A 54,286-nucleotide genomic window follows, 5' to 3' on the forward strand; every position below is an offset into this window, starting at 1 on the left:
CCAGGATGCGGCGTGCGCTTCGCCCAGGGGCATCATCTCCGCCACTGGGCGCAGGGTGGCCCGACAACGCTCTCCAACCTCGCGCTGTTGTGTCGCCGGCATCACCGCTCGGTCCATGAGGAAGGCTACCGGGTCGATCGACAGCCCGACGGGACGCTCCAGTTCCGACGGCCGGACGGCCGCCCGCTGCCGGAGGTGCCGCCGCCTGCTGCGGTGCCCGATGATCCCGTGCAGGCCCTACGAACGCGTCACGACTCGCAGGGCCTCCACCTCGACGCGCGAACGGCCTGCCCCGGGTGGCTCGGAGAGCGCCTTGATGTCGGTTGGGCAATCGACGTCCTGCATCCCCGCGCCCTGGGCGAATCGATCGCCGACGACGAGGATATCGCCGACCGCGACGTCGAATAAATTCTCAGCGATCGGGCTCACGCCGCTCCCCCCGATCATCCTCGGCTATCAGGTCTACAACCATCTCGCCGAGCGGGACCTCAAGACGATGCAGGTCGGGCCGGCCCTGGCCGCCTCCTGGAAACCCCTGGACGACACCACCTGGGAGGTCCGCCTGCGCCAGGGCGTGAAGTTCCACGACGGCACCCTCTTCACCGCGCGGGACGTCAAGGCCACTTTCGATCGCGTGCTCGACCCGACCAAGAAGCTCACCGCCCTGGTGATGCAGTCCGAGAAGGTGATCAAGGAGAAGGGGCACGACTGGATGCAGGAGCATCCGATCGGCACCGGCCCCTACAAGCTCCTCAAGTGGGTGCGCAAGCGGGAGCACCTCCTGGTCCGCAACGACGACTACTGGGGCCCCAAGCCGGCCTTCAAGTACGCGCGGATCCGCATCATTCCCGAGAAGGCAACGGAGATCGCCGAGCTCATCTCCGGCGGGGTCGACATCATCAAGGCGGTCCCGCCCGACCAGATGGACGTGATCAACAAGTCCGGGATCGCCCGGACATCCGCCGCACCCATCCTGAGGACGGCCATGCTCCAGCTCGACCAGGCGGGGCGGAGCGGCGACAGCCCGTTCAAGGATCGTCGGGTGCGCCAGGCCGCGAACCTGGCCATCGACGCCGACGCCATCATCAAGCACGTGCTCAACGGCCTCGGCGACCGGGTGGCCACCGCCGTGAACCCGATGGCCTTCGGCTACGACCCGAGCCTCCGGCCCTACACGCAGGACCTCGCCCGAGCCAAGAAGCTGCTCGCCGAGGCCGGTTACCCCAACGGCTTCGACTTCCGGTTCCGTACACAGGCCCCGATCGTGGAGCCCGGCATCGGCCAGACCAATGAGGCCATCATCGCCGACCTGGCCAAGGTGGGGTTGCGCGCCCAGCAGAGCTTCATCGGAGAGAGCGTCCCGTACAACAGCCAGGTCAAGGAGGGCAAGGCCGGCCCCATGTTCAACTGGTCCTGGGACTGCAACAAGCAACTCGACGACCTGATCCACGCCGCACGCTCCACGCTGGACCCGAAGAAGCGCACCGAGGTCTACGCCAAAGCCCAGAAGCTCCTCTTCGACGACGCCGCCTACGTCTTCAAGTGGGGACTGCGCGGCGTGTGGACGTCCGATGAGCCACGCCCCCATGAAACGCTACCGCTCCAGATCGCGCAGGTGATCATCCTCGAATCGTTTCTGTCGTTCCTCGGGCTGGGCATTCAACCACCGACCCCGGCCTTGGGCAACATGCTCGGCGAAGGACGTCTCGACATGCTGAACTCCTGGTGGATCGCCACCTTCCCCGGCCTCGCCATCTTCGTGACGACGCTCGTCATCAACCTGATGGGAAACGCCCTGCGCGACTGGCTGGACCCTCATATGAAGCTCTGAGGGTCTGCCCGAGTCGTCCTTCGCCGAACGACCTCCTCGACGACGGGCACTCGCTGATCGTCACGGGCGGGACCAGCGCGTCGTATCGTCCCCGGCCGCTCCTCCCCGGAGTGGCTGGGCGAGCCTCTGGATGGGCAGCCTCATGGCGATCGCAGTCACGCGGCGAAGAGTGTGCTTCACAGGGCAGGATTCTTCATCTCCGCCTCGGACTGCTCCAGCCAGAACCGCATGTCCATCTCGCGGTACATGGTGGTCGCGGTGGCTTCCGGGCGCCGGATTGTGTGCCGGTACAGCTTGCCGAGGCCGAGGTGACAGTGGGCCACGAGAGCCAGGACTTCGCCTCCCTATCCGACCACCAAGTGTCCGTAATCGTGAATATCTTGGCATGGCACGGCCGCTGCTGTCCGGCGCCCTCTATCGGGGCCGGAGCGGTGGCTTCAAGCGCTCTCAGCGTGTTCTTGCCCCGGACCGCTCGCGCCCGGACGCGTCAGCGGTTCGTCATGCGCGACGACCCGTTTTTCAGGGAGAACAGCCGGCGTCTCCAGGCCGCGTTGCAGGATATCGGCAGGCCCTACGGCATGCTGGACGCCAGGGACGAGCTGGGCGATGGCGGTGAGGCGGCGGCGATCGCCTTGATCGAGGCGGGCCGCTCAAGGACCCCGAGCTCTACGTACCGGTGCCCTCGCGAAGCCGCGAGCGGCCGGTCAAGTCGCGGATCGAGAGCGGGGGGCGGTGTCGCTCCCGACCAGCGCGGGGCCCTGGGAGGCGGCGGCTTGCCCGAGTAGTCGGGACAGGCCGCCGCGCGGACACTCCCGGGCGCGCGCCTATCCTCGCGGCGTGTGCATCGCCAAGAACTCTTTCACCCGCGCCTTCGCCGCCACCAGTGCCTCGCCCGTCTTCCACTCCTGGACGAACTCCGCGTTGGGCAGCAGCTTGGCCACCTCCTCGGAGATCGGGTACGGGTGCGCCTCGTCGTTGCCGGCCAGGACCAGGCACGGCGTCCGGCAGCTCGACACGAACGCGCGGTCCACGCTGTAGACGAAGCCAGGCGCGTACAGGTTCTGGTAGAAGGCGTCGAGCACCTGCTCGGTGGCCTCGGGATGGCTGTCCCCCAGGCTCTTGGCCCAGGCGTCGAACCGGGCGGCGCGGCCAGGCTTCATGGGACCCACGCGGCCGATGGGCTGGGCCAGCACGGCGGACTGGATGCGCTGTGGCTGGGCCTTCAGCAGGCTCATGATGAACGACCCGCCGATGCACTGGCCGTAGAGATGGCACTTGTCGATCTTCAAGTGATCCAGGACCGCGATGTGGTCGGCGGCGTAGGTGTGCCAGCCGTCCTGGGCGGTGATGGGGGCGTGCGACTTGCCGCCGGCGTTGCGCTGGTCCATCGCGATGACACGGAAGCTGCCGGCGAGCTCGGTGATGGGGTTGATGGGCGCGGACGGGCCGTGCCACACGTCGATGATGGACTGCAACCCGGCGGGCGCGAACGTGAGGACGGGGAAGCCCTGGCCGAACTCCTCGTAGTGGATCGTCGCTCCGTCGTGCTGGAAGGTCGGCATGGTCGTGTCCTTTCTACTGGTTCTTGAGCGGCTCGGCGTCGATCAGGACGAAGAGCATCCGGGCCACGCTGTCGCTCCGATTCGACCAGGCGTGATAGGTCCCACGCTGGATGAGCACGTCGCCCGACCGCATGAGGGTCTCATCCTCGTCCAGAACGGCCCAGATCTCGCCCTCGAGGCAGACCGCGTAGTCGACGGTGTCGGTCGCGTGGAACCCCGGGTGCCGCGCTGACCGCTCGGGAGTCGTCTTGCAGCCGCGCCGTTGCAGCTCGTCGGGCGTATAGGCGCGCCACGAGTCTGGCGGGATGTCGGTGATGCGGATGACGCTGCCGCCCCGGTGAGCGGGCGGCGTCCTGAGGATGACCCCGTCGGGAACGGGGTCGTGGGAGCCCTGGTTCGACGCAGGGGCCGACTCCGTCTTCCACAACCCGACCCGCACTGCCTCCCCGGGCCGGACTTCTCCCGCCGGCAACAGAGTGTCCGAGAGAATGAACGAGCGACCAGCGTCATTCACGCCGGTCACGATCCGGCGCACTTTTCCCGGCATCGTTTCCCCCGTCGCTACGCGGTCACGGCCGGAAGACGGCGAACACCTTGTCCGAGTTGGTGATCCACGACTCGAGGAACGTCGCCTCGTCGGGCCGGCGGTTGAGCTCGGCCATCGCCCCGGCCAGACAGAACCAGTTCAGCACCTCGTGATGGCCCCGATCCTCCGCTTCCTCGATCGTGGTGGTGCGCCACGTGGCCCAGTCGCCGGTCCTGAGCGCCTCGTAGTACCGCTTGTCCGACTCCACGTCCGGGAACATCAGCGAGTGCTTGGCGACCAGGAACGAATGGCTCCAGCTGGACGAGGCGATGACGGCCACTCGCCAGGGGCTGCGGCTCAGCACCCGGGCCACTGCCGCCCCCACCTGGAAGCAGCGCCACGGCTGCGGGCCCGGGGGGTCGAGTTCGCCCTGCGCGACGGTCTTCGCCGCCTGCGACGGGGTCTGCGGCTCGCCGTGAGCCCCGATCAGCCAGCGCCCGTAGGCGTTCACGGTGAACGGCACCACGGGGTACGGGAAGCCCTTACGGTCGATGTCCAGGTAGAGGATGGAGTTCACGAAGGCGTGTCCCAGGGGATGGTGGAGCGGCTTGTAGGCGTAGGCCACGTCGATCCCCTCGCCCAGCAGGCCGGTCACCAGGTGCTTGGCCGCCTTCCGGTGCCCCTTGACCGTGAACGTCTTGTCGGCGGGCTCGTCCCACCAGTTCTCCGCGCGCTGGTGGCCCTTCCACGGCTGGACGTCGACCGAGTCGTAGGCCAGCACCGAGAACGGGGGCACGCAATCCTCTTGATAGTTCTCGTACTGGTCATCGCCCCACAGCAGGACGAAGTCGGGCTCGAACGCATCGAGCTCGGCCCGCGTCCTGCGGAAGTGATGGATCAGATCGTTCCGATGCTTGTCGGAGTGGGCCTGGCCTTCGTCGGTGCCCCACTGCTCGCGCATCGTCGGATGCCAGTTGGCCGGCGACCGCAGCTGCTCGGGAAGCAAGGGGTCGGCCAGCAGGAGCTTGATCCGCCGGCTCATGTTGCCCTTGTAACAAAGCGGGGGGTAGTGGGTGATGCCGAGCCCGAGGATCTGTCCCATGGGATGCCCTCCTGGCCGGGATTATAGCTGTGGAGCCCGGCCCGCGGTATCCTGGCGTCCGTTCGATCGCCCTTCGCGAGGTGGGTCATGCTCTATGAGCTGCGTCGCTACGATGTCGCCGCCGGCAAGCTGCCCGCGCTCCTCGACCGCTTCGGCAACTTCACGGTGCACAAGTGGAAGGAGTACGGCTTCCGCCTGATCGGCTTCTGGACGCCCCTCATCGGCGAGAAGAGCAACCAGGTCGTGTACATGTGGGGCTGGGAAAGCTACGAGGAGCGCATCAGGAAGAGCAAACCATGGCGGGCCGATCCCGAGCGGGCCCGGGTGTGGGAGGAGACCCAGCGCGACGGGCCGCTGGTGAACCGGGTGTACAACCAGCTCATGGAGCCGACCACGTATTCCCAGCTCGACCGCGGGGAGCCGTATGGCCCCGACGCGGCGACTCGCAGCCCGTACCTCTTCGAGCTGCGCGAGTACCAGGCGATGCCGCAGAAGATCGTTAACATCGTGAACCGGTTCGGCAACTTCACCTGCGAGGCGTTCAAGAAGCACGGCTTTCGCCAGGTGGGGTACTGGCTGAATACCATGGGTGGCAACGATCATCAGCTCATCTACATGCTGGCCTGGGAGGGCGTGGACGAGCGTGTGGCCCGGTTCGACGCGTTCGCCAAGGATCCGGAGCGCGCGCGCGTGTTCGCCGAGAGCGAGAAGAACGGGCCCATCGTACAGCAGGTGACCAGCACGATCCTGCGGCCAACGGCGTTCTCGCCCATGAAGTAACTACGAGACTTCGGCCAGGGCGCCTTCGACGGCCTCGTACAGGGTCGTGATGTCCCCCACCCGTGATCGGACCGCTTGAATCGGCTCCGTCCGGCTCAGCCGCTCGAGCTCCGCGCAACGATTCGACAGGGCGAACGCTCCCACCATCGCACTGGAGGACTTCAGGGTGTGGGCCGCCCGCTCGATGGCGATCGTGTCACCCTGACCGGCCGCGTCCCGAAGCGTAGCGAGCAGCCCCGGAGCTCCGCGGAGGAACGTCTGGATGACCTCGCGTAGGGCCTCAGCGCCACCAAGCTCTGTGCCGAGCTGGTGGAGCACGCCTCGATCCACCACCTCGTCGCTTCGGTCCAGTGTCGCGGCGGGCCCCGCCGCGCGAGGGCAACACTCCGCCAGGGCCCGGCGCAGCTGGGCCAGGCTCACCGGTTTCACCACGTAATCGTCCATCCCAGCGGCCAGGCACGTCTGACGGTCTCCCTCCACGGCCTCGGCGGTCATCGCGATGATGCGAGGCCGCTCCGACACCGGCCACCTGGCGCAGATCGCCCGGCTGGCATCGAGGCCGTTCATCTCCGGCATCTGCACGTCCATGAGGACGACGTCGTAAGGAGCCTCGGCCAGCCGTTCCAGCACCTCTCGTCCGTTGGCCACCACATCCGCGCGATACCCGAGCCGCTCGAGCATGCGCAGGGCGACCCGCTGGTTGAGGAGGTGGTCCTCGGCGAGCAGGATCCGCAGCGGCACCGGCGCCGGCTCCGCCGACCGCTCGTCGCGGCCCGAGGGGATCCGAGGCTCGCCGAGCGCTTGGCGAAGCCGCTCGCGTAGCTGAGCGAGCTTCAGCGGCTTGGTGAGGACAGCCGCGAACTCGGGCTCGCGGTGGTCGGGCGCCAGCGGACGGCTCACCGACGACAGGAGAATGAGGGCCAGGCGCCGGGCCGCGGGCAGCTTCTGCAACTCCCGGGCCAGCGCGACGCCGTCCATGCCGGGCATCTGATAATCGAGCAGGGCGACGTCGTACGGATCGCCCCGACGGACCCAGGCCAGAGCCTCCGCCGGGGAGTCGGTCTCGCGGCTGAACATGCCCCACTTCCGAGTCTGGAGCCTGAGGAGCCGGCGATTGGTCGCGTTGTCGTCCACGATGAGCACGCGCCGGCCGGCCAGCTCGGTTGCCAGGTCCTCGCGCTCCGCCGAATCGAGCGCCTCGGCGGCATCGGCCACGATGGTGAAGTGGAATATCGAGCCCCGCCCCGGATCGCTCTCCACCCAGATCCGTCCCCCCATGCGCTCGCTCAGGCGCTTGCAGATGGCGAGCCCGAGCCCGGTTCCTCCGTAGCGCCGGCTGGTCGATGCGTCCACCTGGCTGAACGACTGGAACAGACGGTCCAGGCGCTCAGCGGGGATGCCGATGCCCGTGTCCCTCACCGCGAAATGCAGCTCGTGCCGGCCGTCGCCGAGCTCGCGCCCCACGACGGAGATGCTGATCTCGCCCACGTCGGTGAACTTGACGGCGTTGCTCAACAGGTTGACCAGGATCTGTCGCACGCGCCCGCCGTCGCCACGCAGCCTCGCGGCGGTCCCATCCTCCACGAGATAGGTGAGCTCCAGGTCCCTCTCCCGGGCCCGCGGGGCGACGAGCTGCAGGGCGTCCTCGACGCACGCCCGCACGTCGAACGGCCCATCCTCGAGATCCAGCCGGCCCGACTCGATCTTGGAGAAATCGAGGATGTCGTTGATGACGGTGAGCAGGTGCTCGCCACTGGTCCGGATCGTCTCGGCGAACTCCCGTTGCTGGTCGTCGAGCGGCGTGTCCGCCAGCAGGGCCGACATGCCGACGACGGCGTTCATCGGGGTCCGGATCTCGTGGCTCATGTTGGCGAGGAACTCGGACTTGGCCTGGGTGGCCGCCTCCGCCGCCACTTTGGCCCGCTCCAGCTCGGCCTGAACCATCTGGCGCTCGATGAACTGGCCGATCTGCCGCCCGACAGCCTCGAACATCCTCAGGAGATTGTCGTCGGGCTCGCGGAGCTCCGGGCTGAAAAACTCCATCACGCCGTGAAATCCCCCGGGGCCCGTGACGGGAAAGCCGAACGCGCCGTGCAGGCCGTCACGGACCGCGCTGGAGGCTCGCGGGAAGTTGGCATCCCGCTGCACGTCGACGATCCAGGCCGACCGACCCGTCGCCCAGATCCGTCCGGGCAGGCCCACCCCGGGGGAGAACGTCATGGCCCGGCTGTGCTCGGCCAGCGCCTGGCCCTGCCCGGACGGCGCCAGCCAGGTCTCCCCACACCGCAGCACGTTGCCCTCAGGATCGACGCTCCATCGGACGGCGAGGCTCCAGTGCAGGCTCTGGCCGATGGCCTCGAGAAGCCGGGGCAGCGCGTCGGCAAGTGTTGGAGCCTCCGCGAGGATGGAGGTCGTCAGGTACTGGGTCGCCAGCCGGCTCTCGCTCGCTCTGCGCACCAGATCCGCGCGGTTCAAGGATCGTGACGTGGCCCAGATGAGGGCAGCGAACAGGACGATGGTGAGCGCCACCACGATGGCCGCCCCCAGCTCCGCCGAGATGATCCCGCCCTGCTCGCTCGCGAGCTTGAGCCATCCCAGCAACACCGGGATGAGGATCGCCGCGGGCAAGAGCCGGCGGGCCAGGACGCCGCCCGGATGGTCGGCGGTCACCACCGCCACCAGGCCGCTGCGGGCGCGGGCCCACAGAGTTCCCACGGACAGGCCGAGGAATGCGATCGCCGTCGGCAGCGCCATGGGAATGAAGTTGGCAACGCTGTACAGGCTGCCGACGCCGTACACGTAGCCGACGACCGAGGTCAACGAGATGACGATCGGCGCCAGGAGCGTGAGCTGAGCGGGCCAGAAGCCGGCGCGTGGCTGCCAGTCCAGCACCAGCAGCGCCGCGCCGAGGAGAAGGAAATTGAGGCCGGTGTTCGGCGCCATGCGGTTGCCGACCAGGCGGTCGTGAAACAGCACCTGATCCAGCCCCGGGTTGCCGCCGATGAGGTATCCCGCCAGCGTGAGCGCGCCGACCAGCACCACCAGGCTCGCCAGCGCTCGCGCGACCCGGCGAACCGCCACACGCTCACCCGCCGAGCCGGTCCGAAGCCAGAGCGAGCCCGCCGCCAGCATGAACGTGAGCGCGGTCAGCGGGTTCATGGCCACGCTTCCGGCAAGCCACGCTCTGAGGGCCGGGGCGTCGAGCTGCCATCCCAGCAGCGCCACCCCGGCGACGAGGGTGGCTAAGATGCTGGCGGCGCGGGCCGTCACGTGTTCGTCCGGGCTCCGGCCCCGCCGCGCACGATCCAGGCGCGCACCCGGGCTCGCACGAACGGGGGCTTGAAGGGCTTGGTGAGGTAGTCCGTGACGCCGGCAGCGAACCCCGCCGCCGTGTTCTCCTGTCCCGTGGCGCCGGTGAACAGCACGATGGGCACGTCGCGCAGGGAGGGATCGGGGTCGGACCTCAGGATCCGGGTAACCTCCGGCCCCTCCAGGGCGGGCATGTGCCAGTCGAGCAGGATGAGCGCGGGCCGCTCCACGCGGGCCAGGCGCAGCGCCGTCTTGCCGTCGGCAGCCGTCAGCACCCGGAAGCCGTCCTGCCGCAAGATGGCGCTGAGGATCGCCACGATCGTCGGATCGTCGTCGGCCACCAGGATGGTGGGCGGCCCCGACTGCTCCTGCCCAACGCCCGACGCCGCCGGCTGTCCCGCCGGACACGCCGGCGCGGCCTCGCCCGCCGCCAGCTCCAGCGCCTGTCCCTCGGCGGCGGCGAACAGATCCAGGCGGGCGCCGGCGGCCGACACACGCTGGCGGCACATGTCTACCAGACGGTCGACAGCGTCGTCGTCCCGCAGGGGGTCGTGGTGGAACAGGGCCAGGCGCCTGGCCCCGGCGGCCAGCGCGTAGTCCACCGCCCACTCCGCCGGGCAGTGCCCCCAGCCGATCCGCTTGGGGTACTCGTCGGCCGTGTACTGGGCGTCGTGGATCACCAGGTCGGCGCCGGCCAGGAACTCGACGTGCCGTTGATCCTCACGGTGCACCGGGGACTCGCCGGCGTAGCCTCGCCCGTGGGGCTCGTGATCCACGGCATACACGACGGCCACGCCATCGGCTTCGAGGCGATAGCCGAGGGTCAACGCCGGATGGTTCAGGTACTGCGCGACGATGCGCGCGCTGCCGATCTGAAACTGGCTCTCGACGAGATCGTGAAAACGGATGGTGGCGTCGAGCTGGGCCAGCGTCACGGGAAAGTACGTATACTCCATCTGGCCGGCCAGCGTCGTCTCCAGCTGCCGGCCCCCGCTGCCCGGGGCGTAGAGATCCCACTCGTCGCCGGCGACGAACAGCGGCGCGAAGAAGGGAAAGCCCTGGATGTGATCCCAGTGCGTGTGGGTGATCAGCAGGTGGCCGCGGCGCGGACCGTCGGCCGAAGTCACCAGGGCCTGGCCGAGGCCGTGGGCGCCGGTGCCGCAATCCAGGACGATGAGCGTCCCGTCGGCGAGCCGGACCTCCACGCACGAGGTGTTCCCCCCGTAGCGCACCGTGGTGGGCCCGGGCTTGGCGAGCGAACCACGGGTCCCCCAGAAGCGGACGCGCATCGTGTCCTCCCGTCGCCGGTCAGCATACCCGCCGCGCGGCTGTGTGTCATGCCGCGCCGATGGTAGAGTGTCGGCCATCGCGGAGGCGGCCAATGCACTGGGTCGGTGTCGATGTCGGCGGTACGTTCACCGACGTCGCGGTCTACGACGAGTCCACGGGGGCGCTGGCGGTCGGCAAGTCGCCGACCACGGCCGCGGATCCCGTGCGGGGGGTGCTGAACGCGCTGGCCAAGCTGAGCGTGCCCTTGCCGGCCACCGGCCGCGTGGTGCACGGCACGACGATCGGGACCAATGCCATCCTCGAACGCAAGGGCGCCACCGTGTGGATGCTCACCACCCGGGGCTTCCGGGACACGCTGGAGATCGCCCGCACCAATCGCACCGTGCTCTACGACATCCGGGCCCGCAAGCCCCCCGCGCTGGTGGAGCGCCATCGCATCCTCGAGGTGGGCGAGCGCCTGGCGTTCGACGGCGCGGTCATCCAGCCGCTGGTGGAGGACGAGGTCCGTAACGCCGTCGCCGAGATTCGCGAGGCCGCCGACGGCGACGGGGCCGGCGCGGTGGTGGTCGGATTCCTTCACGCCTACGCCAACCCGGCCCACGAGCGCGCGGCCGCGCGCCACGCCGCGTCGCTGCTGCCCGGGTGGTTCGTCTGCACGTCGGAGGAAGTGCTGCCGGAGTTCCGGGAGTACGAGCGGTTCAGCACGGCCGCCCTCAACGCCTACATCGGTCCCCGGGTGGGCGGCTACCTCAGCCGGCTGGGCGGCGCGCTGACCGCGCGCGGGTACGCCGGCCGGCTGTTCATCACCACCTCCAGCGGCGGGATCATGACCGCCGAGGTGGCCGCGCGGTTCCCCGTCCACACCGTGCTGTCCGGACCCGCGGGTGGCGTGGCCGCCGCCGTCCACCTGGGGCGGCTCACCGGACACGACAATCTGATCACCTACGACATGGGCGGCACCAGCACCGACGTGTGTCTGGTGGAGGGCCTGGAGCCCACCCTCACCACCGAGCAGCACATCGCGGGACTGCCGAACCGGACGCCGCAGATCGAGATCAATTCGATCGGCGCCGGCGGGGGCAGCGTGGCCTGGCTGGACGCGGGCGGTGCGCTCCGGGTGGGGCCGCGCAGCGCGGGCGCCGACCCGGGCCCCGCGTGTTACGGCCGCGGCGGCACCGAGCCGACCATCACCGACGCCAACCTCGTGCTCGGCCGCGTCTCCGCCGAGGCGCCGCTCGCCGGCGAGGTCGCCCTGGACCTCACGCGCGCACAGCAGGCGCTGGCGACGCTGCGGGGCCGGATGGCCGGCCTGGCCGACGAGGCCGCGCTGGCCGAGGGCATCGTGCGCATCGCGGTGACCCGGATGGTCGGCGCCATCAAGGAGATCTCCATCGCCAAGGGCCACGACCCGCGCGACTTCACGCTGGTGGCTTACGGCGGCGCCGGGCCCATGCACGCGGCGTTCATCGCCGAGGAGCTCGAGATGACCCGTGTCGTGGTACCGCCGGCCCCCGGCAACTTCTCCGCGTTCGGCTCCCTGATCTCGGACCTGCGGCGGGATTACGTCCGCACCCGCCTGATGGCGACGCGGGAAGCTGACTTCGCCGACGTCGAGCGGCTGTTCGAGGCCCTGGAGGAGGAGGCCCGCCGCGAGCTGGTCGGCGACGGCATCCCGCCCGAAAGCATCACGACGGTTCGCGCGCTCGGCATGCGCTACGTCGGGCAGTCCTGGGAGCTGCTGGTGCGCGTGCCGGCGGGGGCCGAGACGATGGGGGCGCTGGAGGCGGCATTCCACGCCGCCCACGAGCGGCGGTACGGTCACGCCAGCGCGGGGCCGGCCGAGATCGTGAACTTCCGCCTCACCGCCATCGGCGCGGTCCCCAAGCCGCCCGCCCGGCGCTGGCGGAGCGCGACCCCGGCGACACCCGCCAGCCGCGTCGTCCACTTCGATGGGACGCCGGTGCTGGTCGCCGTGCACGAGCGTGTCCGGCTGGCGACCGACGCGACCGTGATCGGGCCGGCGATCGTCGAGGAGATGGGCGGGACGACGGTGATCCCGCCCGGCTGGGCCGGGGCAGTGGGCGCCTGGGGCGAGCTCGTCCTGCAACGGAGGAGCGTGTGACAGCGACCGTCGATCCCATCACCCTGGAAGTCGTCTGCGAGGGGCTCATCGCCATCGTGCGCGAGATGCGGGCCACCGTCATCCGGGCTTCGTACTCGCCGGTCATCTGGGACATGGACGACTTCTCGTGCGCGCTCTTCGACGCCCAGGGCCAGATGGTGGCGCAGTCCGAGGACCATCCGGGCCACGTGCTGCCCATGCCGTGGTCGGTGCGCTGCGCGCTGGAGGATTTCCAGGGCGACCTGCGGCCGGGCGACGTGATCTTACTGAACGACGCCTACCGCGGCGGCACCCATCTCAACGACGTCACGATGCTCTACCCGCTGTTCGACGGCGGCGAGCTCATCATCTTCCCGGCCGTCCGCGCCCACTGGTCCGACGTGGGGGGCAGCGCGCCCGGCAGCTACTCGGGGCTCAACACCAACATCTATCAGGAGGGCGTGCGCATCCCGCCCATCAAGATCATCGAGGAGGGCCGGCTCAACCGCGCGGCCATGGCCCTGCTGCTCAACAACATGCGGCTGCCCGAGGACCGCCGGGGAGACTTCCACGCCTCGCTGGGAGCCTGCCGGATCGCCGAGGGCCGGATCCGGAAGCTCCTCGGCAAGCACGGCCGCAAGACAGTCCTCGACTGCATCGCGCTCAACCTGGACCGCTCCGAGCGCCGACTGCGCGCGAAGATCGCCGCCCTGCCGGACGGCCAGTACGTCTACGAGGACTATCTCGAGTTCTACCCGGAGGGCCGATTCGATCCGGTGCTGATGCGGCTCACCCTCACCGTGCGCGGCGACGAGATCGTGGCCGACTTCGCCGGCTCCAATCCCCAGGTGCCCGGTGTGGTGAACTCCACGCTGGCCACGACGGGCGCCGGCGTGCTGGTGGCCGTCAAAGCCGCGCTGGACCCCGACGGCCCCATCAATCACGGCACCTTCCGGCCCATCCGCCTCCTGGCCCCGGAGGCCTCGATCGTGGACGTGAAGCTCGACGCCCCGGCCGGCGCTCACGGCGAGGTTCGCAAGCGCGCCGTCTCGGTGATGCTGGGTGCGCTGGCCCAGCTCATCCCCGACCTGGTCAGCGGCGACCTCTGCGGGACCTCGTTCCCGAACGCGATCGGGGGGTGGGACGAGCGTCGCCGGCGCGACTACGTCTATTACGAAGCGCCGTCCGGTGGCAACGGCGCCTGGCGCGAGGAGGACGGCGCCAGCGCGTGGGGCAACATCGATTTCGGCAACGTGCGCACGATCCAGTCGGCCGAGGCGCTGGAGAGCGGCATGCCGCTGCGCGTGGAGCGCAGCGAGCTGCGCTGCGACTCCGGCGGTGAGGGCGCCACCCGAGGCGGGCTCGGGCTCCGGCGCGAGCTGCGCCTGCTGCACGGCGACGCCCGCTACTCCGTGCTGAGCGACCGCGCCGTGGTGCCGCCGTTCGGCGTGGGCGGCGCCGGCAGCGCGGCGCCGGTGAAGGTCTCTGCGCAGCGCGACGGCCGGGAGATCGAGTTCCCCACACCCGGCAAGGTCACCGGGTACGCGCTGCAGGCCGGCGACGTGGTCGTCATGCAGTCGGCTGGGGGCGGCGGCTTCGGCGACCCGCTCGCGCGCGATCCCGAGCGGGTGCGGCGTGACGTCCGCGGCGGCTACGTTTCCCCCACGCGGGCCCGGGAGGGCTACGGGGTCGTGCTCACGCCCGGGGGTGACGTGGACGCCGCCGCCACCGCCGCCCAGCGCGCGCGGCTGGCCGCCGCCCGGCGCCGTGTCCCCGTCGCCGCCGACGAGCGCGACCCCTACCAGGGCCAGCGGGGCCGCCACCGGGTGCTGCGCGTGTCGCCCCAACTCGGTCGGAGCCTCGGCCTGGCCGCGACCGACCTGGTGGAGCTGCTGGGCAGACACCCGGCCCCGCTCCGGGCCTGGGTGCGACTCGATGACGGTGCGCCCGACGATGCGCTCCCGCTCGACGCGCTCGGCCGCCGCATCCTGGGCGTCGCGTCCGGGGACGCCGTGGAGCTCCGCCGGCTAAGTATGCCGCCGATTCCCGGCGGGCTCGTCGGCGACTGAGCCCATGGCCCGCTCGCCCCGACACCGTGTCTTGATGATCGCCGTCGACGCCGGCGAGCTGTCCTTCATCCGCGCCTCACTTCCCCACCTGCCGACCTTCCGCCGCCTCCTGGAGGAAGGCGCGCTCTTGCCGCTGCGGTCGAGCGCCGAGCACATCAGCGCCTCGGTGTGGCCCACCATGTACACGGGCCAGTCGGTGGGTGATCACGGGATCAGCATGCATATCCAGTGGGACCCCGACCGCATGCGCATGCGTCGGATCTCGTCCGCCTGGGTCTACAACGAACCCTTCTGGTACGACCTGGCCCGGGCCGGGCGCGGCGTGACGGTGCTCGACGTCCCCTTCACGTTCGAGAACCGCCTGCCCCAGGCTGTCGAGGTCACCAACTGGGGCTCGCACGACCTCATGGGCGCGTTCCAGACCAACCCACCGGATCTGCGACAGGAGATCCGGCGGCGCTTCGGCCGGCATCCCATGGGGTATGAGATCCCGGTGAGCAAGGACACGCGGCAGCTCGCCGCCATGCGGCGCGAGTGCGTCGAGGGCGCCGAGAGCAAGGGACGGCTGGCCCGCTGGCTCCGGGACACGACCGACTGGGATTTCTATCTCGCCGTCTTCGGGGAATGTCATCGGGCGGGGCACATCCTCTGGCGGGACCACGACGAGCCGCATGCCCACGTGCCGCCGGGCGCCCTCCTGGACGTCTATCGGGCCGTCGATCGGGGAGTGGGCACAGCCCTGGAAGGCGCCGACCTCGAGACGGCCACGGTGGTAGTGTTCGCTCTGCACGGCATGGGCGCGAACTTTTCCCAGGAGCATTTCGTGCGCCGGACGATGGATCGCGTCAACGCGAGCTTCCGTCACGAGGGGCCGGCCCGAGAGGATCCACCCGGTCGGCAACGAGGGCTGATCCGGGCGCTGCGCGAGTCGATCCCCGCTCCGCTGCAGCACGCCATCGCCCGCTCCGTCCCTGTCCAGGTCCGGGACTGGGTGGTCGGGCGCGAGGTGACGGGCGGGCTCGACTGGACGCGGACGCCGGGTTTCGCCCTGCGCTCGGACCTCTTCAGCTTCGTGCGCCTCAACGTCGCCGGACGTGAGCGGCTGGGGACCCTGCAGGCCGGCAGTGACACCTACCGCCGGTACGTCGAGCACGTCACGAGGAGCTTCCTCGGCCTGCGCACCGTGGGCACCGACCGGCCCGTCATTCGCGACATCGCCGTGGCCCCGGATATCTTCTCCGGCGCCCGCCAGCAGCTCCTTCCCGATCTCATCCTGCGCTGGGCCGAGGAGAAGCCCGCGACCGAGCTCCGCTCCCCCGAGCTCGGGCTCATCCGGGCGGCGCCCGACTCCGGGCGAACCGGGGAACATCGGCCCGGCGGCTTTGCCCTGGTGCTCGGGCGCGGGGTGAAAGAGGGTGGGCTGCCGCCCCTCGCCCACAATCGCGACTTCCCGCGCTTCGTGTCGCACCTGCTCGGGGTGCGCACAGGATCGTGACGGCGATGGCTCCGCCCCTCGCGGAGCTGCGGTTGGGCCTGGTCGGCTTCGGCAAGCTCGTGCGAGAGTACTACCTGCCCGCCCTGGGCCGGCTCGCTGGCACCCGCGTGGTCGCCGTCGCCGATCCCCTCGCCGAGAGCCGCCGCGCCGCCGAACGACGCCTGCACGACGCGGCCATCTTCACCGAGCACCGGGCGATGCTCGAGCGCGGCGCCATCGACGCGCTCCTGGTGGCATCGCCGCCGGCGACGCACCTCGACGTCTGGAGCGACGCCCTGGCCCGCGGGTTGCCGGCGTTCGTGGAGAAGCCGCTCTTGCTGTCCGGGCAGCTGCCCCACCTGGCCGTCGTCGAGGCGCCTCGCGTCATGGTCGATTTCAACCGGCGGTTCTGGCCGACCTACCGGCAGGTGCGCGACCTGGTGCAACGAGGCGTTCTCGGATCCCCCGTCGACCTCGACTTCGTCCTGCAGCTCGATGTCGACCGGTGGTGCAGCGTCACACGACACCGCCTCGACGCTCAGCAGGGCGGCCTGCTGCACGATCTGGGCTGTCACGCCATCGACCTCGCCCTGGATGTGATCGGCGAGGAGCCCAAGCGCGTGGTCGCCCTGACGTCCAGCCAGCGCTGGCCGGACGATCAGGTCCGGCTCCGTCTGGACTTTCCGAGCGGGTCGTCCGCGACGTGCCAGCTCGGCTACGGGGATCGGACACGCGAGCGGCTCGTGGTGCGCGGACCTGCGAAGACCGCCCGGCTCGCCGAGCCCAACACGGTGCTCCAGGTCGACGCGGCGGGCGCGCGGCGGAATCCGCTCGTCGCGTGGGCGCTGGACGCCGCCAGCCTCGGCTACAGGGGTCTCAGGCGTTCGCAGTCGATGGGGCAGGCGAGCATCCGGGAAGCGCTCGCCGCATTCGTCCATTCGCTCCGGACCGGTTCGCCGTTCGCCCCGGGATTCGCCGACGGTCTCCGCAACGCCCGGTGGGTGGGCGCGGCGATGCGGTCGGCGGCGGGTGGTGGACGCGCCCAGACGCCATGACCAAGCACCGGCTGGGCGGCCGGTAGGCTCGCGGTCCGCTCAGCGGCCGATCAGCGGCTCGCCGATCAGCGCCCAGTACGGCAGGGCCACGAGCAGGATCGCCACCCAGCCCACCAGCGTCATCCAGATGCCGAACTTGAGGATCTCGCCGGCGGAGACGTGGCCCCGCTCGTAGATGACCAGGGCCGAGGTGCTCTGGGCGGCGTAGTAAACGACGGTGTCCCCCGTCATCATCACCACCAGCGCGCAGACCAGCGGGTTGAGCCCGGCCTCGCGGCCCACCGACATCGCGATCGGCAGGGCGAGGGCCAGGAAGCCCGAGATGTTGGGCACGATCGCCCGCAACGCAGTGGCGCCCAGCATCAAAAGGACGACGGTGACGAGCGGCCGCTCGCCCAGCGCGGGGAGGCCGCCCACGAGCAGCCGGGCCAGCCAGCCGGCGGCGCCGCTGGTGACCAGCACGTGGGCCAGCGAGATCGACGCGCCGATGACGAAGACATTGGCCCAGCCCACGCCCCGCTCGAGGTCGGCCCACACGAGCGGGCCGAAGCGAGGGACGAGCAGCGCCACGAAGGCGAGCAGGGCGGGCAGCGCGGGGTCGAGATGGTGCACGGCGTCGGTGAGCCACAGCGCGGAGGCGCCCAGGATGACGGCGATCGTGCGCCACTCGGCGCCGGTGAGGCGCCGGCGCTCGCCGGCCGGGGCCGGTAAGCCGCGCGCGAAGCCGCGGCGATACAGCAGCCAGGTCAACACGCCGCCCAGCAGCAGAATCGTGTAGTACGGGACGGCCATCAGCGTGAACCAGCCCGTCCACGACATGCCGCCGATGATGGCCGCGCTCATGACGGGCGTGATGCCGCCGGTGAGCAGCGCGGTGGAGGCCAGACGATTGATCGACGACAGGGCCAGCATCACGGCCTTGGCGACTTCGGCGCCGCGAGGGACGGCCGCCAGCGTGAAGACCTCGTCGTAGATATGAATGAGGATGCCCGAACGCGTCGTGGCCGAGGGGAGCACGAACGTGAGCACCGGAAACGCCAGCAGGAGCTGCAGGAAGACGGCCAGGCTGCGCCCCCGCGCCGATCTCAAGATCGTGCGGGCCAGTCGCTCGGCCAGGCCGCTGCGCACGACGGCCACGCCCATGGTCAGCACGCCGACCAGGAAGTAGGGCACCGGGTTGGCGAAGCCCTGCAGGGCGTCGCGCGCGCTGCCGGCGGCGCCCGTCAGGGCCAGCAGCGTCACGCTGAGCAGCGCGGTCACCCCAGGCTCCAGCAGCTCCGAGGCCCACAGCAGGATGGTGATGAACGTGACGATGAGGGCCCGCTGACCCGGCAACGGCAGGCCAGCGAAGAGCTGCGGCAGGAACACCAGGGCCAGGGCGAACCCGCCCAGCACCACACCGAGCGTCAGCACCCTGGCCGGAGCGTCCCGGGCGATCGCCGTCGTGCTCACAGCGCCGCGCCGCAGTGCTTGCAATGCCGGGCGTCGACGTCGTGGCCCTGGCGGCCGCAGGCCGGGCAGGCCTGTGTGGACACGGGACGGCTCACCCGGGCCAGCTCCACGGACACGATGCCGGTCGGCACCGCGATGATGCTGTAGCCGAGGATCATGACCGCCGCGGCGAGGATCCGTCCGAGCGTCGTCTGCGGCACGATGTCACCGTAGCCCACCGTCGTCATCGTCACCACGGCCCAGTACATGCTCCGCGGGATGCTCGTGAAGCCGTGCTCTTCGCCCTCGATCAGATACATGAGCGTCCCCATGATGAGGGCGAGGGTGACGAGGCCGCCGAGGAAGAGGGTGATCTTCCGGCGGCTCGCGGTCAGGGCCCGGATCAGCAGGTCGGCGTCCTCGAGGAACCGGGCCAACTTGAGAATGCGGAACACGCGCAGCAGGCGGATGGCCCGGATCACCATGAGCGACTGGGCCGCCGGGACCGCCAGGGCCAGGTACGTGGGCAGGATGGCGAGCAGGTCCACAAGGCCGAAGAAGCTGAACGCGTAGCGCACCGGCCGGGTGACCGAGACCAGACGCAGCGCGTACTCGATGGTGAACAGGCCGGTGAACGTCCACTCCACCGTCCGCAGCACCCCGCCGTAGTCCTGACGGAGCTCGGCCATGCTCTCTAGCAGCACTGCGAGGACGCTGAGAAGGATGGCGACCAGCAGGGCCACGTCGAACGCGCGGCCGGCCGGCGTATCGGCCTCGAAGATGATCTCGTGGAGCCGCCGCCTCCAGCCGGGCGCCGGCGGCCGCCCGGGCGCGCGGGCTGGCATACCCGCGCCCACCTGTAGCGCCGCACCGGGCCGGCTGTCAAGGTCGGCCGCTTCACGGTACCCTGGACGCTGCCATGAACGATCGAATCAGCCGTCGACAGGCCATCGGCATCGTCTCGCGGGGCATCCTGACCCTGAGCGGCGTGCTCGCCGCCCGGCCGTCCCCGGTCGCCTCCGCCGCTCCAGCGGCCCCGCTCGTCACCAAACCCATTCCGTCCTCGGGAGAGCGGATCACAGTGATCGGCGTGGGGACGGCGCGCCGCTACGACGTCGGCGAGTCGGACGACACGCGGGCCCCGCTGCGCGAGGTCCTGCGCGAGCTTCCGCGACTCGGCGGAACGGTGGTCGACACGGCGCCCTCCTACGGGGCCGCCGAGACGGTCGTCGGCGACCTCGTCGCCGAGCTCGGGAACCGCGACCAGCTCTTCATCGCTACCAAGGTCGGCCGGGGACGCTCGGGGGCGGTAGCCGGGATCGCCGAGATGCAGCAATCGATGCAGCGGCTCCGGACCGAGCGGATCGACCTCGTGCAGGTCCACAACCTGGCCGGGGTGGACGCGATGTTGCCGGTGCTGCGCGAGTGGAAGCGGCAGGGCCGGATCCGCTACTACGGCGTCACGACCTCCTCGGCCCGTCAGCATCCGCAGCTGATCCAGCTCATGCAGCGGGAGACGCTCGACTTCATCCAGGTGGACTACGCCATCGACAACCGCGCCGCTGCCGACCGCATCCTGCCGCTGGCCGCCGACCGGGGAATCGCCGTGCTCACGAACCTGCCCTTCGGCCGCGGCCGGGTCCTGCGCGCGTTCGGGACCCGGCCCGTCCCCGACTGGGCGGCCGCGCTCGGCATCGCCAGCTGGCCCCAGTTCGCCCTGAAGTACGTCGTCTCGCACCCGGCGGTGACCTGCGCGATCCCGGGCACGGCCCGCCACCGCTACCTGGTGGACAATCTCGGGGCAGCCCGCGCGCCCCTGCCCGACGAGGCGGCGCGGAAGCGGATGGCGGCGTTGATCGACGCCACGTGAGCCGGCGGCGATGACCGCCGCCCTCGGGCGGATCCTGAGGCGCGGAGTCGACGTCCGGCCCGGCGAGACCGGCGCGCTCCTCTGGTCCTTCGCATTCTTCTTTTGCGTGCTCTCCGCCTACTACGTCATCCGTCCCGTCCGGGACGACATGGGGGTCGCCGGCGGGGTGAAGAACCTGGCCTGGCTCTTCACCGCCACGCTGGTGGGGATGCTGGTCCTCCATCCGGTGTTCACGGCGCTCGTGGCCCGGCTCCCGCGGCGGCGGTTCGTGCCGCTCGTCTACCGGCTGTTCATCCTGAATCTCGTCGTGTTCTGGCTACTCTTGCGGATGGCCGATGGCTCGGAGGCGGTCTGGATCGGCCGAATCTTCTTCGTCTGGACCAGCGTCTTCAATCTCTTCGTGGTGTCCGTCTTCTGGTCGTTCATGACCGACCTCTACCGGCCGGCGCAGGCCGAGCGCCTCTTCGGCATGATCGCCGTCGGGGGCACGCTGGGGGCGATCCTCGGTTCCACGATCACCTCGGGGCTCGTGAGCGTGGTGGGCTCGGCCAACCTCCTGCTGGCCTCCGCGATCCTGCTAGAGGCTGCCGCTCGCGCGGCGAGCGCCCTGGAGCGCCACGAGGAGCGGCTGGCCGCCGAGGCCCGGCCCGAGACCGCCGGTTCCGGGGCTGCGACTCGTCAACGGCCGGCCATCGGCGGAGGCGTGTTCGAAGGCATCCGCGCGGTCGCTCGCTCGCCGTACCTGCTGGGGATCGCCGCGCTCATGCTGCTGTTCACCATCACCTCCACCTTCCTCTACTTCCAGCAAGCCGACATCGTAGCCCGGACGTTTCGGGATGATCCGCAAGGCCGGACGCGGCTCTTTGCCGGCATCGACCTGGCCGTCAACGTACTCACCCTGGGGACCCAGGTCTTTCTCACCGGCCGGATCCTCCGCTGGCTCGGCCTGGGCATGGCGCTGGCCTTCCTTCCGCTGCTGACTCTCGTCGGCTTCGGAATCCTGGGAGCGGCCCCGGTGCTCTCCGTCCTGGTCGGCTTCCAGGTGCTGCGCCGCGCGGGCAACTTTGCCATTCAGCGGCCGGCCCGTGAGGTGCTCTACACCGTCCTGTCGCGCACCGACAAGTACAAGGCGAAGAACTTCAACGACACGTTCGTCTATCGGGTGGGCGACCAGGCCGGGGCCTGGTCGTACACGTTGATCGCCTGGCTGGGCCTCGGCCTGTCCGGGCTGGCGTTCGCCATGGTCCCGCTCTCGGCAGTGTGGCTCTTCCTGGTCCTGTGGCTGGGACGGCGACAGCAGAACATCCGTGAGGAGGCGAAGGCGATGAGCGATGCGACGACTGGCTCCCCGAGCAGCGTGTTCAGCCGCCGCGACATCCTCGGCATGGCCGGAGCCGTGGCCGCCAGCGTGACCGTGGCGCGCCGGCCCCTCACTGCGCGGGCCGCGCCGCCGGCCGGGGCCGCGCCCGTGAACATCGGCATCATCGGGGCGGGCCGCATCGGCGGCACGCTCGGCGAGCTCTGGGTCAAGGCGGGCCATCGTGTGCTGCTGTCCTCGCGCCATCCGGAGAACTTGAAGGATCTCGCCGCCCGCCTGGGCCCCCTGGCCCGCGTGGGAACGCCGCGCGAGGCCGCCGCGTTCGGCGAGGTGATCCTGATCGCCGTTCCCTACGGGGCGCTGCCCCAGGTCGGTCGCGATTTCGCGGCCGAGATGCGCGGGAAGGTCGTGCTCGACGCGGCCAACCCGTTTCCGGGTAGAGATGGCCCGGTAGCGGAGGAGGCGCGGCGGAAGGGCACGGGGGTCGCCTCCGCGCAACATCTGCCGGGCGTACGTCTCGTGCGCGCGTTCAACACGATCCCGTCCACCGTCCTGCGCGACGAAGCGCACCGCGCGGGCGAGCGCATCGCCGTGCCGCTGGCGGCGGACGATCGCGAAGCGCTGGCGGTGGCGGCGCGGCTGGTCGAAGCGGCCGGCTTCGAGCCGGTCGCCGTCGGGCCGCTGGCCCGCGCCCGGGAGTTCGACCCGGGCACGCCCGTGTTCGGCCGCGGGCTTACCGCCCGCGAGCTGCGCCAGCGTCTGGGGAGCGGAACGACCAGGCCTTGAGGGCGCGCTCGTGGAGCGTCGGCGCGCCCAGTCGCTCGGACCAGGCGGCGAACTCGGTCCGGGGCCCGGTCCAGCGCAGGGCATCCACGTCGGCGCCGATGGGCGCATCCGCGCGCAGCGTGGCCAGCTCGCGGAACAGCAGCGCCCGCTCCCGCTGCTCGGCTAACGTCGTGGCCAGGCGCAGCGCGCCCCGGACCGAGACCGCCCACTCCGTGGCCAGCTTGGGGATGTGTTCCAGGCGCCCGTAGCAGGCCAGGACGGTCGCCGCCGACACGGCGCCCCAGCCGGGCAGACCGGGATAGCCGTCCGCGCTGTCGCCGACGAGCGCCAGCCAGTCGGGAATCGAGGCCGGTGGGACACCGAACTTCTGACGCACGGCGGACTCGTTGCGCAGCTCCCGCGTGCGCCGGTCGAGCTGGACGACCCGGTCGCCCCGCACGCATTGCGCCAGGTCCTTGTCCGGCGTGCACAAGACGACCTGCTCGACCCTGGCATCCGCGGTGGCCATGACCGCGGCCGCGGCCAGCGCGTCATCGGCCTCGAATTCCACCATCGGCCAGACGACCACGCCCAGCGCCGTGAGGGCCTCTTCCAGCGGCTGGAACTGCGCGTAGAGCACCGGGTCGATCCCCTCGCCTGTCTTGTAGCCAGGCCACAGCGCGTTGCGGACCGATTCGATCACGTGATCGGTGGCCACGCCCAGATGGCTGACGCCGCCTTCCAGCAGTCCCAGCACGGAGGCCACGACGCCGCGCACCGCCCTCAGCGCCTCGGGCGTGCTGCGGTCGAAGGCGGCGGCCGGCGAGAGAAAGTAACGGAAGAGCTCGAAGGTTCCGTCGATCAGGTGGACGATCACGTGGCACAATCATAACGCGATGTCGTCCGGACAGCTTGCCGGGCTCAGTGTGGCCGTCGCCATCGGTACCGTTGCGGCGTACCTGCTGTTCTTCCCGGTCGCGGCCGTCCGCAACCATCCGGAGGCCTACGTAGCCGCGTTCGCCGCGGCGACGGCGCTGGCGGTCGTGGCGGTCGTGCGCGCGCGGGCTCGGCGCTGGCCCGCCTGGCTGGCGCTCGGGCTCGCGAGCGTGCTGCTCATCGCCGGCGCCTGGTTCAACTTTGTCGGCGCCCGGGTGCCCGACACGCCCTCGGCGCTGCGCCTGGGCGAGCGGCCGCCCGATTTCACCTTGCCCGATGCCGCCGGCCGGCCAGTCGCGCTCGCGGATTTTCGCGGCAAGAAACCGGTCGTGCTCATCTTCTACCGCGGGTACTGGTGACCGTTCTGCATGGCGGAGCTCCAAGGTCTTGGAGCCGCGCTCTCGGACGCCGAGCAGGCCGGCGTGGAAATCGTCGCGGTCTCGCCCGATCCCAACGAGCGCAGCCAGAAGCTCGCGGAGGGGCTGCGCCTCGGCTACCGGTTTGTCGCCGATCGTGACCTGGCCGTGACCCGGCGATACGGCCTGGTGCACCCGGGCGCCGGGCCGAAGGGCGAAGACGTGCCCCGCCCGGCGACGGTCGTCCTGGACCGCGACGGCATCGTGCGCTGGTTCTCAGTCAGCCGGAACTACCAGGTGCGCCCCGACCCCGACGACGTCCTGCGTGCCCTCCGCGCCCTGCCACCCGTTCCCGGAGACCGCTCATGACCTACGCGCTGTGGATCGTGCAGGCGCTGCTCGCCGCGCTGTTCCTCTTCGCCGGCGGCATGAAGCTCGTCCTGCCGCTGGAGCAGATGGCGGGGCCGATCGCGCTGCCGGGACCGTTGCTGAGATTCATCGGCGTGATGGAGGTGCTCGGAGCGCTGGGCCTGGTCCTGCCCGGGCTCCTGGGCATCCGACCGGGCCTGACGCCCCTGGCCGCCGTGGGCCTGGTGATCGTCATGATCGGCGCCACCGTGCTCGGGGTGGCGGCCGGTGACGTCGCCATGGCCCTGATCCCGCTGGGGGTGGGCCTGCTCGCCGCGTTCGTCGCCTACGGCCGCTGGCGGTTAGCGCCGCATCGCGGGGCGGCCGGTCACTTGGTGGCGAAGCAGTAGAAGAAGCCGTTACCCCCCGTGCTCCGGAGGTCGTTCTGGCTGCAGCCGCCGTCCGCCCCGCGTGAGGGATGAGAGGAGTTCCAGGACCTCGAAGGCTCGTCGTCGCGCAGGCCCTGCCGGTCGTGATGGCCGACCATCGCCGCCCCCTGGCCGCTCTTGGTCCAGTTCCCGCACGTGCGGTCCTGGTCGGGCGGGAACGCCGTGCCGTCCGGCCGGGAGCCGGTCAGGATGTCGTGCATGTTGGGCCTGTCACCGCGGCCGTTGACGATCTCCCCCTTTTCGGTCAGCGCGGTCTCTTTACTGATGTTGTTCTTGCCGTGCAGCTCGGCCAGATCCTTGGCGACGACCACGCCCTTGGCGTTCCGCCACGGCCCCGTGCCGATGCGGTCGCGGGCGTTCACGGCGCCGGGCCCCTGAGTGCTCAGATAGGCGCGCCAGGTCCTCCCGCCCGCGCCCGCCGCCGCCGCCAACACCTGGCAGGTCTTGTCGGCGCCGGCCAGGCCGCCGAGGTCGCCACCTTTACCGGAGCCGGCGCTGGTGATGAAGAAGTTCATATCGCTGCGTTGCCCTTGCCCACCAGCCGTTCCCCCGAACCCCAGCAGCGCCAGCACCGCCAGGATCGATAGACGTAGCGCGCGCTTCATGTCGGCCTCCCTGTCCACTCCGCTTCGACTGGCTGCAGACTGTAGCATGGGGTAGGCTGGCCGTGACGATCAGTCAGGAGGGACCATGAAGTATCTCTGCCTCGTCTACAACGAAGAGAAAGCGCTGGCCGCCATGGACAAGAGCGACTTCCTGGCCCTCGTGGGCGGCCACGTCGCGTACGGGGACGAGCTTCGCCAGAACGGCCACCTCATCGCGACCGAGGCCCTCGAGCGCGTGCACACGGCGACGACGGTACGGGTCCGCAATGGCAAGGTGTCCACCACCGACGGCCCGTTCGCCGAGACCAAGGAGCAGCTGGGCGGTTTCTTCCTCGTCGAGGCGCGGGACGATCAGGAGGCCATCCGCCTGGCCGCGGGGATCCCCTCGGCGCAGACGGGGAGCATCGAAGTGCGACCCATCAGAGACTGCCATCAGCTTCTGGCCGAGGCCGGCGTCAGTCCTCAGGAGGCCCGCGCGTCGAGGATGGCTCGGCCGAGCAAGCGGGCGCCCTCGTAGCACCTGTCGGGCGGCTCGTAGCTGAAGGCCAGGCGAATGAACTCCTCGCCGCCGCCATTGGCGTAGAACACCGGCCCCGGCGTGTACTGCACGCCGGCTTCGCCGGCCCGGGTGGCCAGCCGCCCCTGATCGACGCCGCGCGGCAGCCGGAGCCAGAGGAAAAAGCCCCCTTCGGGACGACTGACGATAGCGTCGGTGCCGCCCAGCAGCTCGTCCAGGCCCGCCAGCATAGCGTCGCGCTTGGCCCGATAGACGTCGATCAGGAGCCGGACGTGCGGCTCGAGGTGCTCGCGCAGATAGTAGGTGGCCACACGCGACATGAACGGGTTCACGCCGCCGCCGAAGAGGAAGCTCTGGAAGGCCGGGATCATCGCCGGCGGCGCGCACAGCCAGCCCAGGCGAACGCCGGCGCCGAGGATCTTGGAGAGCGTGCCGGCGCGGATCACCCGGCCCCCCTGGTCCAGAGCGAAGAGCGGGGGCAGGGTCTCGCCTTCGAACCGCAGCTCGCCATAGGCGTCGTCCTCGAGGATGAGGGTGTCGTACTCGTGAGCGAGCCCGATCAGCTCCCGGCGCCGGCGGAGCGACTGGCTCGGTCCCGCGGGGTTCTGAAAATTCACGATCGTGTAGATGAGCTTGCACCGGCGGCCCCGGCGGCGGAGCGTCTCCAGCCGGTGCCGCACGGCCTCGGTCACGATGCCTTCGGCGTCGACCGGCACGTCGAGGATCTCGGGGCCGTGCCGGCGCAGCGTATTGAGCGAGCCGGCGAACGTGGGCGCCTCCGCGATGACGGGGTCGCCGGGATCGATGAAGGCGCCGAACGCCAGGGCCAGGGCCTGGCCCGAGCCGTTCGCCACGATGATGTTCTCCGGCTCGGCCCGAAACGCCTCGAACCGCTCGTACTTGTGGCAGATCAGCTCGCGCAGGCCGCGATACCCCTGGGGCTCGCCGTAGGTCATGGCGGCGGGGCCTTCGTCCTTCAGCATCCTGGCCGTCGCTTCCACCATCCCGTCGTAGGGAAACGACGCGGGATCGGGGTATCCGCCACCGAACTCGTAGCGCACGCTCTGCGAGGGCCGGGGCGTTGCCACCGCCATGCCCCACCCGATACGCGCGCGCACCGCCAGCAGAGACTCGAAGGCATGAGTCGTCGTCGTCATGCTAGACAGGATACGCCATGCTGACGGCGGGCCGCACCGACGTGCTGCTCCTGGTGAACGCGATCACCGGGCAGTTCATCGCCGGTCTGGCCACCCGCATCTTCGTCGTGTCCCTGCCCACGATCGCCGCCGCGTTGAACGCCGACATCCTGGCCGTCTCCTGGGCCCTCATCGCCTATCAGCTCGCTGGCATCTCGCTGTCCATCGTCTTCGGCCGGCTGGGCGATATCCATGGGCGCTACGCGATCTACGGCGGCGGCTTCGCCGTCATGACCGTCAGCTCGCTGCTCTGCGGCCTGGCGCCCGGCGTGGGCTGGCTCATCGCCTTCCGGCTCGCCCAGGGCATCGGGGCCGCCATGATCGCCTCGGCGGCGCGCGTGCTGGCCATGGACGCCATGCCGGAGGGGGCCGAGGGCCGGGCCAACGGGTTCATGACCATGTCGTTCCACGGCGGCGTGCTGCTGGGACCGCCGGTGGGCGGCCTGCTCATCGACGTGCTGAGCTGGCGCTGGACCTTCTTTCTCCTCGTCCCCATCGGCGTGGCGGGCCTGGCCTTGACCGCCCTGCGCGCGCGGGGTCGCCGGCAGGCGCCGGCCGCGGCCTCCACGTCGGTGGACTACGTCGGGGCCGCGCTGCTCGTCGTCCTGACCGGGGTGCTGGCGCTGCTGGTCGACCAGCGGAGCGCCGAGGCGATCGGGATCGGCCAGCAGAACGTGATGGTCGTCGCCTTCGCCCTCGGCCTCGTGGGGTTCCTCGCCCACCAGCGGCGGGCGGTGAACCCCGTGCTGAACCTCGCCCTGTTCCGGATCCGCATGTTCGCCTTCAGCGTCCTGAGCCTGCTCGCCTACGCCATCACCAGCGGCGTGCTGACGTTCGTGCTGCCCTTCTACATCCAGAACGTCCTGCACCTCTCCCCGTCGTTCATGGGCCTGCTCTTCCTGTCCGCGCCCGTCTTGACCATGAGCCTGGCCCCCGTGGCCGGCCAGCTCACCGACCGCATCGGGCCTCGGTTCCCCGCCTCGCTGGGGCTGGCCATGATCATGGCGGCCTTCGGTCTGGGGCTGCTGTTACAGGTCGACTCGCACTGGCTGCTGCCCGCGCTGGTGCTGGCCGGCACCGGTCTCGGTCAGGGTTTCTTCAACACGCCCAACCAGACGGCGATCATCGGCTCCGTCCCCCGAGAGTATCGCGGGTTCGCCACCGGCCTGGTGCAGATGATGTTCGGTGTGGGATCGCTGCTGGGCATCTCCCTGGGGGGCCTGCTGCTGACCGTGATGTTCCGGCACTACGCGGGCATCCCCGGCGCCACGCCGAGCGCCGAGGTGCCGGGACCGTTCGTGGCGGCCATGCGGGCGACCTTCGCAGCCTGTCTCGTCCTCATGACCCTCGCCCTGGCCGCCTCGTTCATGCGCGGGGGACGACGCGTGGAGGCCGCCGCCCTCCACTGACAGCGCGATCGCCGCCTACCTCGTACCCTCTGGTCGATGCGCTGGGAAAGCTGCCTCACGCTTACGAGCGATCCCACGGCCGATCGGGAGCGCACAGAACCGCTCGGCTGGGCACTTTGTCAGGATCTTAGGTGTGATCCCTTCTCCACAGCGTGCCCCGCCCCCCTTGAGGACGTTCAGGGTCACATCGGGATACTTGGAAATCTGCTCCGGCATCAACGCGGAGCTCATTGCCGGGGGCTGACCGGCGCCGCCGGAGCTCGCTGGTGCAGCTGCGCGTGTCTCACGTCGCGCCTTGGCGGCCGAGCAGAGACTTGAACCACGCGAGCTCATCATTCATCAGCGTTTTGTAGTCCCTGCGGAACAGGGCAACTACGGCGTGCCCCACAGCGCCGGCCGGCGGGACGTAGGACATCGTGATGTCCACGCGGGTGGTGCCGTCTCGGTTTTCTCTGAAGCGAATACTGCCGGCGTGCTCAACGACTGACTCGGGCACTGTCTCCCATTCGATGACGCGGTCCGTCCCGAATTTCGTGATGACGGTGATCCACTCGATGGGGTCGTCCTCCGGGCCGCCAATGGTCCAGCGATGGCGATCTAGGGCGATCTCCTCGACCTCCCGGACATGCGGGATGACCCGATGCCAGTTTTGGTGTCGCATCCAGAACGCAAAGACCTCGTGGACCTGGGCAGTGACATTGACCGTCTTCCGAATCGTGATGGCATCCCGGCTGATCGTGGAGGGGGGAGGCGGGTTGCTGAGCCGCCTCACCAGGAGGCTGAGGGCGACGACGGCTAGGGCACCGCTGATCCGAATCGCGCCCGGCTGTCGCGCCCGCGTCCAAATTTTCTTCCCGAAACGTTTCGCGATCTCATGATGGATTGGGTCCATTTGCGCGATCCGGGATCGGATCTTCGTGAGCCGCTCGGCCGCTCGTGTTCGCACATCGCTGAAGGCGACGTCGAGCGCACGTGCGGTGTGGCCGACCAGACTCGACACCGCGCCCCGGTTGATCGCGCCCCGGTGCCTTCCGCCCCGAGGATCGAACAGGTTTGGGGCGAAGCCTGACGGCCGCACCTCAACTCGCCAGCTTCAGCGTACGGGTTGGCCGACGCACGCCCTGGACTTTCATCGTCGTGCTCCCCACTTTCGCCGCCCTGCCACGAAGAAAAATTTATCCCATCGAACTCGATGGGACTCCCGAGCAAAGCTCATGCCGACGGTCGTGGGCCTGCTCGCGCGTGCCAAGGCACGGGTCGGGCTCCGGTGCCGGCTCTGATCCGAGCCGGGAGGCGACGGGCACACGCCTTGCCACTACCTCGAACTCCCCAGCGATCCACCAAGAACGACCACGACGCCGATTCCGAGGAGAACGTGAGCGGCGTAGTACAAGTACCTAAGCCATGTATTCAGGCGCTCCAGAGCCTCGCGTTCCTCGCCCAGTTCGTCGGCGTTTGTGACGACGGCGTTGATCTCCCTCTGCAATTCTTCACCGCGATAGAAGAAGACCGCAGTCTCCATGCGGTGGATCTTCTTGAAGAAGTGAAGATTCTCTTCCTCGACCATCGCCCGACTGACCAAGCGTCCTGCGAGCGCGACGAGGATTCCGAGGAGCCACGGTGTTAGTGCCAGAGCCCGAACCCCCGGTGTCAGAGCACCCAAGATCTGATGCGAACCGAGGATTCCGGCACCCATGAGCCCAATGGCCCATGTCAACATCTTGTCAGTGTGTTTCTGCGACTCCGCGGCAAGACGATGCCCGTCTCGTAGATCCTGGGCGTATTGCCGACTGACGCGCTCGTAGAACTCGGGATCAGCGCTCATCGCCTGCCGCCGCTCAACCAGCGCGGATCGATGATGTCGGGGAGGAGACAACGCGATGCCTGACATGGCCCGAGTATTCGCCGGTCGCTCGCTGAAGTCCGGCCACACGTCGGGATCGGTGAGGCGTCCGATCAAGCCCCTGGCGCTTCGGGCGCCGTAGAATCGGCGGGATCAAAGTCGATCTCCGTGGCGAGAGCCTCGGTCACGCGCCACCCGCCGAGAATGCGCTCGAGCTCGCGGACGTCGGCGATTGGACCGTGCTCGGCACGGAACCTGATGATTGCCGCCGCTCGCTCGGGCCCGAGGCCCGGCAGCTCCAGGAGCTCAGCGGGATTTGCGAGATTGATTCTGACCTTGTGCGACATGTCCTGCCCTCCAGCGAAACGCGAGGATGGCGGAAAGCAGAGGGCTGTCCGCGGGCCTCACCACGGGGCATACGCAGCTCCCGATCGGGGCTCGAGCTCGGAACGGTGAAACAAATCTGCGCCTCCCCTGGCGGACTGTCAAGCGCCGTTGACCGTCCGTCGGGCGAGTGTGTCTTGCGCCCCCGCCGCCGGGAGAGCACAATGCGCGGTTATGGCCCACGACGTCAGCCTGTTGCGCGATATCGCGCTGGGCATCGTGTTCGCCGCCGCCGCCGCCCACCTCGCCCGCCTCATCCGCCAGCCGCTGATCCTGGGCTATATCGCGGGCGGGGTGCTGCTGGGCCCGCTGGGCTTCCGGCTGATCACCAGCGACGAGAGCATCGGCCTCATCTCCGAGATCGGCCTGATCCTCCTGCTGTTCATCATCGGCCTCGAGATCGACGTTCGCGAGCTCCGCCGCCTGGGGCGCTCCACGCTCGTCCTGGGTGTCACCCAGTTCGGGATCAGCGTGCTCCTGGGCCTGCCGTTCTTCGCCTGGCTCGGTTACGCCGCCACCGGGCGGTTCGACCTCGTGTACCTGGCCGTGGTGACCTCGTTCAGCTCCACGCTGATCGTCGTCAAGCTCCTGCGCGACAAGTTCGAGCTGAACGTGCTCTCCGGCCGCCTCACCCTGGGCATTCTCATCGTCCAGGACGTGTGGGCCATCCTGTTCATGGCCGTCCAGCCGAACCTGACCAATCCCGGCCTCACGCCCATCGCCGGCTCCATCGCGGGCGGGGCCCTCCTGGTGCTGGTCGCCTTCCTGCTCAGCCGCTACGCGCTGGCCCCGCTCTTCGAGGCCTCGGCCCGGCGCCCCGAGCTCGTGCTCCTCTCCTCGGTCGCGTGGTGCTTCGTGGTGAGCGGCCTGGCCGAGCGGATGGGGCTGTCGCCCGAGATGGGCGCGCTGATCGCCGGGCTCAGCATCTCGGCGTTCCCGTACGGCGCCGACGTCATCTCGAAGATCACCGGCGTGCGGGACTTCTTCGTGACCCTGTTCTTCGTCACGCTCGGCATGAAGGTGGCCATGCCCACGGCCACGGTGCTCGCGCACGCCGTCCTCATCGCCGCCTTCGTGCTGGCCAGCCGGCTCGTCGCCGTCGTGCCCGCGGTCACGCTCTTGGGCAACGGCGCCTACGCCGGCGTGGTGGCAGCCCTCAACCTGGCCCAGATCAGCGAGTTCTCCCTGGTCATCCTCGCCCTGGGGGCCGGCTATGGGCACGTCTCGGCCGGCGCCCGCGAGGTCATCCTGACCACCATGATCCTCACCTCGCTCGTCTCCACGTACGTGATCGGGGCCAACGATCGTCTCGCCCGCCTGCTGCTCCGGCCGTTCGCCGGACGGCCCGGCGCGCCGGCTACGACGGCGGCCGGGGACAACGGCGGGGCCCCGCCGCGCGACCTCATCCTTCTGGGCAACTATCGCATCGCTCAGAGCGTGCTCGACCTGGTCGAGCAGCGGGCTCCCCACCTGCTGCCGCGCATCATGGTGGTCGACTACAACGCCATCCGGGGACGGGCGGTCCTGGGGCGCGGGTTCCACTGGGTGTACGGCGACCTCGCCCACCCCGAGGCCCTGGGGCACCTCGGCCTCGAGCACGCCCGGGTCATCGTCACGACGATTTCCGACACCTTCCTGAAGGGCATCACCACGCGGCGCCTCGTCGCCAACCTGCGCCGGCTGGCCCCCACGGCGCTGATCGTGATGACGGGGGAAGAGCGCATCGACGCCGAGGAGCTCCTGCGCGGGGGCGCCGACCATGTCCTCATTCCCGGGGAGATCACCGGGGAGCGCGCGCTGGAGCTCCTGCAGGCGCACGGCGACCGTGCGGCGACGGACGAGCTTCCCCCGCGCGCCCGTCTCGGCTAAGCTGGCGTCTCCCGGGCGGGCGCCGCCGGCGCCCACCCGACACTCCGCGACAGGGGGAAGACCATGCGCGTCACCGCCGCGGTGCTCTACGACGTCAACAAGCCGTACTCGGTCGAAGCGGTGGAGCTGGATCCGCCCCGGCGCGGCGAGGTGCTGGTCAAGATCGAGGCGGCCGGGGTGTGCCGAAGCGACCTGCACTTCCAGCGGGGCGAGGCCACGATCGCCCTGCCCGCCGTGCTGGGCCACGAAGGCGCCGGCACCGTGGCAAGCGTGGGCGATGGGGTGAGCGTGGTCAAGCCCGGCGACCGTGTGATCCTGAGCTTCGTGCCCAATTGCGGCCACTGCCACTCCTGCGAGAGCGGACGGCCGCATCTGTGTGACGAGCACGCACGCACGACCGGCCGGCTGTTCGACAACACGTCCCGCCTGCACACGCTGGCCGGTCAGGACTGCGCGCACATGGGCAAGGTGGCCTGTTTCGCCGAGTACGCCGTCGTGCCCGAGATGGGCTGCATCCCCGCGCCGGCCGCCCTGGAGTTTCCCCAGCTCGCCCTGATCGGCTGCAGCGTCACCACCGGGGTGGGCGCCGCCGTCTTCAACGCCCGCGTGCAGCCGGGCGATCGCGTGGCGGTGATCGGCTGTGGCGGCGTCGGCCTCAACATCGTGCAGGGCGCGCGCCTGGCCGGGGCCACGACGATCGTGGCCGTGGACGTCAAGGACACCGCCCTGGCCTTCGCCCGGCAGTTCGGGGCCACCCACACGGTGAACCCCCGGCGAGAGAACGCGGTGGCACGGGTCCAGGCCCTCACCGAGGGCGGCGCTCACTACGCCTTCGAGGCGTACGGCGGCGGGGCTACCACCCGGATGGCGGTGGACATGCTGCGCAAGCGCGGCACGGCGGTCATCGTGGGCATCGCGCCCAACGGCGACGCCGCGCCGATCGAGCCCGTCGTGCTGACGCGCGGCGAGAAGACCATCACCGGCAGCTATTACGGCTCGGCCCACCCGCGCCAGGACATGCCGCGCATCGCCGACTGGGTCGAGCGCGGCCTGCTCGACGTCGCCAGCCTGGTGACGCGGCGCTATCGCCTGGCCGAGATCAACCGCGCCTACGAGGACATCGAGACCGACGCGGTCGGCCGCGGCGTCATCACCTTCGCCTGAGCCATCCGGCCGCGCCGGTCGCCGCGATCAGTGCGCGAGCGGATCGGGGCGCAGCTGGAAGTGCACGGCCAGGGGCCGCGTGCCCTTGCCGCCTTCCTTGAGCCAGGGGGTGCGATCGCCGCTGGTCGTCCACAGACCCCGGCCCCCGAGCGCCCGCCCAGCCTTCATGGCGCTACTCCTCTGCGAGGGGATCATACGCCAGCGGGATTAGCCGCGGAAGTAGCCGACGACGATGCCGAGGGAGACCACGCTCAGGCCGATCACCGTGACGACGAATCCGGCGCCCCCGATGTAGAACCAGGGCAGCACGCGGCGCCGGCCGGCCTCGTCCAGTCGCGCGTGCAGCGAGGCCGGGCGCAGCCACCAGCGCGGCTCCAGCGCGTTCACCGCGCCGAGCCCCCGGGCCAGCACGATGTGGTACCCGAGCGCCGCCGGCAGCCCGAACAGGAGTCCCGCCCCGGTGACCAGCGTCCCCGCGGCCAGCAGGGAGGTCCAGGCCACCAGGGTCGCGGCGACGAGACAGACCACCAGCCCCAGCACGATCAACAGCTCGAACACGCCTCGATCGTACTCGTGGTCGGCTCGCCCCTCGCGCTAGAATCGCGGCGATGGAGTGTTCGTTCCCCATCGTCCGCCGCCCGCCGGCGGGCAGGCGCACGCCGGTGCTGGTGAGCGTGCCCCACTACGGCACCCAGCCGCTGCCCCACATCACCCGGGACGACTACCGTGAGCCGTGGTTCGAGACCTTCGCCTATGGCTTCGCCGACACCTTCGCGGGCGATCTCTACGCCGACCTGTACCAGCACGGGGCCACCGTCCTGGCCACCCCGTTCTCGCGCATCTTCGTCGACCTCAACCGGCGCCGCGATGACTTCGAGCACTGCGACGGCGAAGTGCGCTCCCGACGCGGCGTGGTGCGCACGCACACCATGCGGGACGTACCGATCTTCGCCCGCCCCCTCGGGCTCGCCGATCTCGAGGCGCGCCTGCGGACGCTCTACGACCCCTACTACGCCACCCTGGAGGAGCTGCTCACCGACCTGCGGCGGACCTGGGGCTACGCGATGCTCCTGGACGGCCACACCGGCAGCCCGCGGCGCATGAAGGACCACCAGGTGATCATCGGTACCTGCCACGACGCGACCTGCGACCCGCAGCTGGCGGCGGCCGTGGCCGCGGTCTTCCGGCGTCACGGCTTCGAGGTGCACCAGAACGTCAGCGGCTACGCCGGGGGCAACATCGTGGCCACGTACGGCCAGCCCCAGGCCCGGCGCGTGCACGCGCTCCAGCTGGAGATCAACGCGTCACTGCTGATCACCACGACCCGCGAGGAGTTCATCGCCCAGGTGACACGCGGCGAGATCCCGGCCAAGGCCGAGGCCAACATCGCCCGGATCCGGGAATGCCTGCGTGAGGTGCTGGCCGCCGTGCCTGCGGTCCTGGCCAACGTCAACGGCTCGTAGCGGCCGGTCAGCGCTGGCCGCCGCCCAGCAGGCGCCGCACATCGCGCGCGACGGCGACGCAGATGACGAGCACGCCCGGCCCCAGGACGGCGACCGTCAGCCACGTGAGCACATCCCAGACCGTCACGGCCGCCGGCCCAGGACGCGTCCCACAGCGTAGCCGAGCGCGGACACCGGCACCGCAGCGAAGAGCGCGTACTCCCGTAGCAGCGTCAGCCCCACGGCGTCCAACCGGCGTGTCTCCAGATCGAGATCCGGCGCCCCCCAGACGTGGATGACGGCGTAGAAGAGCAGCACCGCCAGCAATCCGCCCCAGGAGGCCAGGGCGCCGGCCAGCGGCACTGGCCGGCCCGCCAGGAACAGGCTGGCCAGCGTCGGCACCAGCAACGTGGAGGTCAGGATCGTGGCCATGAACGCCCACGCTTCCTTGATGCGCTCGAAATAGACCCCGAGCACCACGCACACCGCCGCCGAGGCCAGCATGGCCACTCGCGTGTAGCGGATGAGCTGCCGGTCGTCGAGGTTCTGCCGGACGAGAGGACGGTAGATGTCGTAGACCAGGTTCCCGGCCGCGACCAGGAAGTAGGAGTCCACCGTGGACATGGCCGCGGCGAGGCAACCGCCCAGGAAGAGACCGGAGAGGCCCACCGGCAGGTAGAGCGGGACGAGGCGCAGGAGCACCTGGTCGCGTGGCGTGTCCGCCGGCAGCACGCCGGTGGCCATCATGGCCCCGCCGGCCATTCCCACCGAGGTGGTGGCCCAGTCGTAGGCGCCCCAGACGAGCAGCCCCACCAGGAACGCGTTGCGGATGGCGGCGCTGTCGCGGGCGGCCAGCATGCGCTGGTAGAACAGCGGCTCCACGAGCACGCTCACGGCGGTCAGGGCATACGCGGCGGTGTAGAGCGGGGGGGCCGAGCCGAGCGGCGCGAAGGCTGCCTCGCCCAGCGTGGCGCGGACGCCGGCGAAACCGCCCACGGCGCCCAGGATGAACGGCAGCGCCACGGCCAGCGACACGCACATGATGGCGAACTGCGCGGTGTCGGTCAGCACGTCCGCCCAGGCCCCGCCCATGGCCACGTAGACGACCGAGACGGCGCTGCCCAGGCAGGCGCCCAGCCAGAGGGGAAGACCGAACATCACCTCGCCGATGGCGGCCAGGCCCATGATGGCCAGCACGGGCAGCGCGTAGAGGAAGGAGGCGATGGCGGCGGCCAGCTGGGTCGGCCGCCCGTAGTGCTGCCCCAGCAGGTCGGCCAGCGACAGCGCGTCGCGGCCCGCGAGCCGGCGCGCCAGCAGCACCCCCGTGAGCAGCAGGGCGATCGTGTACGGGCGCCCGTAGGTGAACCAGACCACCACGCCTTCGCGCGACGCGTCCCCGCTGTCGCCCAGGAGGGAGTCCAGCCCGTAGTACGACGAGACCAGCGTGCAGACCAGGATCGGCGTCGTCAGCGAGCGTCCGGCGAGGAAGAAATCCCGGTAGGCTTTGACGCGCCCGGCCAGGAGGACGCCGATGGCGATCATCGAGGCGAGGTACGCCGCCACGACGGCCAGGTCCACGGGCCGGAGGAACTGCGTCACGTGCCGGTCCATAATACCCGCGTGGACCCGCTTTCCGAATTCCGCCTGGACGGCGAGGTGGCCGTGGTCACCGGCGGCGCCAGCGGCATCGGCCGGGTGGTGGCCGAGGCCTTCGCCGCCGTCGGCGCCCGCGTCGCCATCTTCGACGTGGCCGCGTCCGAAGGCGTCCACCGGGTCGACGTCGCGGACGAGGCGCAGGTCCGGGAGGCCTTCGCCGACGTCGTCGCGCGGCACGGCCGGCTCGACGTCCTCTTCAACAATGCCGGCATCGCGATCCGCCGGCCCACCACCGAGCTCGCGCTCGAGGACTGGAACCGGGTCGTGGCCGTGAACCTCACCGGCGTCTTTCTCTGCGCGCGGGAGGCCGCCCGGCACATGCTGGCCGGTGGACGGGGCGGACGGATCGTCAACACCGCGTCCATCATGGGATTCTCGGGCGGCGGCCTGTACCCCAACATCTCCTACCAGGCGGCGAAGGGCGCCGTCGTCAACATGACCCGAGCCCTGGCCGTGGAGTGGGCGAGCCGGGGCATCCGCGTGAACGCGATCGCGCCCACCTGGGTCCGCACGCCACTGACCCGCAGCATCACCGACAACCCCGAGCTGGTCCACCGCATCGAGCAGATGACGCCCATGGGCCGGCTGGCCGAGCCCCACGAGATGGTCGGGGCGGTCCTGTTCCTGGCCTCCCGCGCCTCCGCCATGGTCACCGGCCACGTGCTGGCCGTCGACGGTGGCTTTCTCGCCCAGTGATCCGACCTCGAGAGGAGCACACACGATGAAATGGTGCCGATTCCGGTCAGCCCGGACGGCTGCGGCCTACGGCGTCGTCGAAGGCCACACCGTGATCGAGGTGGCCGGGAGCCCGTTCGAGGGCTACACGCCGACGTCGACCACGCTGCCGCTACAGGAGGTGACGCTGCTGGTGCCGGTGATGCCTCCGACCTTCTACGCCGCCGGCGTCAATTACCGCGAGCACGTCACCGAGATGGCCCACCGCCGGGGGGTGAAGCCCGAATTCCCGCCCCAGGCCGACGTCGGCTACCGCGCCAACAACGCCCTGATCGCCACCGACGAGCCCATCGTCATCCCCCGGGACGCGACGGATCAGGTCCAGTACGAAGGCGAGCTGGTGGTGGTGATCGGCAAGCGCTGCAAACGGGTGTCGGACGCCGAGGCGCTCGACTACGTTTTCGGCTACACGATCGGCAACGACGTGAGCGAACGCACCTGGCAGCGCGGGGACCGGACGCTGTGGCGGGGAAAGAACACCGACACGTTCAAGCCGATGGGCCCCTGGATCGTCACCGGCCTCGATCCCGACGACCTCCACGTCACCATCCGGCTCAACGGCAAGACGATGTTCACCTACGCCGTCAAGGACGCGATCTTCGGCGTGCGCCAGTTCATCAGCCGCATGAGCCAGTACCTGACGCTCTGCCCCGGCGACGTGCTGTGGATGGGCACCGATGGACCGACCGAGAACATGAAGGATGGCGACGTCGTCGAGGTGGAGATCCCGGGGATCGGCGTCCTGCGCAACCCGGTCGTGCGCGAGCGCTAGACGCCGGCCGGGACCTGGGCGACGGTCGGAGCGTCGCCGGCCACGGTGGTGCGGCGCATGTCGCGCGGCTGGCTCTGGTCGTAGCGGCGGCCGCGGTGCATCACCTGCCGGTTGTCCCACATGACGAGGTCCCACTGGCGCCACGCGTGGGCGTAGACGAACCGCGGCTGGGTGGCGTGCTCGGTGAGGTCCCGGAGCAGGATGCGCGCCTCGGGCATCGGCATGCCGACGATGGCGCCGGCGTGAGAGGCCAGGTACAGCGACCTGCGGCCCGTGACCGGATGCGTGCGCACCAGCCGCTGACGCACGGGCCGGAACATGGCCCGCTCCTCCTCCGTGAAGTCGACCATGCCGAGCGCGCCCCGCGAGTACATCAGGGAATGCTCGCAGACGAGGTCCTCGAGGTCGGCCTTGGTCTCGGGATCGAGCGCGTCCCAGGCCGCCCGCATGTCGGCGAACTCGGTGTTCCCGCCCCGCGGATTCACCACCCGGGCGGAGAGCAGCGAGTACTTGGCGGGGATGGCCCGGAACGAGCTGTCCGAGTGCCAGAGCAAGTTGCCCAGATTGAACCAGTGCTGGCGAGAGTCCGCGGCCAGGGGCCGGCCGTCGCGGCCGAGGTTCGAGACGTCGTTCATGCCGACGGGCAGGCGTCGGTCCGCCGGCCGGGTGATGTTGCCGCCGCGGGCGTCCTCCAGGGGACCGAAGTTCCGGCTGAACGCCATCTGCTGCTCGTCGGTGATCCGCTGGTCCCGGAAGACCAGCACCGCGTAGCGATCCATCCCCGCCTCGATGGCCGCGACCTCCTCGCGCGCCAGGGGCCGGGCCACGTCGATCCCGCACACCTCCCCGACGAACACCGGATGGAGCGGGCGGATGGCGATGTTCATCGGGGGCAAGCTTAGCGGATGCGGCCGGCCGGCGCCATCGCCTGACGCCCTCGTCAGGCGACCGGCCGCGCCGGCGTATACTACCGCGCGGGGAAGCGCAGGCCCGTCCCGCAGGAGGCGAGGATGCTCGACGTCCCGTTCCGTCCGGCCCGACAGCTCGCCGCCGATATCACGAAGAAGCGCATCGGCTGTCTCGAGCTCCTCGATCTCTATCTGGCGCGCGTCGACAAGTACGACGGCGCGCTGAACGCGGTGGTCGTGCGCGACCGCGACCGGGCGCGCGCCCGCGCGCGCGCCGCCGATCGCGCGCTGGCCCGGGGCCGGGCCTGGGGCCCGCTGCACGGCGTGCCCCTGACCGTCAAGGAGTCGTTCGACGTGGTCGGCCTGCCCACCACCTGGGGCGTGCCGGCCTTCAAGGATCGCATCGCCACGACCAACGCCGTCGTCGTGGACCGGCTGCTCGGGGCCGGCGCCGTCCTCTTCGGCAAGACGAACGTCCCTGCCTACCTCGCCGACTGGCAGAGCTTCAACGCCATCTACGGCACCACGAACAATCCCTGGGACGTCTCCCGCGCCCCCGGGGGATCCTCCGGCGGCGCCGCCGCCGCCCTGGCCGCCGGCCTCACGGGGCTGGAGGCCGGCAGTGACATCGGCTCGTCCATCCGCAACCCGGCGCACTTCTGCGGGGTCTATGGCCACAAGCCGACGTGGGGCATCGTGCCCCGCACCGGTCAGGCCTTGCCCTGGCAGACGGCCCCCGTGGACATCGACGTGGTGGGCCCCCTGGCCCGCAGCGCCGACGATCTCTCCCTCGCCCTGTCGGTGATGGCGGGGCCGGAGCCCATCGAGGCGGCTGGCTGGCAGCTCAAGCTGCGCCCGGCGCGACAGAAGCGCCTGCGCGACTTCAAGGTGGCGTTCATGCCCGACGCCCCCGGCTTCCCCGTCGATCGCGACGTGGGCGATAGGCTGCAGGCCCTGGCCGACTTCCTGGGCCGGCAGCGGGTGCGAGTCGACGATCGCGCTCGCCCGGTGATCGACACCGGCGAGGCCTGGCGGGTCTACGTCCGGCTGCTGCGCGCGGCCACGTCGGACCGGCAGAGCGACGCCGACTTCGACACGAACGTGCAGATCGCCCGAGGCCTGGCGCCCGACGACGAGCGGTATTTCGCCTGGGCCACCCGCGCGGCGGTGCTCTCCCACCGCGACTGGCTGGCCGCCAACGAGGCGCGCCATCGGATGCGCCTGGCCTGGGCCCGGTTCTTCGCCACCTGGGACCTGCTGCTCTGTCCCGTCGCCGGAACCGCGGCCTTCCCCCACGACCAGCAGGGCGAGCGTCACGAGCGGACGATCGTCGTCGATGGCCGGCGCGTGCCCGTGACCGACCACCTCTTCTGGGCCGGCTTCAGCGGCGCCTGCTATCTGCCGTCGACGGCCGTGCCCTGCGGGTTCACGCCAGCCGGGCTCCCCGTGGGCGTGCAGATCGTCGGGCCGGAGTACGGCGACCTCACGTGCCTGGCCTTCGCACGGCTGCTGGAACGAGAATTCCAGGCCTTCGTGCCGCCGCCCGGGTACGCGTGATGATCACGCACACCGCTCGGGACGCCTCCACCCCGGTGGACATCGCGCGGGCGCTGGCCCCGCGCATCCGGGCCCGCGCCGACGAGATCGAGGCCGCGCGCCAGCTGCCGCCCGACCTCGTCCTGGACATCGCCAGAGCCGGGTTGTTCAAGGTAGCCCTGCCGGAAGCCGAGGGCGGGCTGGGCGCCGACATCCTCACCACCCTGCGCGTGATCGAGGAAGTGGCCCGGGCCGACGGCTCCACCGGGTGGTGCCTGGCCATGGGCATCAACAGCTTCCGCCAGAGCGCCCAGTTCGCGCCCGAGGTCCGCCGGAAGCTGTTCCACAGCGACCCGGTGGGCGTGTCGGCCGGATCGGCGAATCCCCGGGGACAGGCCGTCGCCGTGCCGGGCGGCTACCGGGTCACCGGGCACTGGCTCTTCGCCAGCGGCTGCATGCACTCGTCCCTGCTCCACGGCGCCTGCAAGGTGTTCGACGGCGACACGGCGCGCCTGCGGCCCAACGGCGACCAGGACGTGCGGATCGCCTATTTCCATCCGAAGTCGATCGCCCGCATCGTCGACACCTGGCACGTCAGCGGTATGCGGGGCACCGGCAGCCACGACATCATCGTGGAGGACGTGTTCGTCCCCGAGGAGCACACCTTCTCGGCGCTGGATCGCCGCGCCCGCGTCACCGGGCCCATGAATCGCATGCACGGCTTCGACCTGGCCGGCTGCGGCTTCTGCTGCGTGGGGCTGGGCGTGGCCCGCGCCGCCATCGACACGTTCGTCGAGCTGGCGCAGACCAAGATCCCCCGCTCGGCGTCCGGACTGCTGCGCGATCGGGTCATGGTGCAGGCCCAGGTGGGCGAGGCCGAGGCCCTGCTGCGCTCGGGACGGGCCCTGCTCTTCGAGGTGGTGCAGGAGATGTGGGAGACGGTGCTGGCCAAGGAGTTCGTCAGCGAGGGCCAGCGCTCCGAGCTGCGCATGGCCATGACCCACGCCGCCCAGAGCGCGGCTCGGGCCACCCACATGGTGTGCACGGCCGCCGGGACCACTTCGATCTTCAACGCCAGCCCGCTCGAGCGGTACGCACGCGACGCCGAGGTCGTCACCCGCCACAACCAGCTGCAGTTCGTGAACTACGAGGCGGTGGGACGCACGCTGCTCGGCCTCGAGTCGAACAGCCCGCTGTTCTAGGGCCGTTGGCCGTCGCCGCGTTCCGCATCCGGAGCTTTCGCTTCCAGTGGTCCGCCGACCTGCTGACCTCGTGGGCCTTCGAGATGGAGAGCCTCGTCCTGGGCTGGTACGTGCTGGTCCAGACGGGCTCGGTGCTCTGGCTGACCGCCTTCGCTTCGCTTCAGTACCTGGGCACGCTGGCCGCGCCGATGGTCGGGGTCCTGGGCGACCGCCTGGGAGGGCGGGTCATGCTGTGCGCGATGCGGAGCGTCTACGCCAGCCTGGCCGGGCTCCTGACCCTTCTGGCCCTGACCGGGCTCCTCACCCCCGCCTGGGTGCTGGTCGTCGCGGCATTCGGCGGCGTGGTGCGCCCGAACGATCTCGTGATGCGCAACACCCTCATCGGCGAAACCATCCCGGCGGCTCACTTGATGGGCGCCCTCGGCATGTCGCGGGCGACCATGGACTCCGCGCGCGTGGGCGGGGCGCTGGCCGGAGCGGGCTTCTCCACCGCTCTGGGCATCGGGCCGACCTATCTCTTCGTGACGGCCTTCTACCTGGCCAGCCTGGCCTTGACGTTCGGCGTGTCGCGCAGACCGCTGGCCCCGGATCCGGGCGCCGCGCCGCAGGGAGCGGCCCTGGCCGGCCCCTCCCGCTGGGGGGACCTCAAGGACGGCCTGGTCCGCGTGTGGACCACGCCCGAGCTGCTGGCCATGATGCTGCTGGCGTTCCTGGTCAACCTGACGGCCTACCCCGTGTCGAGCGGGCTCTTGCCCTATGCCGCCCAGCGCGTCTACCAGGTCGACGCGACCGGCCTCGGGTGGCTGCTAGCGAGCTTCTCGTTCGGCGGCCTCCTGGCCTCGATCACGACGGTGATGATGGGCGGAGCGCGCCACCCGGAACGCTCCACGCTCGTCTGCATCGTCCTCTGGTATGCGCTGCTGCTCGGATTCGGTCACGCCGGGCGCCTGGCCGTCGGTGTCCTGGCGCTCCTGCTCGCCGGATTCGTGCAGAACGTGGCCATGATCGCGATGACGGCCACCCTGCTCTCCACGGCCGGCGAGGGCTTCCGCGGGCGGGTCATGGGGGTGCGGATGCTGGCCGTCTACGGCATGCCGCTGGGGCTGCTGGGCTCCGGCGTGCTCATCGAGCAGATCGGCTTCCCCCTGACCATCACGGCCCTGTCCGTGTCCGGCCTGCTCTTCACCGTCATCATCGGGATCCGGTGGCGACCGAACCTCTGGTCGGGGCGGCGGCAGCCCGGACGGGCGGCATCCGTGCCGCAAGGTGTGTCATGATCGGGGCGGCCGCCAGACAGGAGGAGACCGCGATGATCGAGGTTCGCCGGCTGGGACCGGAGATCGGCGCCGAGGTCCGGGGGATCGACGTCAAGACGCTCGACGATGCGCGCTTCGCCACGATCTATCGCGCCTGGCTCGACTCCAACGTCCTCGTGGTGCCGGACCAGGAGCTGCAGATCGACGACTTTCTGACGTACAGCCGCCGCTTCGGCCTGGTGCACCCGCACCCCTCGAAGATGACGCGCCATCCCGACTATCCCGAGATCACCCTGCTGGGCGTCAACAAGTTCGGAGCGGACGGCGCCCTCGACATGGCGATCTATCGTCGGGGCGCCGAAGGCTGGCACACCGACGGGGCCTACGACCAGGAGCCCTTCAAGGCCACGCAGCTCTATGCGCTGGCCGTTCCCAGCCGGGGCGGCGATACGCTGTTCGCCAGCATGTACGCCGCCTACGAGGCGCTGCCGGCGCGGCTGAAGCAGCGCCTGGAGGGCCGGCGGGGGGCGTTCACCTACGGCGGTCGCCGAAAGGCCACGGCCCTGCTCGACGAGGCGGACCGCGACTGGACGCCGGTCTTCCACCCCATCATCCGCACCCATCCGGAGACGGGGCGAAAGGCCCTCTACTTCGATCCCGGCAAGATCGTGAGAATCGAGGCACTCGACGCGGCGGAGAGCGACGCGGTGATCGAGGAGCTGACCGACTGCATGATCCAGCCCCAGGCCCAGTACCGGCACCGGTGGCGCAAGGGCGACATCGTGATCTGGGACAACCGCTGCTCGTACCACAAGGCGGCGGGCGACTACCCGCCCGAGGAAGACCGCATCCACTGGCGCGTCTCCATCAAGGAGCACGGCGCCGCCAACCCCTGATCGGCAAGGAGGGACCATGGACCTGGGGCTCCAGGGCAAACGCGCGATCGTCACCGGAGGCAGCCTGGGCATCGGCAAGGCCATCGCCAGGGAGCTGGCTCGCGAAGGCGCCGACGTCGTCATCGTGGCGCGCACCAAGGAACGACTGCAGGCCGCGGCGCAGGAGCTGGCCACCGAGACCAGGCGGCGGATCATCCCCCTGGCGGCCGACGTCACCAGCAAGGCGCAGGTGGACGACATGGTGGCCGAGGCGGCCCGCCAGCTCGGCGGCGTGCACATCCTGGTGAACAGCGGCTCGCCACCGGGAGGTTCGCCGGGCGCCACCGGCCCCATCGAGACCGTCGTCGACGAGGACCTGCTCCACGACTTCAACGTGAAGTACGTGGGGGCGCTGCGCTGCGCCCGCGCCGTCATCCCCCACATGAAAGAGCAGCGGTGGGGCCGCATCATCAACATCAGCGGGACCAACGCGCGGAACGCGGGGAACCTCAGCGGCGGGGCGCGTAACACGTCGCTGGTGCACCTGACCAAGACCCTGGCCGTCCAGCTCGGGCGCTTCGGGATCACCGTCAACTGCGTCCACCCGGGCCAGACGCGCACGGAGCGGACCCCGCGCCAGCTGGCGGCCCGCGCCGCCGAGCTGGGCATCACCCCCGAGGAGGTCGAGAAGCGCGACTTCGCCCCCGACGGGCCGCGCAGCAACGCCATCGGCCGCATCGTGGACGCCGCCGAGATCGCCTACGTCGCCGCGTTCCTGGCGTCCGAGAAATCGTGGGCCATCAGCGGCGAGCTGGTCGTGGCCACGGGCGGCGCAGGCAAAGCCGTGTATTACTGAGATGGGGGCCCCGACATGGCCCCCATACCCCCAACGCTCGGGGCGCCCCGGCCAAGCCGTGGCGCCCCTCGATAACCCGTGATCGCATGATCAAGACATTCTCGACTCTGTACGTGGGGCACATCGAGCTGGAGCGGTGCGGCCTGTCGGGCACGCCCGCCGATGACCGGCGGTATCCCAACGAGCGGCTGGTCGAAGTGTTCGACACGGCCGTGGCCATGGCCCGCGCGGCCGATCGGCTGGGCTACGAGACGCTGTGGCTGGCCGAGCACCACTTCCAGCACGAAGGCTACGAGTGCATCCCCAACATTCCCATGCTGGCCGTGGATCTGGCGCATCGCACCGACCGAGTCAAGATCGGCTGCGCGTTCAACATCGTCCCCACCTGGCACCCGCTGCGGCTCGCCGAGGACTTCGCCGTGGCGGACATCCTCACCAGGGGACGCGTCGTCTTCGGCGTGGGCCGCGGTTACCACTCTCGCGAAGTGGAGAGTTTCGGCAATCCCATGCTGGACGCCGAAGCCAACCGTGAGCTGTTCGAGGAGCAGGTGGAGATCATCCTCAAGGCGTTCCGGCAGGAGTCGTTCTCGCATCACGGCAAGCACTACACGATTCCTCCCGATGTGCCCTATCGCGGCTACCGGCTTCAAGACATCACTCTCGTCCCACGGCCCCTGCGCCAGCCCGTCGAGATCTGGCAACCCATCGTGAGCGGCAGCGCGCGGAGCCTGGACTTCATGGTCCGCCACGGCATCAAGGGCGTAATCTCGGCCACCGCCGAGAACGTCGTCCAGCGCTGGTTCGGCGAGTATCGGGAGGCGGCGCGCCGGCACGGCCGCGAGCTCCGGCTGGGCGAAGACCTGATCCTCGGCTTCCGGATGTCGATCGACGAGACCCCGGAGAAAGCCATCCAGCGGGCTCGCCCGTACTTCGAGGAGCACGCCAAGTTCATGGCGCCCCTCGGCATGCTGCGCTATAGCGAAGAGCTGGTCAGCGCGGTCGCGGCCCGGCAGGCGCAGTCGCCGAGCGCGGCCACGCTGGAGAACGGGGTGCGCAACCGCACATGGCTGTGCGGGCCACCCGGCGACATCATCTCCTACCTCAAGGAAGTCGAGCAGCGGTACGCCGGGCTCGAGCACGTCATGATCGGCTGGGCGCTGGGAACGCCCCGCGACGTGATGATCGAGCAGCTCACCCGGTTCGCCCGGGAGGTCATGCCGGCGTTCGGCCGGCAGCCCTAGAGCTTCGCAACCCCGGCGCGGGCGCAGTCCTCGTCTTGCTGCGCGGTGCCGCCGCCGACACCGCAGGCGCCCTCCAGGACGCCTTTGCGGATGATGGGCACCGCGCCCTGGCTCGGAATCATGTGCCCGCCCTCGGCCGCGGCGATGCCCTGGATGATCGGGCTTCCCGCGCGCTCGGCCAGCTCGCCGCTGGGCCGGGCAAAGGCGGCCGAGGCGATGGCCTTGCCCTGGGAGCCATACACGCTGCCCCAGATCGCGCCATCCATGCGATTGAACGCCAGCAACCGCCCGCCGGCGTCGCACACGGCCACGCTGATCCGGATGTTCATCTCCCGGGCCTTTTCCAGGGCTGCCTGCACGATCTGATTGGCTTCCGCGAGCGTCAGCGCCATCGTTGGTAACCTCCTTGTTGTCGCGAACCCTACCCGGGGCCTTTCACGTGGTCAAGATATCGTGCTCGGTGTATCTTCGGCGCCGGCACCCTCTATCTCGCCGAGGAGGTTTCGATGGCTCAGCCGACGTCGCCGGCGTGGATCCAGACGTTGCAGCAGCGCGCTCCGGAGCTCGCCAAGTCCTATCTGGCCCAGCGCGAGCAGATCTTGCGCGACGGCGCCATTCCCGCCAAGTACAAGCACCTGATGACCATGATGGTGGATGCGCTCCAGGCCCACCCGGACGGCGTGGCCAACATCGCCAACCGCGCCCGCGCCGCCGGCGCCTCCGAGGCCGAGATCAAGGAGGCCGTGGAGGTGACCTATCTCTTCGGTGGCACCCCTGCCCTGGTGACCGCCATGAACGCCTTCAGGGCCTAGTCCTCGGGCGCCAGCTTCCGGATCATGGTGAGCCCGGCCGGCATCCGGCTATCGCTTCGGGGTAGGAACCGGAATGCCGGGAGTCTTCACCCTGACCGAGCCCAGGTGGTTGCGGCTGGTGAAGTAGAGCGTCTGCCAGTCGTCCCCGCCGAAGGCGACGTTCGTCGTGGCGGGCGCCCCGTGGACGATGCGGCCGAGCTTCTTGCCCTGCGGGCTCAGGATCCAGATGCCGCCGGCGCCGCCGCAGTAGACGTTGCCCTCCACGTCCACCTTCATGCCGTCGGGAACGCCAGGCTCGTCGCCCGCCAGGTCGGCAAAAATGCGGTCGGTCTGTTTGGCCAGGGTGCCGTTGGGCAGGAGGTCGAAGGCCCGGATGTGGCGGCGCCGCGTGTCGTTGATGTAGAGCACCTGCTCGTCCGGCGAGAAGGCCAGGCCGTTGGGCAACACGAAGTCGTCGATGAGCAGGGTGAGCGTGCCCAGGTCGGGTGTGAGGCGATAGACCCCGGCGAACGTCAGGTCCCACTGCTCTTGCGGTAACGGACTGGTCCACGGGTCCGTGAAGTAGATGCAGCCGTCGGACTTGACCACGACATCGTTGGGCCGGTTGAAGCGCCGCCCCTGGAAGCTGTTCGCGATCACGGTGAGGCTGCCGTCGATCTCCTGCCGCGTGACCCGCCGGCTATCGTGCTCGCAGGCGAGCAAGCGGCCCTGCAGGTCCCGGGTCAGGCCGTTGGCCCGGTTCGTCGGCTCCTGAAACACCGACACCCCCTGACCCGGGACATACTTCATCCGCTTGTTGTTGTGAATGTCGCTGAACAGCAGATACCCGCCTTCCTTCCACCAGAGCGGCCCTTCGGCCGGGCCCTGGGGCCCGCCGAATCCGTCGGCCAGGTCCTGGATGGGGGCTGACGACTCGATGATTTTCTCCAGCTCCGGAGCCCATTGCTCGATTCGCTTCATGGCCATCCCTTTTCGCGCTCAGACGGTCGCCGGCTGGAACTCCAGCGTGTTACCGTCGGGGTCGTTGCACAGCAGCTGGATGCGCCCGCCCGGTTGCGTGTTCTCGACGTACTTGATCCCCTCGCGCTCCAGGGTGGCCTTCATGGCGTCGTAGTCGGCCACCTCGAAGCAGGTGTGCCGCCCGCGCGGGCTGATCGGCGCGTCCGGCCCGGGCGGTACCAGGTCGGACTGGATGATGTGAATCTGGGGAAAGATGCCCGGCGTGCCGATCCAGTAGCCGTGGGACCCCAGCGGCGGCCGTGGCAACACCTGAAAGCCCAGGAGGCGGCAGTAGAAATCCTTCGACCGCTCGGCGTCGGCGGTCACCAGGCCCTCGTGCTGCACGCGGACCACGTGGGTTCCCGTCACCGGGCGAATGCGCTCCTGCGATGTCTCCAATGCCATCGTCTCCCTCCTCGGTTCCCCTACCGGCAGTGCGGCAGCACTTCGGTGGCGAACAGCCTCATGGAGCTGGGGACCATGGCATGCTCCATGAGTCCACCCTGGTTGAAGTAGCGATCCCCGGTCCCCGCCCGGGCCGTGCCGGCACATCGGCCGGCGCCCACCCGGGCGGAGACCATCGGAGCCGAGTTTATCGCAGGGGGGAGAAGGACGCCGGGATCAGCAGCTTGTTCTCCTGCCGCACCGGTCGCACCCCGGATTGGGGCGGCCACTGGCCGTCCTTGCGGGATTCCTCCCGGATGCGCGTGCGCTCGTTGGAGTCCTTGTAGACCCAGACGTGCACGAACCGGTTGAGGCCTCCGAGCTCGCTGGTCCAGCAGGCGGCCAGGGGGGAGAGCTTCTCCCGGGCCGGCACGGCCTTGGCCCACGCCTCGAGCACCTTGGGGAGCTCCCCCGGCAAGTACGTGTAGATGCGCATTTCGTAGAAGTTCCCCGTCCCGAAGTCCCGGCTGCCCAGCGGCTGCATGAACGGCGCGGGAATCATGATGTCGGCCTGCTGCTCCACGATGAGGTCCCGCCCGCCGGGCAGCGCATTGAGCTCGGGGTCCTTGGCCATGGCCTCGCGCACCGCCGTGCGCTGCTTCAGATCTTCGTAGGGCCAGACGTGGATGACCTGATTGAGGGGGCCGAAGTCGGTGTGCCAGAAGGCCCCCAGCTTGGAGTGCTTCTCCCGCAGGGGCTTGCGCTTGGCGAAGCGGTCCTCGAATTCGGCCACGGCGCCGGTGCGCAGGGTGTAGGTCCGGACTTCGTGGATCATGCGCGCCTCCTTATGCTCGAGCTACCCGCTTCCTACTCGCGATCACGGCGGCGGTCAAGTCGAGAAGAACTCCAGCATCAGGCGATTGACCTCGGGGGCGTTCTCGTACGCGGACCAGTGGCCGGCCCGGGGAATCCGGTGGACATCGAGCGTGCCCACGGCCTGGCGGATCTCGCCGATCATCAACGCGGCCGGACGCCACGGGAAATCGTCGCGCTCACCCCAGAGCAGGCGGACCCGACACGTGAGCTGGGCCAGGTCGTCCAGGAGGGTGCCGCCGCCGCTCACCTTGCGGCTGTTGAATCGCGTTCGCCGCACGCACTCGGCCTGGAGATCGACGGTGTCCTCGCCCACGCTGGCCGGATCGCTCAGCATGTTGACGAGCAGGTTGTGCCGGCAGATCGCGCGGAAGCCCTTCTCGTCGTCCCCGGCCTCGCGGTAGCTGCGCGTCGGCCGATCGGCAAATCGCCGCGGTGGGAAGCCCGCCGGTGAGACCAGGCACAGGTGCGTGACCCGCGGGGCCAGCCGCCGGGCCAGGTTGGCGGCGATGGCGCCGCCGAACGAGAACCCGGCCAAGCGCAGAGGGGCACGGCCGGGGAACATCTCGATGAACAGCGCGTGCACGAGGTCGAGATACTCCGGGCCGGTCGTGTCGCGAGCCACCGGCGCCGAGGCGCCATAGGCGGGATGATCGAGCGCGTGTACGGTGAAGCGGGTGGCCAGGGGCTCGACGTTCCGGATCCAGTGCTTCCAGGAGCCCATGCCGCCGTGAAAGAGGACGACGTCCGGCCCGCTGCCGCGCCGGTGCACGGCCATCGGAAGGCCATCGCTGCCGCTCATCGGGGCCTGCTCATCGGCCCGCATAGTCTACGCGCGATTCCTGCATCGGGCCGACGTTGCTCATCCCCGCCCGGCGGCCTATGCTGTCGAACACGCACCACCGAGGAGGATCGGACATGGCGCTCACCACGGGCTTCATCGGCGTCGGCAACATGGGCAACCCCATGGCCTTCAACGTCCTCAAGGCCGGCTTCGCAATGACGGTCTTCGATCTCGACGCCCGGGCCATGGACAATCTCATCCAGGCCGGCGCCCGCAAGGCCGCCGCGGCGCCGGAGGTCGTCGACGGCGCCGACATCGTGCTGACCTCGCTGCCGGCCTCGCCCGACGTCGAGGCCGTCTACCTGGAGCCCGGCGGCCTGGTGGACCGCGCCCGACCGGGCACGATCCTCGTCGACCTGAGCAGTGTCCTGCCCTCGACGCCGCGGAAGATCGCGCCCCGGGCCAAGGCGCGCGGCGTGCAGTTCCTGGAAGCGCCGGTGAGCGGCGGCGTCAGCGGGGCCCGGGCCGCCACCCTGGCCATCATGGTGGGCGGCGACGCCGAGCCGCTGTCGCGCGCTCAGCCCGTGCTCCGGGCCATCGGCCCCAACATCTTTCACGTCGGCCCGGCCGGCGCCGGCAACACCATGAAGGCCATCAACAACATGATGGCGTGCGTGAACAGCCTGGCCATGATGGAAGGGCTGGTGCTCGGGGTGAAGGCCGGGCTCGACCCGATGACGATCTACGACGTCGTGAAGGCGAGCAGCGGCGGCAGCAAGGCGCTGGAGCGCATTCCTCGCGCGCTCGTGCCCCGCGACTTCGCGCCGGGCTTCAAGGTAGCCCTGATGAACAAGGACCTCGACACGTTCAACGCCATCGCCCGCGAGCTACACGTGCCGGTGAGTTTCTCCAACGTCGCCCAGCGCTACGAGCAGGCGGCGCTGGCGGCCGGCCTGGGCGAGCAGGACACCAGCGTGGTCCTCACGATCATCGAGCGCCTGGCCGCCACGCAGGTCCCCGGCAAGACGCCCTGAGCGTCGAGAGCCATCGCGGCTCTCCTCAGCTGGCCAGCACCTCGATCGCCTCCACCTCGCCAGGGGAGAGCGTCAGGCCGTGGCTGGCCAGATCCTGCTTCATGTGTTCGGCATCGGACGTGCCCGTCAGCGGCAGCATCCCCACGGCCCGGGCGAAGCGGAACACGACCTGGGCCGGCGTGGCCCTCAGGCGGTGGGCGAGCTCGCCCACGAACGGGTGGCTCACCACCTCTCGGTTGGCAGTGAGCAACGAGAAGCCCTGGTAGATGATCCGGTGCTCATGGCAGAACGCGCGGACCGCCCGGTCCCAGCCGAAGCGGGCGAAGCACCGGTTCTGGACGAAGGCCGGCGCCGCCACCCCCAGGGCCGCCATCTGCTGGAGGTGCCGCAGCGAAACGTTGCTCACGCCCAGATAGCGCGTGCGCCCGGCGTCGCGCTCCTTCACCATGGCCGCCCACACCTCGCTGTCCTCGTTGGTCCAATCGCGCCCGGAGGCGGGCCCGTGCAGCACGTAGCTGTCGACGTGGTCCGTCCCGAGGTGCTCGAGCGAGCTGGCCATCGATTGCGCGACCTGCGTGGCGAGATCAGCCGACGGGTCATAGGGCAACCGGTGGTCCTGACCGTCCACGTACGTGAACTTCGTCTGTAAGAAAAGGTCGGCGCGCGTCACCACGCCTGCGCGGTAGGCGGCCGCCAGCCCCTCGCCCACGCCGGCCTCGAAGTAGTGCCGCCGTTGGTTGGCGGTGTCGATGCCCCGAAAGCCCATGCGGAGGGCCAGTTCGGTGAGCGCCGGCGTCCGGTCCTCCTTCCACGCCGTGCCGTAGAGAAAATCAGGGATGGGTCCAGTGGTCATGCCGTGGCCGGTTAGCCCTCGACTCCGAGCAGCCTGGCCGCCGTTCCCCCCAGCATTGCCACCCGCTCAGCGTCGCGCAGCCCCGGCGTGCTGAGGATGTGATCCACCGCGGTCTTCGTCCACGGGAAGGGATAGTCGGTGCCCATGACGATCTGGCCCGATCCCGTCTCGGCCACCAGGTGGCGCAGGGCTTCCGGCGTGAACACGAGCGAATCGAAGTACAGGTGCCGCAGATACTCCGTCGGCTTCCGCTTGAGCGCTCTGGTGACCCGGTCGGGGAAGGTCCAGCCCACCGCGTCCGAGCGCGCGGCGTAGGACGGCAGGTAGCCGCCGCCGTGCGCCGCGCAGATCTTCAGCCCGGGGAAGCGGTCGAGCGTTCCCTCGAAGATCAGGTGCGAGAGCGCGATCGTCGTCTCCAGCGGATTGCCGATGACGTTCTCCAGGCCGCCGCTGCCCTTGAGCCGCGCGCCCAGCTCGGTCGGAGCGCCCGTCACCTGGGGATGGATGAAGACCAGCACCCCGAGCTGCTCGGCTTTGGCCCAGAACGGGTGGAACTTCGGGTCGGCCAGCTCGGCGCCGTTGACGCTGCCGCCGATGCCGGCCCCCCGCAGCCCGTACCGCTTGACCCCTTCCTCGAGCTGGTCGGCGGCGAGGTCCGGATGCTGCAGGGCCACGGACGCGAAGGCGACGAACCGATCCGGGTGCGTGGCGCAGAACTCCGCGAGCCGCTCGTTCTGGATGCGGATGAGCTTCTCGGCGACGTCGCGATCCGCCGTGTACCAGTAGGGGTTGATGCTGAGGGCTTCCACATCGATGCCCTGCTCATCCATCGCGCGGATCCGGTCCGCGACCCGCGCCATCAGCAGGCCTTCCGCCTCCACCTTCCTGCCCATCAGGGCCATCGCCTCGGGCACCGCGCAATGCGCGTGCACGTCGATCGTCCTCACCCGCCGGCCGTTCACCACGACCTCGCGGCGGCGCAGCTGCGTCTGTCGCGCTCCCGCGGCGTGCCTTCGAGCCCTCGCGGGCACCTGGGCCCGCGGCGCCGACCGGGAGCGAGTCCGACCTCGCGACGCCGCCCGGGCCAACGCAGCGCTCAGCACATTGCAGTCGACAAAGGTGATGCCGGGTTCCCTGGGAGCGTTCATGGTCTCCTCCGTAGTGCGCGCAGCGTATCACACGCGTGCGAGCGGGCGCAGACGAGGCATGGCGTGCCGGGCCCGTTCGTGCTAAGGTCCGGCGCCATGGCTACCCAAATTTCCGCCACCGTGAGATCCGAGCTGGCTCCGACGGGCACGCTGCGCGTCGGGCTCAACCATGGCAACTTCCTGCTCGTCACCCCCGGCTCGTCGGCGAGCGACCCGCGCGGCGTGGCCCCGGATCTGGCCCGGGAGCTGGGTCGGCGTCTGGGCGTGCCCGTCGAGTTCATCCGGTTCGACACCGCGGGCGGCCTGGCCGACGGGGCGCGGACCGGCGCCTGGGACGTCGCCTTCCTCGGGGCCGAGCCCCAGCGCGCGAATGAGATCGCGTTCACCGCGGCGTATCTGGAGATTCCCGCGACGTACCTCGTGCCCGCCGGCTCGCCGATCCGCTCGGTCGCCGACGTGGACCGGCCGGGCGTGCGCATCGCCGTCTCCGAGAAGAGCGCCTACGAGCTCTATCTCAGCCGCACCCTGAAACAGGCGCAGCTGCTGCGGACCAAGGGCATCGACGGCTCGTTCGAGCTGTTCGTGGCCGACAAGCTCGAGGCCCTGGCCGGCCTCAAGCCCAGGCTGCTGACGGACGTTCAGAAGCTGCCGGGGGCCCGCCTGCTCGAGGGGCAGTTCACCGCGGTCCAGCAAGCGATCGGCACACCGAAAGGCCGCGAGGCGGGCGCGAAGTACCTGCGCGAGTTCGTCGAGGACGTCAAGGCCTCGGGGCTGGTGGCCGAGGCCATCACCCGGAACGCCGTCCAGGGCGTCTCCGTCGCGCCGCCCGCGCGCTAGAGTCCCATTCCAGGGCACTCAAGCGGCTCAATAAAAGCCGGCCTGCTCAACTCGCATGAGGATTCGGATTAGTAGTCCGATACCTCGTCAGTAGCGACGCGAGGTTACGCGGTGGTTTCCTCTGGCGATGCTACACACCACCACGGGTAGTGTGCGGCTGCTACAAACCTCGAAGCGGTTCGCGCTCTATTCGGCTCGTCCGGTGGTGGATGGGGCTCGACGACATGCCGTGTGGGGTGGGGCCATGCGACCCGCCCCTACGGGGGGATAAAGCGATCAGCGAGCGAGCGGTGTCCACTTCGCAGGTGTGCGCCAAAAACCACGGGGACTCTTGGGGCGCCGCTATTCGATCACCTGATCCGCCCGCAGCAGGAGCGACGGCGGGATGGTGAGGCCGAGGGCGCGGGCGGTCTTGAGGTTGATCACCAGTTCAAACTTCGTCGGTTGCTCGATGGGGATGTCGGCCGGGTTTGTGCCGTGTAGAATCTTGTCGACGAAGACCGCTGACCGGCGCCAAAGATCGA

54 protein-coding genes are annotated in these 54,286 nt (G+C 70.0%); 27 read left to right on the forward strand and 27 right to left on the reverse strand.

Annotated features, from left to right (window positions below; all coding sequences use genetic code 11):
• The first annotated feature begins 12 nt into the window (after positions 1 to 12).
• Positions 13 to 408, forward strand: a complete 396-nt coding sequence (locus tag VFR64_03480; GenBank protein ID HET9488807.1) for an HNH endonuclease signature motif containing protein — start codon at positions 13 to 15, stop codon at positions 406 to 408.
• A gap of 88 nt (positions 409 to 496) precedes the next feature.
• The gene (locus VFR64_03485) at positions 497 to 1,831 is read left to right on the forward strand and encodes an ABC transporter substrate-binding protein (protein ID HET9488808.1); all 1,335 of its coding nucleotides are present in this window, start codon (positions 497 to 499) and stop codon (positions 1,829 to 1,831) included.
• Positions 1,832 to 2,007: 176 nt separating this feature from the next.
• Here the strand turns inward: VFR64_03485 and VFR64_03490 are convergent, their stop codons facing one another.
• The 4 genes from VFR64_03490 to VFR64_03505 form a co-directional block, all read right to left on the reverse strand.
• Positions 2,008 to 2,154 (reverse strand): hypothetical protein, encoded by a 147-nt coding sequence (locus VFR64_03490; GenBank protein HET9488809.1) that lies wholly within the window; start codon positions 2,152 to 2,154, stop codon positions 2,008 to 2,010.
• Between the two features lie 501 nt (positions 2,155 to 2,655).
• A complete protein-coding gene (locus VFR64_03495) occupies positions 2,656 to 3,393 on the reverse strand; it encodes an alpha/beta hydrolase (protein HET9488810.1) in 738 nt (245 codons plus the stop codon).
• Positions 3,394 to 3,406: 13 nt separating this feature from the next.
• Positions 3,407 to 3,928 (reverse strand): cupin domain-containing protein, encoded by a 522-nt coding sequence (locus tag VFR64_03500; protein HET9488811.1) that lies wholly within the window; start codon positions 3,926 to 3,928, stop codon positions 3,407 to 3,409.
• Between the two features lie 34 nt (positions 3,929 to 3,962).
• Positions 3,963 to 5,021: an extradiol ring-cleavage dioxygenase gene (locus tag VFR64_03505; GenBank protein HET9488812.1), complete on the reverse strand. Its 1,059-nt coding sequence runs from the start codon at positions 5,019 to 5,021 to the stop codon at positions 3,963 to 3,965.
• 87 nt (positions 5,022 to 5,108) lie between these two features.
• Between VFR64_03505 and VFR64_03510 the strand changes: the two genes are divergently transcribed.
• On the forward strand, positions 5,109 to 5,801 hold the full coding sequence (locus VFR64_03510; GenBank protein ID HET9488813.1) for an NIPSNAP family protein: 693 nt from the start codon (positions 5,109 to 5,111) through the stop codon (positions 5,799 to 5,801).
• On the opposite strand, the gene VFR64_03515 is transcribed toward VFR64_03510, so the two are convergent.
• Both VFR64_03515 and VFR64_03520 read right to left on the reverse strand, forming a co-directional pair.
• Positions 5,802 to 9,071, reverse strand: coding sequence for a response regulator (locus VFR64_03515; protein ID HET9488814.1), 3,270 nt, complete (start codon positions 9,069 to 9,071; stop codon positions 5,802 to 5,804).
• The gene (locus tag VFR64_03520) at positions 9,068 to 10,399 is read right to left on the reverse strand and encodes a response regulator (GenBank protein ID HET9488815.1); all 1,332 of its coding nucleotides are present in this window, start codon (positions 10,397 to 10,399) and stop codon (positions 9,068 to 9,070) included. The genes VFR64_03515 and VFR64_03520 overlap by 4 nt, the downstream gene beginning before the upstream one ends.
• 92 nt (positions 10,400 to 10,491) lie before the next feature.
• Here VFR64_03520 and VFR64_03525 point away from each other — a divergent pair, with 92 nt between their 5' ends.
• The 4 genes from VFR64_03525 to VFR64_03540 are packed head-to-tail and all read left to right on the forward strand — an operon-like array spanning position 10,492 to position 17,099.
• Complete coding sequence (locus VFR64_03525) at positions 10,492 to 12,522, forward strand: hydantoinase/oxoprolinase family protein (GenBank protein ID HET9488816.1); 2,031 nt, start codon at positions 10,492 to 10,494, stop codon at positions 12,520 to 12,522.
• Positions 12,519 to 14,570 carry a hydantoinase B/oxoprolinase family protein gene (locus VFR64_03530; GenBank protein HET9488817.1) on the forward strand — a complete coding sequence of 684 codons (2,052 nt, stop codon included), beginning with the start codon at positions 12,519 to 12,521 and terminating at the stop codon, positions 14,568 to 14,570. The genes VFR64_03525 and VFR64_03530 overlap by 4 nt, the downstream gene beginning before the upstream one ends.
• Positions 14,571 to 14,574: 4 nt before the next feature.
• On the forward strand, positions 14,575 to 16,065 hold the full coding sequence (locus VFR64_03535; GenBank protein HET9488818.1) for an alkaline phosphatase family protein: 1,491 nt from the start codon (positions 14,575 to 14,577) through the stop codon (positions 16,063 to 16,065).
• Between the two features lie 5 nt (positions 16,066 to 16,070).
• Complete coding sequence (locus tag VFR64_03540) at positions 16,071 to 17,099, forward strand: Gfo/Idh/MocA family oxidoreductase (GenBank protein HET9488819.1); 1,029 nt, start codon at positions 16,071 to 16,073, stop codon at positions 17,097 to 17,099.
• Between the two features lie 39 nt (positions 17,100 to 17,138).
• On the opposite strand, the gene VFR64_03545 is transcribed toward VFR64_03540, so the two are convergent.
• Together VFR64_03545 and VFR64_03550 are read right to left on the reverse strand one after the other, a co-directional pair.
• Positions 17,139 to 18,551 carry an SLC13 family permease gene (locus VFR64_03545; protein HET9488820.1) on the reverse strand — a complete coding sequence of 471 codons (1,413 nt, stop codon included), beginning with the start codon at positions 18,549 to 18,551 and terminating at the stop codon, positions 17,139 to 17,141.
• The gene (locus VFR64_03550; GenBank protein ID HET9488821.1) at positions 18,548 to 19,375 is read right to left on the reverse strand and encodes an ion transporter; all 828 of its coding nucleotides are present in this window, start codon (positions 19,373 to 19,375) and stop codon (positions 18,548 to 18,550) included. The genes VFR64_03545 and VFR64_03550 overlap by 4 nt, the downstream gene beginning before the upstream one ends.
• 74 nt (positions 19,376 to 19,449) lie before the next feature.
• On the opposite strand from VFR64_03550, the gene VFR64_03555 reads away from it, so the two are divergent.
• Positions 19,450 to 20,400, forward strand: coding sequence for an aldo/keto reductase (locus VFR64_03555; protein ID HET9488822.1), 951 nt, complete (start codon positions 19,450 to 19,452; stop codon positions 20,398 to 20,400).
• A gap of 10 nt (positions 20,401 to 20,410) precedes the next feature.
• Positions 20,411 to 22,504 (forward strand): NAD(P)-binding domain-containing protein, encoded by a 2,094-nt coding sequence (locus VFR64_03560; protein ID HET9488823.1) that lies wholly within the window; start codon positions 20,411 to 20,413, stop codon positions 22,502 to 22,504.
• On the opposite strand, the gene VFR64_03565 is transcribed toward VFR64_03560, so the two are convergent.
• Positions 22,452 to 23,360 carry a 5'-3' exonuclease H3TH domain-containing protein gene (locus VFR64_03565; protein ID HET9488824.1) on the reverse strand — a complete coding sequence of 303 codons (909 nt, stop codon included), beginning with the start codon at positions 23,358 to 23,360 and terminating at the stop codon, positions 22,452 to 22,454. The genes VFR64_03560 and VFR64_03565 overlap by 53 nt on opposite strands.
• A 19-nt stretch (positions 23,361 to 23,379) precedes the next feature.
• Here VFR64_03565 and VFR64_03570 point away from each other — a divergent pair, with 19 nt between their 5' ends.
• Together VFR64_03570 and VFR64_03575 are read left to right on the forward strand one after the other, a co-directional pair.
• Positions 23,380 to 24,144, forward strand: a complete 765-nt coding sequence (locus VFR64_03570) for a redoxin domain-containing protein (GenBank protein ID HET9488825.1) — start codon at positions 23,380 to 23,382, stop codon at positions 24,142 to 24,144.
• Entirely contained in the window at positions 24,141 to 24,533 is a 393-nt protein-coding gene (locus VFR64_03575; GenBank protein HET9488826.1) for a DoxX family protein, read from the forward strand. Before VFR64_03570 ends, VFR64_03575 begins: the two co-directional genes overlap by 4 nt.
• Here VFR64_03575 and VFR64_03580 read toward each other — a convergent pair.
• Positions 24,512 to 25,177 carry a lectin gene (locus tag VFR64_03580; protein HET9488827.1) on the reverse strand — a complete coding sequence of 222 codons (666 nt, stop codon included), beginning with the start codon at positions 25,175 to 25,177 and terminating at the stop codon, positions 24,512 to 24,514. The genes VFR64_03575 and VFR64_03580 overlap by 22 nt on opposite strands.
• 85 nt (positions 25,178 to 25,262) lie before the next feature.
• On the opposite strand from VFR64_03580, the gene VFR64_03585 reads away from it, so the two are divergent.
• Complete coding sequence (locus tag VFR64_03585) at positions 25,263 to 25,694, forward strand: YciI family protein (protein HET9488828.1); 432 nt, start codon at positions 25,263 to 25,265, stop codon at positions 25,692 to 25,694.
• On the opposite strand, the gene VFR64_03590 is transcribed toward VFR64_03585, so the two are convergent.
• Positions 25,640 to 26,851, reverse strand: coding sequence for a PLP-dependent aminotransferase family protein (locus VFR64_03590; protein HET9488829.1), 1,212 nt, complete (start codon positions 26,849 to 26,851; stop codon positions 25,640 to 25,642). The genes VFR64_03585 and VFR64_03590 overlap by 55 nt on opposite strands.
• 17 nt (positions 26,852 to 26,868) lie before the next feature.
• Between VFR64_03590 and VFR64_03595 the strand changes: the two genes are divergently transcribed.
• Positions 26,869 to 28,299, forward strand: coding sequence for an MFS transporter (locus VFR64_03595; GenBank protein HET9488830.1), 1,431 nt, complete (start codon positions 26,869 to 26,871; stop codon positions 28,297 to 28,299).
• A gap of 283 nt (positions 28,300 to 28,582) precedes the next feature.
• Here VFR64_03595 and VFR64_03600 read toward each other — a convergent pair whose 3' ends face one another.
• The 3 genes from VFR64_03600 to VFR64_03610 form a co-directional block, all read right to left on the reverse strand.
• Positions 28,583 to 29,299 (reverse strand): SRPBCC family protein, encoded by a 717-nt coding sequence (locus tag VFR64_03600; protein ID HET9488831.1) that lies wholly within the window; start codon positions 29,297 to 29,299, stop codon positions 28,583 to 28,585.
• 315 nt (positions 29,300 to 29,614) lie between these two features.
• A complete protein-coding gene (locus VFR64_03605; protein HET9488832.1) occupies positions 29,615 to 30,190 on the reverse strand; it encodes a hypothetical protein in 576 nt (191 codons plus the stop codon).
• A gap of 65 nt (positions 30,191 to 30,255) precedes the next feature.
• Positions 30,256 to 30,489, reverse strand: a complete 234-nt coding sequence (locus VFR64_03610; GenBank protein HET9488833.1) for a helix-hairpin-helix domain-containing protein — start codon at positions 30,487 to 30,489, stop codon at positions 30,256 to 30,258.
• A 211-nt stretch (positions 30,490 to 30,700) separates the two neighbouring features.
• Here VFR64_03610 and VFR64_03615 point away from each other — a divergent pair, with 211 nt between their 5' ends.
• Together VFR64_03615 and VFR64_03620 are read left to right on the forward strand one after the other, a co-directional pair.
• Positions 30,701 to 32,395 carry a cation:proton antiporter gene (locus VFR64_03615; protein HET9488834.1) on the forward strand — a complete coding sequence of 565 codons (1,695 nt, stop codon included), beginning with the start codon at positions 30,701 to 30,703 and terminating at the stop codon, positions 32,393 to 32,395.
• A 63-nt stretch (positions 32,396 to 32,458) separates the two neighbouring features.
• The gene (locus VFR64_03620) at positions 32,459 to 33,559 is read left to right on the forward strand and encodes a Zn-dependent alcohol dehydrogenase (protein ID HET9488835.1); all 1,101 of its coding nucleotides are present in this window, start codon (positions 32,459 to 32,461) and stop codon (positions 33,557 to 33,559) included.
• A 27-nt stretch (positions 33,560 to 33,586) separates the two neighbouring features.
• On the opposite strand, the gene VFR64_03625 is transcribed toward VFR64_03620, so the two are convergent.
• Both VFR64_03625 and VFR64_03630 read right to left on the reverse strand, forming a co-directional pair.
• Positions 33,587 to 33,727: a hypothetical protein gene (locus VFR64_03625; GenBank protein ID HET9488836.1), complete on the reverse strand. Its 141-nt coding sequence runs from the start codon at positions 33,725 to 33,727 to the stop codon at positions 33,587 to 33,589.
• Between the two features lie 39 nt (positions 33,728 to 33,766).
• Positions 33,767 to 34,117 (reverse strand): hypothetical protein, encoded by a 351-nt coding sequence (locus VFR64_03630; GenBank protein HET9488837.1) that lies wholly within the window; start codon positions 34,115 to 34,117, stop codon positions 33,767 to 33,769.
• Between the two features lie 50 nt (positions 34,118 to 34,167).
• On the opposite strand from VFR64_03630, the gene VFR64_03635 reads away from it, so the two are divergent.
• Entirely contained in the window at positions 34,168 to 35,022 is an 855-nt protein-coding gene (locus VFR64_03635) for an N-formylglutamate amidohydrolase (GenBank protein HET9488838.1), read from the forward strand.
• Between the two features lie 123 nt (positions 35,023 to 35,145).
• Here VFR64_03635 and VFR64_03640 read toward each other — a convergent pair whose 3' ends face one another.
• The gene (locus VFR64_03640) at positions 35,146 to 36,612 is read right to left on the reverse strand and encodes a sodium:solute symporter family protein (protein HET9488839.1); all 1,467 of its coding nucleotides are present in this window, start codon (positions 36,610 to 36,612) and stop codon (positions 35,146 to 35,148) included.
• Positions 36,613 to 36,621: 9 nt separating this feature from the next.
• On the opposite strand from VFR64_03640, the gene VFR64_03645 reads away from it, so the two are divergent.
• Positions 36,622 to 37,353 (forward strand): SDR family NAD(P)-dependent oxidoreductase, encoded by a 732-nt coding sequence (locus VFR64_03645; protein HET9488840.1) that lies wholly within the window; start codon positions 36,622 to 36,624, stop codon positions 37,351 to 37,353.
• A 25-nt stretch (positions 37,354 to 37,378) separates the two neighbouring features.
• On the forward strand, positions 37,379 to 38,164 hold the full coding sequence (locus tag VFR64_03650) for a fumarylacetoacetate hydrolase family protein (protein ID HET9488841.1): 786 nt from the start codon (positions 37,379 to 37,381) through the stop codon (positions 38,162 to 38,164).
• On the opposite strand, the gene VFR64_03655 is transcribed toward VFR64_03650, so the two are convergent.
• Entirely contained in the window at positions 38,161 to 39,051 is an 891-nt protein-coding gene (locus VFR64_03655) for a TauD/TfdA family dioxygenase (GenBank protein HET9488842.1), read from the reverse strand. The genes VFR64_03650 and VFR64_03655 overlap by 4 nt on opposite strands.
• Before the next feature lie 123 nt (positions 39,052 to 39,174).
• Here VFR64_03655 and VFR64_03660 point away from each other — a divergent pair, with 123 nt between their 5' ends.
• From VFR64_03660 to VFR64_03685, 6 genes are all read left to right on the forward strand, one after another.
• Positions 39,175 to 40,629, forward strand: coding sequence for an amidase (locus tag VFR64_03660; GenBank protein ID HET9488843.1), 1,455 nt, complete (start codon positions 39,175 to 39,177; stop codon positions 40,627 to 40,629).
• The gene (locus tag VFR64_03665) at positions 40,629 to 41,810 is read left to right on the forward strand and encodes an acyl-CoA dehydrogenase family protein (GenBank protein ID HET9488844.1); all 1,182 of its coding nucleotides are present in this window, start codon (positions 40,629 to 40,631) and stop codon (positions 41,808 to 41,810) included. The genes VFR64_03660 and VFR64_03665 overlap by 1 nt, the downstream gene beginning before the upstream one ends.
• A 5-nt stretch (positions 41,811 to 41,815) precedes the next feature.
• Entirely contained in the window at positions 41,816 to 43,087 is a 1,272-nt protein-coding gene (locus VFR64_03670) for an MFS transporter (GenBank protein HET9488845.1), read from the forward strand.
• Positions 43,088 to 43,119: 32 nt separating this feature from the next.
• On the forward strand, positions 43,120 to 43,962 hold the full coding sequence (locus VFR64_03675) for a TauD/TfdA family dioxygenase (protein ID HET9488846.1): 843 nt from the start codon (positions 43,120 to 43,122) through the stop codon (positions 43,960 to 43,962).
• Positions 43,963 to 43,978: 16 nt separating this feature from the next.
• Positions 43,979 to 44,797 carry an SDR family NAD(P)-dependent oxidoreductase gene (locus VFR64_03680; protein HET9488847.1) on the forward strand — a complete coding sequence of 273 codons (819 nt, stop codon included), beginning with the start codon at positions 43,979 to 43,981 and terminating at the stop codon, positions 44,795 to 44,797.
• An 86-nt stretch (positions 44,798 to 44,883) separates the two neighbouring features.
• Entirely contained in the window at positions 44,884 to 46,038 is a 1,155-nt protein-coding gene (locus VFR64_03685) for an LLM class flavin-dependent oxidoreductase (protein ID HET9488848.1), read from the forward strand.
• Here VFR64_03685 and VFR64_03690 read toward each other — a convergent pair.
• On the reverse strand, positions 46,035 to 46,430 hold the full coding sequence (locus tag VFR64_03690) for a heme-binding protein (GenBank protein ID HET9488849.1): 396 nt from the start codon (positions 46,428 to 46,430) through the stop codon (positions 46,035 to 46,037). The genes VFR64_03685 and VFR64_03690 overlap by 4 nt on opposite strands.
• A 114-nt stretch (positions 46,431 to 46,544) precedes the next feature.
• Here VFR64_03690 and VFR64_03695 point away from each other — a divergent pair, with 114 nt between their 5' ends.
• Positions 46,545 to 46,850 carry a carboxymuconolactone decarboxylase family protein gene (locus tag VFR64_03695; GenBank protein HET9488850.1) on the forward strand — a complete coding sequence of 102 codons (306 nt, stop codon included), beginning with the start codon at positions 46,545 to 46,547 and terminating at the stop codon, positions 46,848 to 46,850.
• Between the two features lie 48 nt (positions 46,851 to 46,898).
• On the opposite strand, the gene VFR64_03700 is transcribed toward VFR64_03695, so the two are convergent.
• The 5 genes from VFR64_03700 to VFR64_03720 are packed head-to-tail and all read right to left on the reverse strand — an operon-like array spanning position 46,899 to position 49,908.
• A complete protein-coding gene (locus VFR64_03700) occupies positions 46,899 to 47,810 on the reverse strand; it encodes an SMP-30/gluconolactonase/LRE family protein (GenBank protein ID HET9488851.1) in 912 nt (303 codons plus the stop codon).
• A gap of 18 nt (positions 47,811 to 47,828) precedes the next feature.
• Positions 47,829 to 48,254 (reverse strand): VOC family protein, encoded by a 426-nt coding sequence (locus VFR64_03705; protein HET9488852.1) that lies wholly within the window; start codon positions 48,252 to 48,254, stop codon positions 47,829 to 47,831.
• A 20-nt stretch (positions 48,255 to 48,274) separates the two neighbouring features.
• A complete protein-coding gene (locus VFR64_03710; GenBank protein ID HET9488853.1) occupies positions 48,275 to 48,430 on the reverse strand; it encodes a hypothetical protein in 156 nt (51 codons plus the stop codon).
• Positions 48,431 to 48,441: 11 nt separating this feature from the next.
• Positions 48,442 to 49,068, reverse strand: a complete 627-nt coding sequence (locus VFR64_03715) for an NIPSNAP family protein (protein ID HET9488854.1) — start codon at positions 49,066 to 49,068, stop codon at positions 48,442 to 48,444.
• A 54-nt stretch (positions 49,069 to 49,122) separates the two neighbouring features.
• Complete coding sequence (locus tag VFR64_03720; GenBank protein ID HET9488855.1) at positions 49,123 to 49,908, reverse strand: alpha/beta fold hydrolase; 786 nt, start codon at positions 49,906 to 49,908, stop codon at positions 49,123 to 49,125.
• A 116-nt stretch (positions 49,909 to 50,024) separates the two neighbouring features.
• On the opposite strand from VFR64_03720, the gene VFR64_03725 reads away from it, so the two are divergent.
• Positions 50,025 to 50,924: an NAD(P)-dependent oxidoreductase gene (locus VFR64_03725; GenBank protein HET9488856.1), complete on the forward strand. Its 900-nt coding sequence runs from the start codon at positions 50,025 to 50,027 to the stop codon at positions 50,922 to 50,924.
• Between the two features lie 25 nt (positions 50,925 to 50,949).
• Here VFR64_03725 and VFR64_03730 read toward each other — a convergent pair whose 3' ends face one another.
• A complete protein-coding gene (locus VFR64_03730; GenBank protein HET9488857.1) occupies positions 50,950 to 51,777 on the reverse strand; it encodes an aldo/keto reductase in 828 nt (275 codons plus the stop codon).
• A gap of 11 nt (positions 51,778 to 51,788) precedes the next feature.
• Positions 51,789 to 52,739: an amidohydrolase family protein gene (locus tag VFR64_03735; protein ID HET9488858.1), complete on the reverse strand. Its 951-nt coding sequence runs from the start codon at positions 52,737 to 52,739 to the stop codon at positions 51,789 to 51,791.
• A gap of 282 nt (positions 52,740 to 53,021) precedes the next feature.
• Here VFR64_03735 and VFR64_03740 point away from each other — a divergent pair, with 282 nt between their 5' ends.
• Positions 53,022 to 53,762, forward strand: coding sequence for an ABC transporter substrate-binding protein (locus VFR64_03740; GenBank protein HET9488859.1), 741 nt, complete (start codon positions 53,022 to 53,024; stop codon positions 53,760 to 53,762).
• A 342-nt stretch (positions 53,763 to 54,104) separates the two neighbouring features.
• Here VFR64_03740 and VFR64_03745 read toward each other — a convergent pair.
• A partial coding sequence (locus VFR64_03745) for an ABC transporter substrate binding protein (GenBank protein HET9488860.1) occupies positions 54,105 to 54,286 on the reverse strand: 182 nt, incomplete at its 5' end.

The sequence above is a fragment of the Candidatus Methylomirabilota bacterium genome (genome assembly GCA_035709005.1).
In the GTDB taxonomy this organism is placed as follows: domain Bacteria; phylum Methylomirabilota; class Methylomirabilia; order Rokubacteriales; family CSP1-6; genus 40CM-4-69-5.

What these genes read in the sequence shown, in the direction of transcription:
- VFR64_03505 (HET9488812.1), bottom strand. Translation starts at nt 5,021, where the DNA reads ATGGGACAGATCCTCGGGCTCGGCATCACCCACTACCCCCCGCTTTGT.
- VFR64_03680 (HET9488847.1), top strand. Translation starts at nt 43,979, where the DNA reads ATGGACCTGGGGCTCCAGGGCAAACGCGCGATCGTCACCGGAGGCAGC.
- VFR64_03535 (HET9488818.1), top strand. Translation starts at nt 14,575, where the DNA reads ATGGCCCGCTCGCCCCGACACCGTGTCTTGATGATCGCCGTCGACGCC.
- VFR64_03650 (HET9488841.1), top strand. Translation starts at nt 37,379, where the DNA reads ATGAAATGGTGCCGATTCCGGTCAGCCCGGACGGCTGCGGCCTACGGC.
- VFR64_03625 (HET9488836.1), bottom strand. Translation starts at nt 33,727, where the DNA reads ATGAAGGCTGGGCGGGCGCTCGGGGGCCGGGGTCTGTGGACGACCAGC.
- VFR64_03640 (HET9488839.1), bottom strand. Translation starts at nt 36,612, where the DNA reads ATGGACCGGCACGTGACGCAGTTCCTCCGGCCCGTGGACCTGGCCGTC.
- VFR64_03510 (HET9488813.1), top strand. Translation starts at nt 5,109, where the DNA reads ATGCTCTATGAGCTGCGTCGCTACGATGTCGCCGCCGGCAAGCTGCCC.
- VFR64_03695 (HET9488850.1), top strand. Translation starts at nt 46,545, where the DNA reads ATGGCTCAGCCGACGTCGCCGGCGTGGATCCAGACGTTGCAGCAGCGC.
- VFR64_03635 (HET9488838.1), top strand. Translation starts at nt 34,168, where the DNA reads ATGGAGTGTTCGTTCCCCATCGTCCGCCGCCCGCCGGCGGGCAGGCGC.
- VFR64_03660 (HET9488843.1), top strand. Translation starts at nt 39,175, where the DNA reads ATGCTCGACGTCCCGTTCCGTCCGGCCCGACAGCTCGCCGCCGATATC.
- VFR64_03555 (HET9488822.1), top strand. Translation starts at nt 19,450, where the DNA reads ATGAACGATCGAATCAGCCGTCGACAGGCCATCGGCATCGTCTCGCGG.
- VFR64_03705 (HET9488852.1), bottom strand. Translation starts at nt 48,254, where the DNA reads ATGGCATTGGAGACATCGCAGGAGCGCATTCGCCCGGTGACGGGAACC.
- VFR64_03615 (HET9488834.1), top strand. Translation starts at nt 30,701, where the DNA reads ATGGCCCACGACGTCAGCCTGTTGCGCGATATCGCGCTGGGCATCGTG.
- VFR64_03620 (HET9488835.1), top strand. Translation starts at nt 32,459, where the DNA reads ATGCGCGTCACCGCCGCGGTGCTCTACGACGTCAACAAGCCGTACTCG.
- VFR64_03730 (HET9488857.1), bottom strand. Translation starts at nt 51,777, where the DNA reads ATGACCACTGGACCCATCCCTGATTTTCTCTACGGCACGGCGTGGAAG.
- VFR64_03665 (HET9488844.1), top strand. Translation starts at nt 40,629, where the DNA reads ATGATCACGCACACCGCTCGGGACGCCTCCACCCCGGTGGACATCGCG.
- VFR64_03610 (HET9488833.1), bottom strand. Translation starts at nt 30,489, where the DNA reads ATGTCGCACAAGGTCAGAATCAATCTCGCAAATCCCGCTGAGCTCCTG.
- VFR64_03605 (HET9488832.1), bottom strand. Translation starts at nt 30,190, where the DNA reads ATGTCAGGCATCGCGTTGTCTCCTCCCCGACATCATCGATCCGCGCTG.
- VFR64_03655 (HET9488842.1), bottom strand. Translation starts at nt 39,051, where the DNA reads ATGAACATCGCCATCCGCCCGCTCCATCCGGTGTTCGTCGGGGAGGTG.
- VFR64_03560 (HET9488823.1), top strand. Translation starts at nt 20,411, where the DNA reads ATGACCGCCGCCCTCGGGCGGATCCTGAGGCGCGGAGTCGACGTCCGG.
- VFR64_03525 (HET9488816.1), top strand. Translation starts at nt 10,492, where the DNA reads ATGCACTGGGTCGGTGTCGATGTCGGCGGTACGTTCACCGACGTCGCG.
- VFR64_03575 (HET9488826.1), top strand. Translation starts at nt 24,141, where the DNA reads ATGACCTACGCGCTGTGGATCGTGCAGGCGCTGCTCGCCGCGCTGTTC.
- VFR64_03585 (HET9488828.1), top strand. Translation starts at nt 25,263, where the DNA reads ATGAAGTATCTCTGCCTCGTCTACAACGAAGAGAAAGCGCTGGCCGCC.
- VFR64_03580 (HET9488827.1), bottom strand. Translation starts at nt 25,177, where the DNA reads ATGAAGCGCGCGCTACGTCTATCGATCCTGGCGGTGCTGGCGCTGCTG.
- VFR64_03550 (HET9488821.1), bottom strand. Translation starts at nt 19,375, where the DNA reads ATGCCAGCCCGCGCGCCCGGGCGGCCGCCGGCGCCCGGCTGGAGGCGG.
- VFR64_03495 (HET9488810.1), bottom strand. Translation starts at nt 3,393, where the DNA reads ATGCCGACCTTCCAGCACGACGGAGCGACGATCCACTACGAGGAGTTC.
- VFR64_03715 (HET9488854.1), bottom strand. Translation starts at nt 49,068, where the DNA reads ATGATCCACGAAGTCCGGACCTACACCCTGCGCACCGGCGCCGTGGCC.
- VFR64_03675 (HET9488846.1), top strand. Translation starts at nt 43,120, where the DNA reads ATGATCGAGGTTCGCCGGCTGGGACCGGAGATCGGCGCCGAGGTCCGG.
- VFR64_03485 (HET9488808.1), top strand. Translation starts at nt 497, where the DNA reads ATGCAGGTCGGGCCGGCCCTGGCCGCCTCCTGGAAACCCCTGGACGAC.
- VFR64_03520 (HET9488815.1), bottom strand. Translation starts at nt 10,399, where the DNA reads ATGCGCGTCCGCTTCTGGGGGACCCGTGGTTCGCTCGCCAAGCCCGGG.
- VFR64_03740 (HET9488859.1), top strand. Translation starts at nt 53,022, where the DNA reads ATGGCTACCCAAATTTCCGCCACCGTGAGATCCGAGCTGGCTCCGACG.
- VFR64_03710 (HET9488853.1), bottom strand. Translation starts at nt 48,430, where the DNA reads ATGGTCTCCGCCCGGGTGGGCGCCGGCCGATGTGCCGGCACGGCCCGG.
- VFR64_03685 (HET9488848.1), top strand. Translation starts at nt 44,884, where the DNA reads ATGATCAAGACATTCTCGACTCTGTACGTGGGGCACATCGAGCTGGAG.
- VFR64_03690 (HET9488849.1), bottom strand. Translation starts at nt 46,430, where the DNA reads ATGGCGCTGACGCTCGCGGAAGCCAATCAGATCGTGCAGGCAGCCCTG.
- VFR64_03540 (HET9488819.1), top strand. Translation starts at nt 16,071, where the DNA reads ATGGCTCCGCCCCTCGCGGAGCTGCGGTTGGGCCTGGTCGGCTTCGGC.
- VFR64_03590 (HET9488829.1), bottom strand. Translation starts at nt 26,851, where the DNA reads ATGACGACGACGACTCATGCCTTCGAGTCTCTGCTGGCGGTGCGCGCG.
- VFR64_03720 (HET9488855.1), bottom strand. Translation starts at nt 49,908, where the DNA reads ATGAGCGGCAGCGATGGCCTTCCGATGGCCGTGCACCGGCGCGGCAGC.
- VFR64_03595 (HET9488830.1), top strand. Translation starts at nt 26,869, where the DNA reads ATGCTGACGGCGGGCCGCACCGACGTGCTGCTCCTGGTGAACGCGATC.
- VFR64_03700 (HET9488851.1), bottom strand. Translation starts at nt 47,810, where the DNA reads ATGAAGCGAATCGAGCAATGGGCTCCGGAGCTGGAGAAAATCATCGAG.
- VFR64_03725 (HET9488856.1), top strand. Translation starts at nt 50,025, where the DNA reads ATGGCGCTCACCACGGGCTTCATCGGCGTCGGCAACATGGGCAACCCC.